Consider the following 57,671-nt stretch of genomic DNA (forward strand, 5'->3'; position numbering starts at 1 on the left):
ATGCCCGCAGAGGCTCCATGTCAAGCAACTTGGCCTTCTGAAAAAACAACGAAAGAAATCAAAAAATAAAAAACTACGAAAATGATAGATTAAGAGAGTAATTGTCCAAAATTCGGGGGTTAATCCGGTAAACCACAAATTGGGGCGATGAACAAAGAAGACAGTATTTGTAGATATCCCTACTTCAGTGCGTTTCACTGCTTGTAAGGATTGAGGTATGTTAAATTTACATTCCTAAACAGATCTAGTAGGAAGCTTATTCTTTCAAATCAAAAACAGCCGAAATGATTGGTTGTTTTTTCAAATTAAACGGGTATAAAGTGTACAAAGAAATGGATAGTTTTAAAGATCATTTGGTAATATAAATGACCAATTTGAGTATGCTGCAATTTATGAGGTATTTGTAAGAGATGTGGTTTTACGTATACAATATCTTATTGGAAAATACGGAGCTGATCAATCCGACGTAATTCCAGAATACAGAGTTTGTGAAGTTTATAAGTGGGATAAAAACTTATGATGGAAATGATTTTTACGACCATTGTGGTTATTACATAGATAAATATATTGAAGATATAGGGATAATACGGTTTCTTATGAGACAAAACGGATGATAAAAGATGCTGAGAACAAAATTTTAGGTGGCCGAAATCCCCTCCTTTTCTAACTTCCACATAACCTATATAGATTATATTGACTGTTGCTATATATTCTTTAAATCTTTATCTAATAAGAGCAAAATCCTTGTCATTTGTAAGCGTTTGCAATTATAATAAAGATGGTTGGATAACAAGTGGGGTTATCGCCGGTGTTAGCGAAGGATGGGGCTGATACCACGGAGCAGGAGCTAAAAATGCTCTCTTTTTTTTGATTATACAAACTATATACATTCGGACCTGGTACATACAAATTCACAATAGAACATACCTAAAAATAAGCCTGGAGAAAAATCCAAGCTCAATTTTAGGTATATAATCTGTGGAAATCAGCGGTATTTTGATTGACCGTTACATAAGGATTATCTCCAGTATCAACTTCTTTAACCTAAACATCCCAATTACCCTGGCTATATTCTTGTAGCGACTTGGCGTAACGTGTTACCCCTCATATAATTCTATCTCAATAGTACTCAACCAAGCACCTATCGGACGGTTTATAGCCTTATTCGACGTAGTGGTACTTGAACTTGTGGCTTTTTCTGATGTTCCTTCTTTATTCGCTGTTGAATCATCTGACATGGATGACTGGGTATTATTCTTATTTAATTTATCGCCACCAGATGAAATACTACTAGCCGACATCCCAACTAATGAAATAGCTTACTTATTCTTTCTCTTACTAAGATAAAAACCAAGGTTAGTACATAGAAGTATCCATATCTAATAACGGTATCAACGGAAAACAGTCTTCCACTTTTTATCTCACGCCTTTTTAATGTCTTCACTTTCGCATTTTGGACAAATATTATTTTTCAAAGAAACCTCTCCCTAATCTTAATGAATCTTGTATAAAGCCCTTTTATTCTACCATAAAGTGGTGGAAAATTAACCCAATTTCCTTCTCTTTTATGTTAGTATGGAAGTAACTTATTTTTCAAAAGGAGTAAAATTGTGCAAAAGAGATTTATTTTTGTAGCTTATTTGTTGTTCCTTGTTCCGTTAGCATTCATTTTAAATTTTCTGTTTGACATCATTACACTTGAAAAAGTGCAGGGATTTCCGGTGTTTTTCCCGTTATTGTGTTGTCCCATTGGTCTGTTCTTTGCTTCGCAAGCACACAAAATAAAGAAAAGCATTTTGACATATGGTGCTTTCCTTACAAATTCAAAATTATTTGTTTTCCCTTTTGCATATATGATTTTAGGAACCGTGATCTGGGGCCCAAAGTGACAAACGTATATAAAAGGAGTAATTTATGAAAATACTAAGTAATTTATCTATATTTTCTGCTGTTATTGGTGTCCTCCTCTTGTGCTGCTCTTATGCTTACTCAAACTATTTTGAGCAGCTGATGGTATTAAGTTTTGTCTTTTGGTTTATTGGTTTATTACTAAGCTTTAGTGCAATGTTTAAAAAGGAACATGGAAAAACAAAGTTTTTAGCTGTTATAGCGTTCTTTATCTTGAGTTTTATCATTTCTTGGAATGATCCATTTCAAATTGTTAGATTATTAACCTGGATTAAAAATTAATTAATGTTCATTTAGTTCCCAGAAGCATTAAAGAAGATATAAAAATGGCCACAACTCTAATGTGGAAGGATTTCACTAAAGGTGAATTAATTGGATTAAAAAGATTAGTAGGGTTTTCAGCGTATCCTTTCACGTTCGACTTTTAAACGGATGATTCTTAAAGGTAAACAAATTGGGATTTTCACTGTCTATGAAACCGAAAGAAGCAATGGTTCTCAGTCAGCGGTCTCTATGTATTTAATCGTTTTCCTGCTTGTGAACCACCCTAATAAAACTATTAATCTTTTGGCTCTGTTAATTTTAAATGTGGATTTTCATATAATAATTAGGGGAACCTTCATTTGTCGAGGTTCCCCATTTTTTTCAGCTAATGCCCCTGTTTTTCCAACAAGGAGAAAGAACGACTGCCCCTAAAAAAGACAGCCATCCAGTCTGAAATATCAGCCTGTTTAGATAAGCGAAAGTGTTTCTCTTTATATGTCAGCATATCGTCTGTTTATTTGATTTTCTCCGCCAACTCTAAAATAATTCCCTCAGGACCACGGACGTAGCATAACTTATAACTTTCTTCATATTGCTGTATCTCACTAAAGATTTCCGAGCCCTTCTTTTTCAATTTTGCAACAATAGATTCAATATCCTCAACAGCAAAGCAAATATGTCGGATACCCAGCGTATTTGCAAAAGGTCGCTGAATATCTTTTTCATCTGACGGCGTATAAAATTTGACTAGCTCTATCCATGCCTGACCATCTGGCATCCCCAATCCTACACATGCCGTTTTAACATCATTAAGCCCAACTATTCGGTCCAACTGTTCTCCATCCAATTCCCATTCCGCTTGCACTTCAAGTCCTAAATCAAGAAAAAATGCTTTAGCCTCTGAAAGATCATTTACGTTTATACTCACATGATCTATTCTATTGATCTTCATATTTCATACCCCCTTGAGATCAAGTGCTCCTCGCAGAATTATTCAACAAACTTATTGCAAATTCCTGCCAAGTTAAATAAGCACTATACAGTGAATTTTGATAAGCGTAAACTATCGTACGCATCTGTCATTTCAAAGACAAAGGATGATAATAGAAAATCTTTAATATTGTGCTTTGTGTTTTCGTTACTGCGGCTATCGACAAACAAAAACCAGGCTAGGTAGTTATCAAGGTACTTCGTTGCGACACCTTTAAATCGGTTTATGAATTGTTTCAATCGGGAATGGAGACCACTGACGTTTTGAATATGATATAAGCACTCGTAAAGGCAACGAATGGATTACATTTGTTGATAGTATGTTCAAAGGCTATTCTCTACGAAAATCGGCTGAAATCGTAGGGGTTACTTGGGTTACGCTTTTTATTGGAGACACAAGCTCTTGAACGCTCTTAAACAAATTGCTAAACGCCTTGTCCATCCTTATAGCCCCTACAAACTATACAGATGCAAAGGTGATTGAAGAATATTGGCATATGGCCCAAATCATTGCCTATGGCTATCAACTAGACCATGAAATGGACCAAATTGTTAACCTTGCCATCCAATCCTTTAAGCAGTTAATTAGAAAGCTAAAATAGACAAATGCTGTAAAAAACCCGATTGCTTACTTCTATAGAATCTTAAAAAAAAATTTTTTCAGTATTATGAGGATAGGTTAAATGAAAAGCACCAAACAAGAGTGATCAAATGAAACCGATTTGTTTTGAGATTAATGGTGAAAAAATGGAGTGGGATTGGTTGAATGTATGAATTCCAACTCGATATTAATAGCATTTACTGATTCAATCCGGTGTGTTAACGTGCCGAATTTGGCAATTTCACTAAGTGGGCTTTTAGTTAGTGCATCTTTTCAAGTAAAGCCACATTGGGGAAATTGATTACGATCTCCCCTGCAATACAGTAACTTTATGAAAAGATGCACGCATTACATCAACTGCTTATTTAAAGCATCTGTTTGGAGTTTGTTTGTCATAACCATTTTTTCGCTCCTATAATATCAATCATTTTGGCTTATTATCGGAAAAAGTTCGTTTTGGCAAGGTCAATGAGCTCGTTGCCGTGCCCGTTCAAAACGGCTTTCATCATCCAAAGGCTAAAACCATGAGCCTGTTCAAATGTGATTTTTGGTGGAAAAGCCAATTCCTGGCGGTTCACAACGACATCAAGCAACACTGGCCCGTCATGTTGAAGTGCACGCTGAATCGCTTCCTCCAGTTCAGCTGGGTCCTCCACGCGAATTCCTTCCATGCCTACCGCTTTGGCGACATCTGCAAAGTTGGGGTTATCAAGAGCAGTACCTGTTTCCAAGAAGCCCTGTGCTTTCATTTCAAGCTCGACGAAACTCAGCGCACCGTTGTTGAATACGACTACTTTTACGGGCAATTTATGCTGCCTAAGTGTGAGAAGGTCGCCCATCAGCATGGCAAGCCCTCCATCTCCAGAAAGGGAGATGACCTGGCGGCCAGGCTGGGCAAGCTGAGCTCCAATGGCCTGTGGCAGGGCGTTTGCCATCGTTCCGTGATTAAAAGAACCTAATAACCGCCTTTGTCCGTTCATTTGCAGATAACGAGCAGCCCAAAGTGTTGGGGTCCCGACATCACATGTAAAGACCGCGTTCTCACTTGCCAGGTCACTGACGGCTTTTGTTAGATATTGAGGATGGATTGGTTCGCGGCCTGGTTTTCCGGTTGCGAGTTCGTCCAAATCATCGCGAATTTTTCGATAGTGGTCGGTAAATTTCTTCAGATGGCTTCCATCATGTGACTCTGTCAGATAAGGCAACAGTGCCTCAATCGTTGCTTTCACATCACCGCACAGCCCATAGGAAAGATCGGTTCGGCGGCCGAGATGTCCCGGCTCAATATCGACCTGCAAAATGGTGGCCTCTTTTGGATAGAATTGCCTGTATGGAAAATCGGTACCAAGCATCAGCAGTACATCACAGTCTTTAACCGCATGATAGCCTGATGAATACCCGATCAGGCCTGTTAGTCCCACATTATAAGGATTATCATACTCCAGGTGTTCTTTACCTCGCAACGCAATGACCATCGGTGATTGCAGTTTTTCGCAAAGCTGCATGAGCTGTGTGTGAGCCCCCGCACAGCCAGCTCCGCACAGCAGGGTGATGCGCTTGCCATGGTTCAAGTACTCCGCTAGCTGCTTTAATTCTGTTTCCGAAGGACGGATGACCGGCTGTGTCACATGAAGGACATGTTCCGGTACAGGGGTCTCGTCTGCTTCATAACCCGCGACGTCCCCAGGCAGAACAAGAACGGACACACCTTTACGCGAAACGGCATTCTGCATGGCGACGAGTACGGAGCGGGGCATTTGGTGCGGGGACGTCACTACCTCGCAATAGTAGCTGCAGTCCTTAAATAGATGGTCGGGGCGTGTTTCCTGAAAAAAATTGGTGCCGATTTCGTAACTTGGAATGTGTGCTGCAATGGCAAGCACAGGGACCCGGTTGCGGTGACAGTCGTACAAACCATTGATAAGGTGCATATTGCCAGGACCACTGCTTCCGGCGCATACAGCAATACTTCCAGTCATATCTGCATCGGCACCGGCTGCGAATGCTGCAACCTCTTCATGGCGGACATGAATCCATTCAATTTTTTCAGAACGCCTGATGGAATCGATAACTGCGTTCAGTGAGTCTCCTATAATGCCATAAACCCTTTTCACACCTGCATTTAACAAGGCCTCAACCAGTGAATCCGCAATGGTTTTCTTCATTATTACTCTCCTTCGTTTCTTTCATTTGGTATTTTTTATAACTTTTCCATGTTATTGGGTTTTATTCGGAATCAAATTTTTGTAAGAATCCAATTTGAAATAAATAAAAAACGTTCCATACAAAATGTACGAAACGTTGATTTTATTGTATTTATCTTGATGATTTGATCTCGATGGTCTCGGTTGAACCACTACTTCCGAAAGAAACCCTTAGTAAAGTGTTTTTACTTAAGGTGAAAATTGTCCAAATCGAAAAAGAATTGATTTCTAACATATATTTAGAGGCTAGTATTTTCCTTTAACTGGAATTTCAATCCTTTTTGGCTCGCCATATAAAGTACTTAAAATGAACTACAGAACCTCTCTAGGTAAGTGAATCATTTATAAAAGTTTTAACGTTGTCCTGTATAGTACCTCGCACCCAAGGGCCACATCTTCAAAAGAACTCCACTCATCTGGATGATGACTGATGCCACTCTTGCTCCTGACAAAAATCATTCCAATATCTGTGAGTTCTCCCAACACCATCGCATCATGTGCAGCCCCGCTTGGTAATTCATAAACAGGATACTGTAATTCTTGCAGAGAATCTTTAACTGCTTCCATCACTATTGGTGAACTCATCATAGAAGAGAGAGATTGAACCTGCCTAATTTCACACCCTAAACCGCGGTTTGCAGCAATGGTCCGAATGGAATCATAGATTTTAGTAACCGTATGTATACGCCGCTCATTAGCTATATCCCGAACATCAAGTGTAAAATCCACTCTCCCAGGAATGACATTACTACTTCCAGGTTTTACTTCCAATTTTCCTACTGTCGCCACACTTCCGCTACTGTCCTGTGCTATTTTCTCAATCGCTAGAATACATTCTGCTGCAGCTGTTAAAGCATCTTTTCTCTCGTTCATCCAGGTTGTTCCCGCATGCCCCGCTTCACCCATGATCGTTACTTCCGCCCATTCTCCACCAGAGATCCCAGTCACGATTCCAACTGCTAAATCTTTATTTTCTAACACTTTTCCCTGCTCAATATGTACTTCAATATATGCTTTTACGTCATTTTTACCTACCTGAGCTTGTTCTAAAAGGTCTGGATTAATCTGATTAAAATATTCCCCTTCGAGACTGGCTTGCTTCATAGCCTCCAGATAGGTGATTCCATCTTTATCTGTTGCTGCAGCTAAATTTTCCTTTAATTTCGTACCTTCTGTGCCAACCAAAGCGGTACTGCCTACAAAAGCATAATCAAAACGAGCCCCTTCCTCATCTGTTAAAGAAACAACTTTTATCGTTCTTTCAGGTTGAATTCCCTTTTCTTTCAACGTACAAAGCACCTCTACACCCATTAGAACACCCATGGCGCCATCGAAACGCCCGCCAGAATTTACGGTATCAAGGTGAGAACCAATAAGAATGGGAGGTAATTCGGGATTTTTACCGATTATTTGCCCAAAGATATTCCCCGCTGCGTCCATATAAGGGGATAAATCAGCTTCCTCCAGTAGTTTCAGAAAGAATTTTCGTGCTTCGATATCCTTTTGATCTAATGATGTTCGAGTGACCCCGCCATTGTCTCCTTCTCCTATTTTCCCAAAGGCCATTATTTGGTTCCAAAGACGGTTTCCATTTATCGTTACATTTAAACTCTCCATGAAATTTGCTTCCATAGGATAATTCTCCCTTCATTTGAATGTCCTGTATAGAGAAAATCCTGCTGTTTCCTTACGAAAAAAAGCAGGATTCCTCATCTATATCTTTTTATTGGTGACAAAAATTAGTATCTGCCAAAGTTAAAGGTTTATCTTTCCAATAATTTAAGCACGGATTGAACCATTAATTTAACACCAATTTTAATGGCATCTTCATCTACCATGAATTTCGGGTGATGCCATCCATATTTAATCCCTTTTTCTTGATTCCCTGAACCAAGCCACACATAGCAGCCAGGTACTTCTTTTTGGTAAAAAGAAAAGTCCTCCCCACCCATGGTTGGTTCTGCCCGTACCGTATTTTCTTTCCCAACGATTGTCTCAGCTGCTGACTGAACCATTTCTGCCACCTGGGCATCATTATAGACAGCAGGCAGCAGAAACTCATACTTGATCTCTACTTCCCCACCATGTGCTGCCACGGTATTTGTAACAAGTTGTGTAAACACCTCATATATTTTCTTTCTCACTTGTTCGTTGGAAGTTCTGACCGTTCCTTTTAGTATAGCTTTATCCGGAATGACATTATTTGTCATCCCTGCTTGGAAGGAACCAATGGTGACAACTGCCGATTCCTTAGATGAAATCGTACGGCTGACCAATGTTTGCAGCTGACTCACAACGGCACTGCCGATGACGATTGGATCAATGGTTTTCTCTGGAATCGCAGCGTGTCCGCCTTTCCCTTTAATGGTTAAGGTAAAATCATCTACACTTGCCATTAAAAATCCTTCCTTCACACCGATCTGACCAACTGGAAGTTCGGGAACATTATGAAGACCGATAATGGAACTGACCCCTTCCAATAATCCTTGCTGGATCATCGATTCTGCTCCGCCTTCAAATTCTTCCGCTGGCTGGAACAAGATCCGAACATTCCCAGGAACTAGCGCCTTCATTTCTTTTAAAATAATCGCTGCCCCAAGTGCAATCGTTGTATGAACATCATGGCCGCACATATGACTTACACCATCAATTTTTGAACGAAATGGAACATCTGCTTCTTCTTGAATAGGGAGAGCATCAATATCGGCTCGTATGGCAACCGTTGGTCCCTGTTCCACTCCCTTAACTTCTGCAGCGGTCCCAGTAGGTAAGGTAAGTGGTATTTGTTGAATCCCAAATTCATGTAACCATCCGTTTATTTTTTCGGTTGTTTTAAATTCTTGATTACTAATTTCAGGGTACATATGAAGATTTCTTCTTATTTCAACTAATTTAGGAAACCATTGTTCTACTTTATCATCAATCATTGAGGTTATTTCTAACTGTGAATCTTTCAACATGTGGGCTCCTCCTATCTAATATGCCCTAAAAATTCCTTTGTCCGATCATGCTTTGGATTGACAAAAATGTCTTCTGGAATTCCTTGTTCAATAATATTTCCGCCATCCATAAAGATCACCCGGTCTGCTACTTCTTTTGCAAAACCCATTTCATGAGTAACGACGACCATGGTCATACCTTCCTTTGCCAGCTGCTTCATGACCGAAAGTACTTCCCCGACAAGTTCGGGATCTAGTGCAGAAGTAGGTTCATCGAATAGCATAACCGTCGGTTCCATCGCTAATGCCCGCGCGATCGCTACACGCTGCTTTTGCCCTCCAGATAAACGGTTTGGATATTCATCCGCTTTTGCTTCAAGCCCTACTTTTTTAAGAAGCTGGATTCCTTTTTCCTTTGCTTCTGTTTTGGTCATTTTTTTTAATAAAATAGGAGCTTCCATAATGTTCTGCAAAACCGTCATATGAGGAAAAAGATTAAACTGCTGAAAAACCATGCCAATATCTTGACGAAGTTTATTCAACGCCGTCTCTTTGTTTTCTACCATTTTTCCATTAATCGTAATGCTCCCACCATCAACCGACTCTAAATGATTCATACAACGAAGAAAGGTACTTTTCCCAGATCCGCTTGGTCCAATAATGACGACCACTTCACCTTGCGAGACATGTAAATCGACACCTTTTAACACTTCTAAATCACCAAATGTTTTAATCACATTTTTGCATGTTATCATTCATAAGCACCTACCTTTTTCTCCACTTTCCCAACGATGAATGTCATGATCGTAGTAAGCACTAAGTAGATTAACCCAACTAGTAAAAAGATCTCCATATAACGATACGTACTACTTATTATTTGCTGACCCGTTCTGAGTAAATCATATAAAGCTATAGTTGATACGAGGGAGGATTCTTTAATTAAGGCAATAAATTCATTTCCTAGTGGGGGCAGCATACGGCGAAACGCTTGTGGTATAATCACCCTTCTCATCGCTTGTCCATAACTTAATCCAAGAGACCTTGCTGCTTCCATTTGTCCCTTATCAATCGACTGAATGGCGCCCCTGGCAATTTCCGCAATATAGGCCGCTGCATTAAGTGACAATGCGATGCAGGCGGAAACAAAAGGCGGCATCGTTAATACGGGAAAAACGGATGGGATCGCGAAATGGATGATGAATAATTGCACTAAAAGAGGAGTTCCTCGAATCACCCAAATATAAAATCTGCTAATTTGTGAAAATAATTTATTGCTAGAAACACGGCCGAGACCGAATAGTAATCCTATAATACTTCCTGCGACTATCCCAATAACGGCTATTTCAACCGTTACCAAAGCCCCCTGTAATAAGTAGGGAAGATAAGTTAATGCAAATGATATAAAGTCCTTCATTTCCCTCTCTCCTTTTGAAAAAACATAAAGCAAAAAACAAGACGGATAAATCAGCATTCCGATTTATCCGTATCCTTTTTATTCTTTTGATTTGTCTGTTCCGAACCATTTCTTACTAGCTTCTGCGTAGGCTCCGTTATCCTTCACCGTTGCGATTGCTTTTTGTAACGCTTCTTCAAGATCGTTATCACCTTTACGTACAGCAATCCCTACTGGAAGACTTTGGAATGAACTACCTACCACATCGAAAGCGTCAGGTTTGGATGTTTTGTAGTAACGGCCAACCGCTTCTGCAACAATAACGCCCTGTAAACGGCCAAGACCTAGGTCATTAAAGACATCTGTATAACCATTGTAAGTCTTTAATTCTTTAATTCCCTTAATCTCTTTCGCTGCACTTTCACTAGTTGAACCTAGTTGTACACCGACTATTTTTCCAGAAAGATCTTCTTTCGAATGGATCTTTTCAGGATTTCCTGATTTAACTGCAACCACTTGTCCTAATTTCATGTACTCTACAAAATCAACCTTTTGCTTTCTTTCGTCAGTAATATTCATGGATGACATAATGATGTCATATCGTTTTGCGTCTAATCCTGGTAAAATACCATCCCATGCAGTTGGTATAAATTCTACTTTCACACCAAGCTCTTTTGAAATGGCGTTTGCAAGATCAATATCAAAACCTACTAACTTGTTTTGATCATTACGGTATTCCATTGGTGGAAATGTATCATCCACAGCTATTTTAAGAACGCCTTGTTTTTTTATATTTTCAAATGTATTGCCTTCGGATTCTTTTTTACTCTGCTCATTCTTTGATTGATCAGGTAATTTAGGCTGAGTACCACATGCAGTTGCCATTAGAGCCACTGCTAAAATGATTAAAATCTGGATGACTTTCTTCATGTTGTTATTCCTCCTATATCTCACTATATCCCTTTACTAGTTTATCACAGTAAAATGTTTTATTTATGTAACCCATTGTAATTTTATACATAAAAAAATACAATACCTTCGGGAAATGTTCGAATAATAAAATTTTTTCAATAGTTTTGATTATAATATGCACTGTCGGAATCTTTGAGTTAATACTCTGCCTTCATTAAGGCACCCTAAGAACGCTTTTTCCGCTCCACTCCTTAATATGGGCTTCTTTACTCCAGTCTGAATATTCCCGGATAAAAGTAGGCAAGCAAACTTCTACAGCCATCTATGACTTATGCTGTTGTGTAAAAAGCTATTATAATTGAAAACTCTTTCATTTTATGTATAGTAAGAGATAAGTAAAAAAGTAAATATGGAGTGGGACTCATGGAGAAGAAAAGAAATTGGGCAGGTAATTATCAATATAGTACAAATAACTGGCATGAACCTGAATCTGTTGAAGAAGTTCAACAATTGGTTTCAAGTTTAAAAAAGCTGCGTGTGATCGGATCGCGTCACTCCTTTAATAGTATCGCAGATTCTAATGAGAATATGGTATCCTTGTCGAAACTCAACAAGGTATTATCCATTGATCGAGAAAATCGAACTGTAACTGTGGAAGCAGGAATCAAGTATGGGGAACTTTGTCCAGTACTTCAGCAACATGGCTTTGCCTTACATAACCTTGCTTCCCTTCCGCACATTTCGGTTGCTGGGGCTATTGCAACAGCTACACACGGTTCTGGCAATGGCAATCAAAATTTAGCTGCAGCGGTACGTGCGATGGAAGTGGTCACTGCTGATGGAAGTATTGTCACTTTTTCAAAAGAAAAATCGGAAGAAGAATTCCATGGCGCGATTGTTGGACTAGGTGGATTAGGTGTCGTCACAAAGCTTACACTAGATGTTCATCCAAGTCATCAAATGAGGCAGGATGTGTACGAGAACCTTCCGTTAGCACAATTAGAACACGATTTTGAACCCATTTTTTCTAGTGCCTATAGCGTTAGTTTGTTTACCGATTGGCAGGATGAGGGGATTAACCAGGTGTGGCTGAAGAGCAAACTGACGGATGATCAGATTATTTCTTTCGGAGAGGAATTCTATGGAGCAAAAGCGGCCAAAGAAAATCTCCATCCCGTACCGGGGGTTGGAGCAGAGAATTGCACAGCGCAGCTAGGGGTGCCAGGGGATTGGCTTGATCGGATGCCACACTTCCGAATGGATTTCACCCCAAGTAAAGGTAAAGAGCTGCAAAGTGAATATATTATGGCCCGCGAGCATGCCTATGACGCTCTTTGTGCGGTTAGTGAAATCCGTGAACAAATCGCACCACACCTATTGATATGCGAAGTGCGGACCATTGCCGTGGACCAGCTTTGGTTAAGCCCATCCTATAAGCAGGATTCCGTTGCCATTCACTTTACGTGGCAGGATAAATGGGAAGATGTTAAGAAGGTGCTGCCACTCATCGAAGCCCAGCTTGAACCTTTTCAAGCTAAGCCACATTGGGGAAAACTGTTTACTACCACACCTGCAGAAATACAGTCACTTTATGAAAAGATGCCTGCCTTTCAGCAGCTACTTATGGAGTATGATCCGAATGGCAAATTTCGTAATGCCTTTTTGAATAAATATATATTTAATGAGTCAGAGTGAAATCACTAAGCAAAATAGAGTGATATTACTTGACTTCTACCCTATTAGTAGGTTGTATAAAAAAATGAATCAAGCCGCCAATTGGCGGCTTTAAACTTACTAGAATGACTAGAGCCATTATTCCCTACCTATCACTTAGCAAATCCACATGGAGAAAATAATGCTGATTTGTGAACTGCCCTACCAAAAAATATCGTCCATATCTGGAAGGTAATAATGACTCCACCTTGTTGGGGTATCTTCATGATGTTGACCATAGATTTCTCTCTTTAAAAATGTAAATGCCTCCTCGCAGTATATAACCCTTACAAATAGTTAAAAATAACCATACAAACTTAAAGGGGTAAAAAATCAAATGCAGCAATTTTTGGCGAACTTGGACTTAGGAGCAAAGGGATTATGGTTTCCTGTTACAGCAAGTATTTTATTTGCACTAACAGTCCTAATGATTCCTAAAAAAAATATTTCTTGGAGAGAGATCTATATTACATTTGGTGTTGTAGGATTTATTACTTGGTTTAGCGATGGTCTAATTGCCAGGGAACTCGACCTTTTTGATATTGGAGACCCGAAAAAAGCGGGAATTGGGGATCTTCTTAGTTATACGTTTATACCAAGCTCACTTGCCATACTTTATTTAAATTACCTTACTCCTAATAATAAATGGAAATTAACATTTTGTTTCACAATAATTGCGCTTTTAATAGAATTTGGCATGGTCTATGTTGGGTATATGAAATACAAAGGATGGAATTGGTACGTTTCAATCATAGTTTTTCTTATCGCTTTCGGTTTTTTATTACCCATGCATATAAAGTTAATTAGAAAAGAGTGACGGATGTTCTTTTTTTAATCCACAGCTTTTTAAGCGGACATTATTCTGTTAAATTATGTCCGCTTTATATATATGAATTAAAATTGTTTACATCCGTTAATAGGGTTACTTCCCCCGACTTCTTGCCTACAAGAATGGTTATCAATTATTAAACCCAAACACTCGACATATTTCCCTACATAATAAGTTTCCATCGGCCCCAGATAGCTAGTAGCAGGTTTCTTTTCTTCGGATAGATGACTCGCTTTTCTAATACAAATCCTGGGCTCACTGCATACATCCTTAAAGTGTTTAATCCTTCATTACAATTGATCCTGCTACAGTGCCCTAGGATGTTATCAAGCACCCCTGCTGCCCAGTTATTCAAATTTTTCAGTCTTTCCCCTAAAAAATCAAAAACACTCAAAATGTTGATTTCACAACATTTGTGAGTGTTTCCTATTTATAAAATTAGTATCAGAATTTTTCTAACCAAAAATAATTGACTTCAACTGTTATCCAAAGGTAACCGCCTCTAATCCAACCTGTTACCAGATTGGTACGAACCCATTTATTTCTGTCAAAACAGATTCGATCTCATCGACAATGGTTTCGGGAATTTTGAAGCCAGATGCGATAGCATTTTCCTCCACTTGTTCAGGACGGCTGGCCCCAATAATCGCAGAACTTACTCCAGGCTGTCTTAATACCCAGGCAAGTGCTAATTGCGACAATTTGATTCCTAGACCCTGTGCCATATTTTCGAGTTTTTGCACGCTTGTTAAAACATCATCATTTAAGTAACTAGTAATCCATCTGTTTGTTTCCTTATTGGCAGCACGGCTGGTGGATGGGATGTTTTGTCCAGGTTTATATTTTCCAGTCAAAATCCCTTGTGCCAACGGAGAAAATACGACTTGCCCCATTCCGTGTTTCTCACTGACAGGCAAAATCTCTTTTTCAATATAACGGACAAGTATATTATAAATGGGCTGATTGGATATGATCGGCCTAAAATTCTTTTCTTTTGCAACATGAGTGGCTTCTGTTATTTGTTCTGCCGACCATTCACTCACACCTGCATACAGGACCTTTCCTTGTGAAATTAAATCATCTAATGCTCGAAGCGTCTCTTCTACCGGTGTTTCAGAATCATAGCGATGACATTGATATAAATCAATATACTCTACCCCAAGACGTTTCAAACTTGCCTCACATTGTTCGATAATATGTTTTCTCGAAAGTCCCTTGTCATTTGGGCCGTCTCCCATTGGAAAATAAACTTTCGTTGCTAACACATAACTGGAGCGTTGGTATTCCTTTAACGCTTCGCCTAAAACCACCTCTGCTGCTCCCCGGTTGTAGGCATTGGCTGTATCAAAGAAGTTAATTCCTAACTCATAGGCTTTATGAATACAAGCAATAGCCTTCTCCTTTTCTACGGCGGTTCCATATGTCAGCCAGCTCCCTAACCCAATTTCACTAACCTTTAAACCTGAGTTTCCCAGTTTACGATATTCCATTACATCATCCTCCTGCTTTATTTGAATAAGAAATTAGGATAAAAGCCAATTAACTTTATTCTCTCCCTCTATTTCGTTGGTTTATAGCATCCTCATTATATGGATAAGTCACATATATATCACTTGCTCTGTTTAATCGGTCGATTTGCTCCTTCGTTAATGACCAGCCTGCTGCACCAAGGTTTGCTTCCAACTGTTCCATCGTTCGGGCACCAATAATTGGAGCTGTTACAGCTGGTTGATTTAATAGCCAGTTAATGGCCGCTTGGGCCGGCGTTTTTTCAGCTTCTTTCGCCACAGCATATAAAGTCTCTAGCACTTGCCATGTAAATTCATTATTATAATTGCTCCAGGACTCGCCCCAGCCCTCTTTTTCCGCTAAAGCCACACGAGTATTCTCAGGAGGGGTCACCATATCCTTGGTATATTTTCCGCTGAGCCATCCGCCGCGTAATGGGCTCCAAGGAATGACACCCAATCCTTCATTGATACAAACGTCTAGCAGTTCCCATTCTGTTGCCCGGCAGAGAAGATTATGTTGCGGCTGCAGACAGACAAATGCTTCCCAGCCATTTTGGCGGCTCGTGTCAATCGCCTTTTGCAATTGCCAGCCTTTAAAGTTACTTGCTCCAATATAGCGGACTAGTCCTTCACGAACCAGATCATTTAATGTGCTTAATGTTTCTTCCAAAGGTGTACGTGGGTCCCAAGCGTGAACCTGATAGAGATCAATATAATCGGTACCAAGGCGGCGCAAGCTTTCTTTGACACCGTTCATTATATGTTTACGGCTTAAACCTATGTCATTTGGACCTTCCCCCATGGGAAAACGGACTTTTGTGGCAATGACAAAGTCATCCCTTTTTTGTTCCTGCAGCCATTTGCCAACGATTTCCTCCGAAATCCCTCTGGTATATACATCGGCTGTGTCAATAAAATTGCCACCTTCTGCAACGAAACGGTCTAAGATTTTGAAGCTGTCTTGTTCACTTGTTTCACGGCCAAACGTCATCGTACCTAAACAAAGCTCACTAACTCTTAAACCCGTTTTTCCTAAATAACGAAATTCCATTGTGTTTCACTCCTTATTTTTTATATATGAACACGATTTTTGCGCAGGAACTAACGTATTTTCTCCCTAAATAATCCGGCTGCCAGCTTAATAGTTTTTAGCTTTTTCATCAAAACCTCCCATCAAAATAGTTTTTCGATTAAACTAACTAAGCGCTTACATCCCTATTATAATTAGTTTTTTAAAAATAGGAAAATAAATTGAATCGCCGTGTTTTCCATTATTACTTTAATTATTCCCTTACAAAGATTCATAAAAAAATGACTATGTTGCAAGATAGTTAGTTTACTGGATAGAGTAAGTTTGGTAAAATTTAATAGACATACGAAAGCGTTTTCTTCTCTTGAACTATACAAAAACATTTATGAAAATGGAGGTATAGAATGGGCCGGACAAATGAATTTGCACACCGAAAGGCGCAGAAGACATTTAAACTTGTGGATGCAGCAGGAAATCCTGTTACAGGAAAGGAAGTATCTCTAAGACAGAGCAACCATCAGTTTTTATTTGGCTGCGGTATTTTTGATACGATCAAAGTAGCAAATAAAAGTGTACCAGCAGACAGACTAGGATTTTTGGAAGATAAAATGGATAAGTTCTTAGATGTTTTTAACTTTGCCACACTCCCTTTCTATTGGGGAGTATTTCCTGACTATTGGGGAGGATTTGAGCCTGAAAAAGGAAAACCACGGACAAACGAATTAAAGGCTGCGACACTTTGGTTAAAAGAAAGAAACGTAACCGTGAAAGGACATCCCCTTGTCTGGCACACAGCAACGGCTCCATGGCTTTTGAATATGAGCAATGAAGACATCCTGAAAGCACAGCTGGCTAGAATTGAACGAGAAGTATCAGACTTCAAAGGATTAATCGATATGTGGGATGTCATCAATGAAGTGGTGATCATGCCCATCTATGATAAGTATGACAACGGGATTACAAGAATCTGTAAAGAACTTGGCCGTGTGGGTATGATTAAAGAAATGTTTGCCAAAACACGTGAATGCAATCCTGGTGCGACACTATTATTAAATGATTTTAATACATCGATTAACTATGAAACTTTAATTGATGGATGTTTACAAGCAGGGGTTCCAATTGATGCGATTGGGATTCAGTCCCATCAGCATCAGGGATATTGGGGACGTGAGAAATTGGAAGAAGTACTGGAGCGTTTCTCCCACTTTGGTCTTCCGATTCATTTTACCGAAAACTCATTGTTATCCGGGCATCTTATGCCGCCTGAAATTGGAGACTTGAATGATTATCAGATTCCAGATTGGCCATCTACACCAGAAGACGAAGAACGCCAGGCAAAAGAAGTGGAAGAAATGTATTCGATTCTATTTAAACATCCACAGGTAGAAGCCATTTCATCCTGGCAGTTCAGTGATTATGGGGCATGGATTGGTGCTCCCTCCGGTTTTATCAGAAAAGATAATAGTTTAAAACCATCTTATAAAGTCCTGCAGAAACTGATTAATGAAGACTGGTCCACAAATGTAAGCTGCAAGACAGATGAGAACGGACTGGTTTCCTTTAAAGGATTCCTTGGTGATTATGATCTTGTTTGTGATGATAAGAAAGTAAGCTTTCAATTAAATAAGGATGATGAAACAGTACAGATCGTAAATCTAATCAAAACAGATGTACTAGTATAAACAACCGGCTAATTTTCGGCATGTCCTGAGCATCGGGAAAAGCATATATGTCGGATTCAATGGTTTGTCCGCATAAATCATGCATTTGAAAAATCTTAAACGATGAATCTGGAAATGACCATTAAGGATTTGTACAGAGTATAAAAAGCAACCCCAAAAATTAATAGAGGTGATTTGGCTATGGCATACCCAGAAATTAAGAAAATCGATTACAATCCTTCTTTGAAAGGCTTGGCACACATATATCCAGATATTGTCTATTCACTTGCCCAAAGGTCCGGCACGAAGATGACGATTATTTCACCTCAGATTCCTGAAGGCTCGCAGGAAAAATACCCATGTATCGTTTTCGTGCAAGGCAGCGGCTGGACTTTTCCAAATATTTATTATCAAATCCCACAGCTCTCACAGCTCGCTGCCAAAGGCTATGTAATTGCAACCATTACTCATCGTAACAGTTTGGAAGGAAACCAATGGCCTGCTTGCTTCGAGGATGTCAAAACGGCGATCCGATTCATGAGAGCAAAGAGTTCAGAATATCATATAGATTCTGATAGAATTGGTATCTGGGGTACTTCCTCCGGAGGAAATATGGCTTTGCTAGCTGGGCTTACAGGTGATGATCCTAACTATCGAACAGAGGAATATGCCGATTTTTCGGATCGGGTTAAGCTGGTCGTGGATTGCTTTGGACCCGCCGATTTGCTAAAGCGGGAAGCTCGTCTGAACAATCCAACTCCAGTCGATATCGCTCTGGCAGGTGGAAATCCAAGAGAAAATTTGGATGTTTTTAGAGATATGAGTCCATTTTACAAAGTGAAGGAAGGAATGGCGTATCCGCCATTTTTGCTGGTGCAAGGAAATAACGATGAGCCGGTGCCATATGAGCAGAGTCTTACTATGTTCCATAAATTGTGTGACTGTGGAGCAGATGCCCAGATGATTGAGGTTGATAATGGACCGCATGAGGGTACTTTTTGGAGTCAGGAACTATTGGATTTGATTTTTGGGTTTATAATGGAACGTTTATAAAAACAAATTGCCGTCAGTAGTCATGTTCTAGAATGACTACTGACGGCAATTGCTGCTTGTCCCTCTTATCTGTCGTAGACCGGTATTCGTTTCCGGTTATGAATCCCTCTTATCTGTCGTAGACCGGTATTCGTTTCCCCTTCGACGGTTATGAACCTCTCTTATCTGTCGAAGGCTTCGATTCCTTTTTCCTTCGGGGGTTATGAATCCCTCTTATCTGTCGTAGACCGGGTATTCGTTTCCCTTCGACGGTTATGAACCCCTCTTATCTGTCGAAGGCTTCGATTCCTTTTTCCTTCGGGGGTTATGAATCCCTCTTATCTGTCGTAGACCGGTATTCGTTTCCCCTTCGACGGTTATGAACCCCTCTTATCTGTCGAAGGCTTCGATTCCTTTTTCCTTCGGGGGTTATGAACCCCTCTTATCTGTCGTAGACCGGGTATTCGTTTCCCTTCGACGGTTATGAATCCCTCTTATCTGTCGAAGGCTTTGATTCCTTTTTCCTTCGGGGGTTATGAATCCCTCTTATCTGTCGTAGACCGGGTATTCGTTTCCCTTCGACGGTTATGAACCCCTTTTATCTGTCGAAGGCTTCGATTCCTTTTTCCTTCGGAGGTTATGAATCCCTGGCGATTTGCCAGTGAATAGACGGAACAAAACAAATGCCCTTTTGCTGTTAACTGTTCTAACGTTATCTTCATTTTGGAAAAACATCCTTTTAAAGATAAAGGATCTATTATTTCCATAGCTCCCCAGGCAACCCCTTTCATTTGTGTCAGAACAGTGTTGAAATAAAATCTCTTTTTTTATTCATAACAATAATAGTAGAAGCAACCAATATTAATGGTCTATTTCCGATTAGTCCTCTAATTTCCTATATGTATTCAGCCATATTCCCCAACTCATTTTTTATTAAGATTGTTAGTTATTCTTTTTATTTTATATGAATGTCCTGCTTCAAATTAACCCTGTCATTAGTAAAAAAGCGGACTGCTCCTATTGAACAATCGCAAAACTCGTTAGCTTAAGATAACTCTTCAATCATATTTTTCAGATTACCTTTTGTTTCTAATAATTTAGCCTTCTCTTTTGTATTATCTTTTTGTTCCACATAGTAAAAAGGTTGTCCTTATGACAAACGGTTCAGCTTTACTTGAGGAACTCACTGAATTTCAGCCTGCTGTTGTGTAACCCTTGGTTTTATTTCTTCTTGCTCAATTGTTAGCGGATGTAAGGCTAGTAGTTGTGGCTGTTATTAATGCCATACCTGTTATTCTTTTTAGCAAAGTAAGCACCCCCTTCATTTCAATCTTCTCTTCTATAAACCGGCCATCTTGATTGTTAAATTTTAGTTCTTTCAGTCCTAGGATCACATCAGAATCCGATTGGATTCTTTAGCTTTCTTTTTCAACGTTTATATATAGTTAATATGAAGAAAATGGACAGTAGGTTTCATTATTTAGAACAAGTTGAGCAAAATATAGATTTTTATTATTCAACCAATAAAATGATCAAAAAATAAACCAAATTGCAAAAAACAGCTTCAAATTAGAAATTTGATAACAAAAAACGGCTGTTATGCCTAAAAAATGGCCTCAAATTGAAATTTTTGCGATTCGAATTCCTCAGCCAAAAACGATATCTTAGAAATGCCAGAAATGTGATTACCATGTTAACTGGCCAAGATCAATGTGATAAGGTGGCTCAGGTAATATGAATTTAAAATCTGGTAATATCAAGGGATTTGAACAGTATTCACAATTTGAAAACTTAGAGGAATTTAACCGCCATATGGAAATGTGGCTGCTCGATCATAAGAAGTATTTTACAAAGGGTGAATTAATTGGATTAAAAAGATTAGTGCGGTTCTCTGCAAAGATCCCAGGTGTTTGTAATGCCAAAATTGGAACCATTTTAAAAGCGATTAATCAACAATATGCAGAAAACATCCTTTCACGTTCCACTTTTAAACGGATGGTTCTTAGGGGGAAACAAATTGGGATTTTCACTGTCTATGAGACCGAAAGAAGCAATGGATCCCAGTCCAGCAATCTCTATGTATTTAATCGTTTTCCTACTTGTGAACCACCCAAACAAGAAAGCATGAGCCGCCCTAAAGAAACTATTAATCTTTTAAAAACTGAAAAAGATCAAAAGATAAATAAACGTAAGGAAGAACCGTCTAAATTGGATTACATTTATGTGAGCAACCGTGTTCCACAGCCTTTCGTTGAATTAGTTAAATGCATCTTTCCTGATGCAAAATTGATCGAAGAATATTGGCGAATGGCCCATATCATTGCCTATGGCTATGAATTAGACCATGAAACCGATCTAATCGTTACCCTTGCCATCCAATCCTTTAAGCAGTTAATTCGAAAACTAAAATGGACAAATGCTGTAAAAAACCCGATTGCTTACTTCTGTGGAATCTTAAAAGGGAAATTTTTTCAGTACTACGAGGAGAGGCTAAATGAAAGGCACGAAACAGGACTTATTCCATATAAACCGATTTGTTTTGAGTTTAATGGAGAAAAAATGGAGTGGGATTGGTTAAATTCCTACATTTAATGGCAGAAAAACATGCTATTTCGGGATCCGAATCTAAGAAAATTGATAGCATTTTCGTGTTTAATGTTAGTTTGTTTACCTATTTATTCTGGTATTGTGTTCTTTTTTGGTGGAGGTGCTTTGATTTTCTCCAGATAGCTCCACTTTACATATGTCTTTTAGCATTTTAAATAACTAGTCAGTTTAATGAATTTAATGATAAAACTCTACAAGCGGTATGTGTAAAAGATAAGACAGGAGCGTCGAGTACTTTTAAAAAGAGTATCTATGGGAATGCGCCGTTTCATACTGAAAATGCCTACATAATTTATAGTGAATTAACCAAAAGGAGAGATGCCTAGATGTATCCGTATGGAAATTATCAAGTTCCACAAACTCAGTTTGAGTATTATCCATACATCCATATGGTCCTGACAGACAACTATCGCAAATATCGCAATTATTTCAACAGCCGCAATGGCAGCGGCTTGAACGCAGAGTTAATTTGCTAGAAAGTGAATTTGACCAACTTTACCGCCGTTTACTACGAGTAAATCGGACGCTTCGTGCAGTGGAAAACAGATTACACATACCATTTAGCTTGTTTGATGGGGAGTTTTAACACCTGCTGCTGGATTGAAAGTGGCTATTATTATTTTTTGCATGTTCAATCACTCCCTTGATACAGATACCCTTATGGCACAGAATCCAAAAGAGAAAAAGTCGGCTATTACTGGCCGACCTTGGATCTATTCATTGATCATCTTTAAGGCTACATTTAGTGCGTCAACTACCCTGTCACACCAATGGTCAAATTCTTCATCCGGTATTTGTAGTTCAGGGTGTGCTACTATGTATTCGACCGTTTGCTTAATCCCTTGGTCAAATCGGGTCGTAGCAACAAAATCGGGAACCAGTCTTTTTAGTTTCGTATTATCGAAAACGACGGAATTGGCCTTATCCCCCAGTAATCCACCCCTGTAATCCTCTTTACTGCATGCATCCAAAAATTCAGATGACACATGAATCGCATTGAGTTTCACTCCGAGTACGTCCGCGATTGCTTCGTAAATTTGATTCCAAGTAAGACTTTCATCTGAAGTGATATGAACAGACTCACCGATTGCGTGAATATTCCCCATTAAGCCAATAAAGCCCTTCGCAAAATCAGTAGTGTGTGTCATCGTCCACAAGGATGTTCCATCCCCATGAATAATAACGGGCTTATTTTCCAGCATTCGTTTTACTACCTGCCAGGAACCTTTGCTTCCATGTACTCCAAGTGGGATCGAACGTTCATCATAGGTGTGACTTGGTCTGATAATCGTAATCGGAAAGCCTTCCTCCCGGTAAAGTTTCAGCAAATACTCTTCACAGGCAATCTTATTTCTCGAATATTGCCAATATGGGTTTGATAATGGCGTTCCTTCTGTAATTCGATAGTCGGCCAAAGGAGTTTGGTAGGCAGAAGCAGAGCTAATAAAGATAAATTGTTTCGTTTTCCCCTTAAATTAGCGATAATCTCTTTCTAGTTGTGCAGGTTCAAACGCAATGAAATCAGCCACAACATCAAACTCTAACTCTTCCATCAGTCTGGAAACTTGGTCTTCATCATTAATATCCGCTTGAAGTAAGTTTACCCCTTCTGGCAAGCGATCCTTTCGATTCCCCCTATTAAGAAGGTAAAGCTCGCATCCCATTGTGACCAATTGCTTTGTAATGGCAGAACTAATCGTTCCCGTCCCGCCGATAAATAACGCTTTCATTTTTTTCACCTCCGCTAATTTTAAGGCCAACCATTCTATTTATACCTTAGCAAGTAACTATTCTATTTTGTTTTCAAAATCCCTTTTTTCAAATTTATAATGCTTCCAATCAACTGATTCGACCCATAGTTAATTCATAAATATTCTCTATTTATTTTTTGTGAGGAACTCTTCTAGAGTGTTAGTAACGCACATGCATGTTATTATAGCCCCCCTATTAACGTACAAAATATTTCAAGTGTATCATCCTGGTCTCAAAACGATTTGTTAATGAACTACACAAAATTTTTTTAAAAAAACCCCTACCAACCAACATCTTTCTATATGAAAATACGTAAAGTAATTATGGCCAATGGAATGTACCATCCTTGACATAGTTTTTACCCCTGAATGACAGACTGTTTAACCACTTTATACCTTTGAAATAATCAAGAATGTTTTAGGTGTTATACAAGTTAATGGATTTCCATTAGAGCAGTCTTCCGCAATTGGGCCAGCTAATGGAATAAACTAAATTATACAATCATACAGTTTCATCCATTTGACGAGCAACCGTAAAGTTACATATACTTGTCAGATAGCTGCAGGGGTGCTTATATTCAAGGAGGTAAAACATGGATTACATTTCACCGAAAGAAGCGGTGTTAAGGGTGAAACGGTGGCCAAAAGATACGATAGCCGCGGGTCGTCGTCATAGCGTTGGGCTTAAATGTGACGGCACGATGACGGCTGTGGGTGATAATAAATATGGCCAATGTAATGTACGCGGCTGGCGCGATATTGTGGCCGTCGCAGCTGGTAATGTTCATATGGCGACGAACACAGGTAATGCTCATACAATCGGTCTGAAATCTGATAGTACTGTGGCGGCTGTGGGTTGGAATAAGCATGACCAATGCGATGTAAACGACTGGCGCGATATTGTAGCGGTTGCGGCAGGTTGGCGTCGTACCATTGGGCTTAAAAGGGATGGCACGGTGGTAGCAGTGGGCCGAAATAATGAAGGTGAGTGCAATGTAAGCGGCTGGCATGATATTGTGGCAATCGCGGGTGGTGACTGGCATACCATCGGTCTTAAATTGGACGGCACGGTGACGGCTGTGGGTAATAATCGGTATCACCAATGCAATGTAAGCGGCTGGCGCGGTATTGTGGCGGTCGCGGCTGGTTATCTTCATACCATCGGTCTTAAATCGGACGGCACGGTGACGGCTGTGGGCTTGAATAAACATAACCAATGCGATGTAAACGGCTGGCGCGGTATTGTGGCAATAGCGGTGGGTAGTAATCATACCATCGGTCTTAAATCGGACGGTACTGTGGCGGCTGTGGGTTGGAATGAGTATGGCCAATGTAAAGTAAGTGATTGGCGCGATATTGTGGCGATTGCGGCGGGCTGTGCCCATACCGTTGGGCTTAAATCGGACGGCACGGTAGTTGCTGTGGGTGATAATGAATATGGGCAATGCGATGTAAGCGGCTGGCGCGGTATCCAACTGCCCGGCAATTAGTTTTTATTAACAGCCAGCCAGAGAATCACTGAACGAGTTAATGAGCATTGCTTCAGAAATAAGGCAATTCATAAATGGCGCGTTTATGGAAGACTTAAGCCTAATTCCTCGATCAAAACATGGAGGGATTAGGTTTTTTCATATTTCAAAATTATTGAATTTATCCTATGGGTAATTGCGTTGGCAGCAAGCGGTACATTTCATGGCAACGGCTGGTGAAAAAATTCACACCTATGCAAGATGCAACAATTTGTTAATAAGAACAACCTAAAAAGCCTTTGCTTGTGGCTTTTTCTGATTGAGATGATCCCTGTTTTTAGGTATAAGTCTATGCTCGAATAGGATCTTTTAGCGGCTACTTTGTAGATTACGCCTTTGATTAAAAGAAGAACCAAGGTGGTTAAGCCTTTTTATTTTTATTTTATATTATGACTTAGCACTTTTATGGTTAGGGAGCCTTTTCTTCGCTATGTAGTGTGTACTGATTTTCTCTAATGGTAATAGATTGGGCTTTTTTATTTTCGAAAATGCCCTGACACCTTTTCGATTTCATCATATTTTGTATTGAGTAGATGCAAAGGAGGTTATTATATGGATGGTGTTGGAGCTGGTGGAGGTTTCGCATTAGTAGTTGTATTGTTTATCCTGCTTATTATTATTGGAGCATCCTTTATGGGTGGAGGATATGGTGGAGGTTTTTATTAATTAAATAATCCATTTGAAAGGGGGATACTTATGTTCGGTTACGGAGGATTTGGTGGCGGCTATGGTTATGGCGGCGGTTACGGCTACGGCGGCGGTTTTGCCTTAATCGTTGTTTTGTTTATTTTGTTAATTATCATTGGTGCTACTTGCTTTTATTAATTAAAAGCATCCAACCTGATTTTTCCAGGATAAAAAAGCCCTTGTTTAAGGGCTTTTTTATTTTGGCCTTAATGCACCGAATACATAAGATCACTGGGAAGTATAATGGTTGGCGGTATGGCTGATGGGCACTTCTAGCTGATGCATCAGTTTTTATAAAGTTTCATCAGGTTAGCCCTTATTTCATATTAAAACTGCTAACACTAATCCCCATGGGCATTCCACTGTTAACCTTTCTTCCCCTAGTTTCCCATGTACATTTTGTTCGTAATGTGCAGTAAGTCTAATAATTAAAACAGGTATATCTATATTTATTATTAACCACCCTAATCCATTAAATAAGAAATCTTGTTTTATATCGCCTATGACTTCCTCATATATTCGAGCCATTGGGTTGTATCATAGGGGAACACTGTTTACTACTTCCCCTGCAAAACATACCATAGGGGAACACTGTTTACTACTTCCCCTGCAAAACATACCATAGTAATTTATAATCCATTTTCTTACCTTGTTTATTATTTTTATCTGTTACTATCCAATTACAATCTTTCTTTTGTACTTGATAAAGTACATTTGTACCATCAGACTTTTTAAAGAGCATATAACCTGTGTTGCCTTTTATAAAGCTTACAGGGTCTATAACATTCTTGTAAGGAATCTTTCTATCAGGAAGTAAAATGTTAGTTACTATTTCTTCTGCAATATTAAAAAGAGGTTTAAATTCATTTTTTATTTCTGCTTGGTATTGCAATTGATTGTATGTGTAAGAAAAGTAAGACTCTAAATTCAAATTAAAAGACTGTTGTATATCTGAAATTGTTGCCCTGTAGAATTCATTAATTTCTTTTTCTTCTTTATCCCCCTCATGTTTAAAGCTAATTGTTTTAACCCCAAGTGGATTTATTTTGAAAGTTATTGTTTCCTTACCATAAGGAGGGGCATGTGCATGTTCAAATGTTGTGACTTGGATTTTTGCAATAAAGGTAAATTGACCCTCATGGTCTCTGACGATACTCAGAATCTTAATATCATATAAACCATATTGTTTAGGATAGCCATAGTAATTAATAATTTCCTTATGTATAGATGGGTCAAGGGCTGTAATCAATGTATCATACATAAGTTTATAATCAGGTTGTTCACTTTGAGCATAAATCTTACTGGGAATAATCATCAAAGTTATTGTAGCAATTAAAATATAAATTAATTTTTTCATGTGGAATTAAGCCTCTCTAAAAATACTTTTCATATTTAACTTGTGCCAATATGAGCATATTAACTAAAGTTTTTTAGAAAATTGGCGTAAAACTATCCTGAGGTAGAACTTGAGAAAAATCCTAATGCCCTTAATGTCTTATTCAATGGAGTGTTCCTAAGAACACTTATTCCGCCACATTCATCACTCTTCACCCGCCGTTAGATCGAGTTCAAATCCCCTAGGAATTTGTCTTCCGGTAGATATCGCAGATTGCTTGTGCTTGGGCACAGATTTTTGGTTCTCATGATGCGAATCAATTTCCTCTACCGTCAGTAGAGATTCATTTTCCCAGTTTTTCAGAATTCCAACCACATAACTCAGCCTTCGCTTGTTATTGGCACACGCAATATTCATCGCTTTTAAAATGACCTCTTTCGGGTGTAGGAAGCTGGAATCCTCTACCCAAGCTAACAGCTGCTGTTTCGCATTGATGTTTGAAAAACCAAATCCATTGGAGTCCCAAAACTCAACGATTTCTCTTACATCATTTTGATTGTTCAGTAAAGGTTTCTCGATGTCTCGATTTTTCTCTAGATTCGGATGAAGAGCTTCTATTTCTTTTTGTTCACGTATCTTATTTGGACACGTGAACGTATTGTCAAGTTCCTCACACTCAGAGTCTTGAAAGGTCTCATGTTCTTCTTGTCCGCTTTTTTCATCAACGAGTAACATCTCTTCTTGTTGACAAAACGATTCATATAGGCTGCGTATATCCTGTTTTCGAATGGCTTCCGCGACGTATTGAATAAGTGAGGGATCCTCGACCTCTTTTAGTTCGGAATAAATACAATCCATTACGGGTTTTCCACCTTTATGCAGGTTATCTTTCCCCCAGTTTTTAATTGCGAGTTCCCTCGATACAGGATTGTAACGAATCAACTTGTGATGCAGGGTGAATCGTTCCATTAACGAATTCACACTCTCAATCGAATAGCCCAAATCAAAAGCCATTTGTTTTTTCGTGATTTTATAAATTCCAATCTGAGTTGTATTGGGATTGGTAAGAAGATAAAGATAAAAGTATTTGTCCTCTGGAGTCATCTCCTCAGATACAATCGGATTCTGCCAAAAATCAGTACGTACAATTCTATATTTTGCCATCTGCAGCCACTGCCTTTCTTCCATCATTACTTTTCATCCTACATATACAGTTGATTGGTGAAAAAGGTCAGTAATTTTTTCATGATCATGTGAATTTTTTATGATACATTAGTTCGTTATGCATGCATCATTTGTATTTTGATGATTCACTACGGCTAGGTTGTTCTCAATATTTGGCTTCCAAAGCTTCTTGTTGTTGTTTTTCTTTTTCTTTTTCTTTTTGCCCACGTATCGTATGATGGAATGAGAACGTCTCGTCAATTCTTCACATTCAGGGTCTGGATATGTATCATGCCCATCTTGGCAGCTTACTTCATCATTGAAAAACATCTCTTCTTATTCACAAAATTGGGAAAAGAAATAGATTGAAATTCATTCTATGAAAGTACTATTCTTTCATAGATAGGTAAAAAATCACAACAACTATGAAAGCGAGAAATAGTCATGCATTTATTTGATATGAGAAGATTTTGGATGATGATGATCGGAAATTTATTTATAGGAATTGCTGTTTCCCTATTACGTTTAAGTAATTTTGGTACTGACCCTTTTAGCACAATGAATTTAGGAGTTAGTGGATTTTTACATGTTTCATTGGGAATTTATCAATTAATTTTTAATGTTTTCTTACTTATCATTGTATTTATCTTTGTTCGGCATACGATTGGGATTGGGACGATTGTTAACATGGTTGGAATCGGCTTTTTTTCCGACTTCTTTGTTTACGGTTACCATGAGCTATTCGGTTCTTCTCCGCTGTTGATTACAAGAAGTATATTCCTTCTTATTGCCATCATCATCGTTGGACTCGGAGTTGCCCTTTATATGACACCCGATATGGGCATTGCGCCGTACGATGCTATGCCACTAGTTATTCAAAAAATATCGCATAATAAAATACCCTTTGCATTTGCTCGAATCATGGCAGATGTTACATGTGTAGTTATTGGTTTTTCCTTTGGATCAATTGTGGGGGTTGCTACAGTGATCACTGCCATTTGTATCGGCCCACTTGTGCAATACTTCCGGAAACATCTTGCGGAACCATTATTACGAAATAACCAGAAAGCCTTACCCGTTTCATTTAATTTAAATAAGTAATTGCGAATAGCCTCTATTTTTAGATAGAGGTTATTTTTAATTCTAGTAAGACTTTTTGACCATACATGAAGCTGAGTGATCTCCACGACTAGTTAATTTCTTATATCAAAGAAATCTGACATAAATTTTTCATAAATTCTTTTTATCCGGCTTTGTTCATTTAATTTCCATTGACCGGACTCTAATAATCTCTTACTATTTTACTGTCTTACTTTATTTGCATAATTACTTAATGGTTAAGGAGTTTTTTTATGGAAGATAGACAAAAGAAACCTCTATCGTTATCGTCAAATTCTGTGCGTTTGGGCGTGTTATTGGCTTTGGTTGGAGGATTTCTAGATGCTTACACTTTCATAAGTCGAGATGGTGTATTTGCCAATGCACAAACCGGAAACATGGTACTATTAGCGGTCAAAGCAGCGAACCGAGACTGGATTGGGATGTTACTTTACATTCCGCCCATCCTTGCTTTTATATTAGGCGTTTTGATTTCGGAAATTTTCAAGACTCCCCGTGTTAGACATTTAGTATATAGCTATAGACGGTCCATCCTTATACTAGAATGTCTCGTGTTGATTTTTGTTGGGTTGCTGCCGAGCAGTGTCCCGAACATGGTCGTGACGGTGTCCATTGCGTTTGTGTCTTCCCTGCAAATTTCTACCTTTAATAAATTAGACAGGTGGGCGTATAACTCAACGATGACTACGGGAAATTTAAGGACGGCCACACAAGCTGCTTATTTAGCTATTAAAGAACATAACCAAGAAGCTAAAAGGCAATTTCATGAATTCTTTTTCATCATTCTATCCTTTATATTCGGTGCTTTAGCCGGAACTTTTTCCACAACGTATATAGGTAATCGAGCAATCTGGTTTGCATCAGGTATTCTGATTGTCGCGCTTATCCTATATCATAGAGACAGGGGATTTATAAGAAAACAGGAAGCTTGTCTTAAAGATCATATGAAACTAGCACAGGGATGAACAATTTTGTTGGCCTGTCCCCTACCTGGGGACAGGCACTCTTATTGATGTCATTTATTAACGACAGTCAACCAAGAAAAAATAATGCCCACTTTCAATTGAAAAATAGTTTAAAGTAAATATAGTTTACCGAAAAAAACGGAGAATTTGTTGATTCTCCGTTTTTAATATGAATAATATTGTATATGACTTTAAAATAATCACTTTTATCTAAATCAATCTCAGATTAAATCTACCCTGCTTTTTCTACTAAACAGTTTTTTTCCCATTTTTCATATTCTTTACCTGCCGTCCAGCTTAACCACGATACTAGAATTCTTAATTCATTTGGTCCGACATACCAGTATTCCCAACGCTTTTTTTCTGAATTTTGATAAATTCCGGTTTTGTAGACATATTTCATGTGAAATCACTCCTTGTATCAAACCTATTATTTTAATAATTTTCGGAAGATTATAAAATAAATATTCTCCAATTATCCAAAAACTCCTGCTAAAGCGCTATCATTTAACCATACCTTTAGTTTTATTTTTACGAATGATTTTTAATTAAGGAATCAATTGTGGTCGTCCAGTTAATTGGATATTAGATTAAAACCCATATCCTTTGACAGGATCCACTACGAACTTGATTCTCTTCTAAAACGAAGCTAAACCTTTTTTGGCAAATAAAAAAGTTTGGCTTCGTTTTATGAATATAAAAAGAGCCTAAATATACAAGTAGTCTATAAAAACTTGCATAATGAGGCTCTTTTTAATTATTCCTTGTTTCAGTAAAGCCCGTTAGCATTCCTGTAGATCGTTATTTTTCGACTTTGAAAAAATAGAGCTCCTCAGTAAAATGAGTATAGACACCACTCTAACTCCCAACTTTAGGAGGAACCCTACTATGAAGTTTAAAATGCAAAACAAACAAAATCAACTAATAGAAAGAATTTCCGTTAAACATCTTGTTGTCGGCGTGATATAGCTCAACAATTTCATGTCGCCAGAGCCGTAAATTTCCGTGGAATTGTTGTCGGAGAACCTCTAACGTTCAAAAATAATGAAGAAGGATTTACTAGTTTACTAAAATGGATAATAAATCTTCAAAGATTAAACAACTTGGATCAAGCAATTGTTGGGATGGAACCAACTGGACACTACTGGATCAATCTTTCAAAATGGCTCCTTAAACAAAATATTGAGGTAGTAACGGTAAACCCACATTTAGTAAAAAGGAATAAAGAAAACCGTGATAATACTCAATCAAAAAGTGATAAAAAGGATGCCTTAGTCATCGCTGATATGGTAAAGAACGGTTACTACTCCGAGGTTAGATACACATCAGAAACATTTGAAAAGCTAAGGGTCCTTATGTCAAACCGTGATGTAGTAGTGAAACGCCTAGTAAGTTCTATCAATCAATTAAATCGTTGGGTAGATATTGTCTTTCCTGAACTCCGTCAAGTCTTTAAAGACATTACTGCAAAAGGAGCAATCGCAACCCTTCGCCTATTTCCAACTCCTATGGAATTGGCCACCAAGCAGACTCATGAGATTATTATTGGCTGGAAATCTCTTATGAAGAGGCAACCTGGATTAAAAAAGGCCCAATTACTCCTCCAGGTAGCCAAGAACTCCATCGGTTCAAGGCAAGCACTAGATGCTTATAAATTTCATTTGGAGCAATTACTTGAAGAATATGATTTAGCAGTAACACAACTCGAGAAAGTTGAAAAACAAGTTACCGATGTATTATATAAAATTCCTTATGCTAAAAAGCTGCTTACCATTAAAGGAATTAGTGAAATATCTCTAGCCAAGGACAATTGAAAAATAAATCTATACAATTCGAATGTTGGCTTATTCGCAGGATTTCAAATATGTACGGAGTACCAGATTACTTAAACATAAGGGCTCTGACCCATTCCGATAGCAAAACTGGCCTCAGGAATGAAAGGGCAAATGACTTGTTGAGACTTGGGAGGGAAAGCCTCCAGGGGCGGCGTGGAGCATGTACATTATATGGTAAAATATGGAGTACAATTATACTCCTCTATTTCACTATGCCTCCGCGAAGCTTTTAATGGATCTGGCCCCTCATATTCTATCATTATGAAATATCAAGGTACATGAAATCCTGCGAATAAGCGAGTATCGGGAGAAAATCGTATTAAACTGAGGGAGTTTAAGGAGAATATTTCACAAACTTACTTTTGAAATAAGAAAAATGGCTACCTTCATCTTGAAGAGTCACTAACTGAAAGTTGGAGAAGAAGTAAAAATTATCTATTAATTTTTCGAACAAACCTCATATTAATCACAAGAACTATAAAAATGATTGGATATAAGGTCCAGAATACCACAAATTCCATCCATTATAGTAAAAGTATTCAGTTTGCAAGGAAATCCATTCAAAAATAATTGAAAAAATAGACCAAGATAAGATATATATTATTTTCTTTAAAATCCTTTCTTCTAAAGGATAATAATTGAGAAACAATAAGCTAATTGAAGGGAAGTATAAAATGATTCCTAAAAGTCCTAACCATTGAAATCCTTTTTCAAAATAACCATAAAGATGATAATGCATATCTAATATAAAATCAGTCGTTATACCGTAGGCATAAGCAAAGAAACATGTGGCGTAAATTTCTATTTTATTAATCCTTTTCGGAATATAAAATGCAATGATGTTCAAGATGATAAAAATTATATATATAAAAATCCACACATTAATTTGTCCTCCTTATATCTGCTTGACTTTTGCAACACCTAATGCAAAGTGATTCCAAAGAACATTCTCAATAAACTCAGATTGTGATTCTTCACAATCAATAATTAGAATAATCTCGGAATGCCTTCCTTTTAATAATCTTTTTTTCTTCTTTAAGACCACTTCGGTAAAAAGTCTAATTGCTAGTCCAAGCACAAACCCTATAAAAGCACCAATTAACCCCCAATAAATTGGACCCCATGATAATTTAAACCCAATACTCACACCAATAACTGAAAAGGCTGTGGCAAGAGCTGCTCCTATATCAATCAGCGTTGTACCATCAGAGCGATGAAGGGAATCAAAAACTTTCCGCTCCTCTTTTCGATTATCAAGTGGGACAGCAAATATACTTTCTTTTGTAATCCCTTCTTTTTCTAAAGTGGAGATTGCCATTTCTAAATAGGAAGTAGTTTCAAAAGTTGAAAAAAGTTGCAAATTAATCACATCACCTTTTGTCCTTTTAGTATTTTGAAACCTGTTGACTGATAGTTTTCTTGTAAATGAGCCCTTAATTCTTTTTCGAAAAGCTTATTATTTTCAACTGTATTAATATATGAGTCATACAGCGCAAAACCATAGTGTGATGGAATAAATAATAGCCATTCTGGTTTTAGCACAGAGGTAGCTTCTTTCACCTTGCCTAAAACCAAAAGTGAAACTGCCTCTTGGACGTGTGAATAATAATAAAAGATGACTAACCAACCGATAACAAACAAGGCAGTCAAAAGCCTGTGTATATAGAGTTGTCCAAGACCAGGGATAAACAATGACCAAATAATGGAGAGAACTGGGTTCCTTTTATCTAGATAGTTAATTTCTACTGCTCCCAAAGCGAATGAATTAAAACGATGGTCCTCACGTTCCGCTAAAAGATAAACTCTATTCATATCTATCGTCGTTCGGTAACTATCCCAAATCCCAAAAATGTAAACAGGGATATACATGAGAAGCCACCTAGTATTTAATACATCTTTAGCCATGTCTATATTACCTTGAAATGAGTAAATCATTGAAAGATTGACATGGGCATTAATGTTAACAACAACCTCCCAGAGAAATAAAGCATATCCTCTAAGGTATTTTGACAAGAGTAAATGTCCAAAACCAGGGAATGCAGCGGACCACCATGCGATGATGTATGGGTTCCTTAAATGAAGCTGAGTTGTACCAAGAGTGCTTACATGTGCTTTATATCTTCTAGCGGTATTATCATTTGTATAGTTGTTCATAAAGCCACCTTAAGGAAACAATTAATTTTCCATAGTATTCCACAAATCGGTTTATTTATCCTGTTTACTACTAATAGAACTAATCTTCCACGTTTGTTGAATAAGAAAAAAGCGTCTCCACTTGTTGTAGAAACGCTGCTGTTACCTAATATCATACTTATCTTTACATTTACCTGTAACAACAAAGTGAGGACTGCCATCCTTACGGTTAAAGACTCTCCAGTATTCACTGTATTCATCGTCCTCTGAAGTGTCTGGGAAAACCTCTAATACAAAACCTTCCGCTAAAAAGACCTTTAATCCTCCAACCTCATCTGAGTCAATGCTTTTAACAATATTGTTTTCTTGTATGCTTTCCAAAAAGTAGTTAATACGCTCATCAAATCTATTGTTCCTTGAATATCCCAATCAAAGTCTTCATTATCTTCATTCCATCCTGACCTAGGAGAATAGAAATCCCTTGAAGCTACTAAAATCTTATTTTCTTTGATAATTCTCCACGAACATTGAATATGTAATGCGTATTCTGCTGTTTCTTCAGTTTCACCCTTCCTTGATACTGAAATCATTTCGCCAAATCCAAGCCAAAAGAGACTAGATGCTCTTCCCGCATTCCTTAATTTCAAACCCACTAGTTTACCTATTTCGGAACTATTGCAACTTTCATACACGTCTCCTGTAGGGATTTATTATTTAAGTTAAGTACCCGTTTGTTTAAGTACAATATTTCACAAAGAAAAAAATAAAGCTTTAAGATAAAATAGGTATTACCCTTTTTGAAGTAATACCCCTTTACCTAATGTAGTTTATTATTTATTAAATTCTCCTAAAACATTCACAAAGGGAGATTTAGTTGCCACGAAACCCCGAAGCGGTCATTTACCCAACCAAACTTTTTACTGAAACCATAATTGTTTAAAGGCATAAGTGCTTTTCCACCTTCATGAAGTTTTTCATAAAGATTTTCAAGTTCTTCTTCAGTACTACAAGTAACAAAGTTTGAGAAAGAAGGTGTAAAAGAGAATTGATGTTTTACATAACTGTCAATACACATAAATTCTTGCCCTTTCAAGGTAAAAGTAGCCTGCATTACAGTGCCTTCTGGTCCAGCTTCATTAGCCCCATATCTAACAATGTTTGTAGTTTGAGAATCTTCAAAGATGGATGTATAAAAATTCATCGCTTCTTCTGCGTTGCCATCTTGAAACATTAAAAATGGTGTTACCTTTTCCATTTTTATGCGCCTCCTAATTTTATGTACTAAATTTATTATAGTTGATTTTCTTGCTGAACTAAACTGCTTCGTTGGCACAATAAGAAGACGGAATAACCGTGGACATCCCATTTTTAACATAAGCCCCCATTAGCTGATCCATTAATTCATCAGGTTAAATTCTTCTTTTTCTTCAATCATTTTAATTAATTTGAAAAATGGCCTAAAACGGACCTGTATTTGCTCTTCAAAGTTACAACAAAGGTATATTGGAAGGACATGTCGATAGATTTGTCGCGATCAATGAGAAGTTTCAGCTCCCTCATAACCATTGGGATAATGTGCTCATCCACGCCGTTGGAGAAAGAGATTTCTATGTTTGCCGTTTTGATCGTGCAAGCGTTATTAGCAGAGGTTGATGATGAAGAAGATGTATATGAAATTTTGTTCTCGGAATGAAATGTAACGGGGACAATTGTAAGTTTTTGTTGCGGCATTTGAAAAGCACCTCCCTTAAATTGATACATTCATAGTACCAGGAAGCGCTGTGTGTTTATATGCGTTGTTTGATTGGGGGCTAACGAAGTATTATTGAGGAGCGTGCCAGACAACGTAATCGAATCCAAAAGGTGTTAGAAGGTGCGAACATTAAGTTGGGGTCAGTTGTTTCAGATGTGTTGGGTGTTTCAGCACGAGATATGCTTGATGCCATTGCCGATGGTGAAGAGGATCCTGAAAAACTAGCAAACTTCGCTCGACGCACCATGAAAAAGAAGAAAGAAGAACTGGAAGTCGCTCTTAAAGGTTATATTAATTCTCATCAATGTCTTATGTTGAAAACCATTTTAAAGCATATTGATTTTTTGACAGAACAAATTGAGATGCTGGATCAAGAAGTGGCGAAAAGAGTAAGCACCCATAAAGAAGAAATCAAAAGATTAGATTCCATTCCTGGAATAGCTACTAGAATGGCTGAACAAATATTATCCGAAATCGGGACTGATGTTAAAAAACAATTCCCAACTGCAGCTCATATGTGTTCCTGGGCAGGTTTGGTTCCGGGGCAAAACGAGAGTGTTGGGAAAAGAAAATCAGCCAAAACCAAAAAAGGAAACAAATATTTGAGATCCGCATTAACGGAAGCAGCTCATTCAGTAAGAGGATCCAAAAACTATCTCGGAGCACTGTATAGACGTACAGCATCCCGAAAAGGTAAGAAACGTGCTGGTATTGTAGTCGCTCACGCAATGTTACGTATCTGTTATTATCTCTTAACCCGAAAAGAAATGTATGTAGACTTAGGCGAAGACTACTTTGATAAGCATAGACAACAGTCTATCGTTCGGCATTCACTGAGGCGACTCGAAAGTTTAGGATATACAGTTACAATAGAAGAACCTAAAGCATCTTAATCCAGTCATTTTCTAAACCACAGATCCATGACATTTGGCGCTCTCACCTTTTTAAAGAATCGAATGAGCTGCGTCCTCTTTAGTATTGCCTTTTTCTCTGTGTTACAGAAGTTTATTTTCATGGTAGACATCCATGCCGCTTTCGCGGCACCATCAAATGAATGAAAATGTTTTTATACTAGTCTAGCTCCCCTTTCTCCTGTCAATCCTGATAATAGGCTGGCGAAGGAAGGTCGATCAACTATGGTGCTTTTAAGCCCGCATGGTAGACTGATTCACTACGACCAGGTGCACCACAAAATGTTGCTCTCAAGTGAGAAGCACGCAGGATAGATTAATCTTATATGGTTGTTGCACCAGCCTTAATTTACTTCAGCCTAGGAAGGATTTTACTAATGGATGTTGTATATAATCACTGTTGTGGACTCGATGTTCACAAAAAGAGTATTACCGCTTGCGCGATTACTCCAAAAGGAAAAGAAATTCAAACATTTGGTACGATGACACATGAACTATTCCAATTGGTGGATTGGATTAAAAACAAACGATGTACTCATGTTGCCATGGAAAGTACAGGTGTGTATTGGAAGCCAATCTACAATCTACTAGAACTTGAGGAATTACAACCGATGGTTGTAAATGCTGCTCATATCAAGGCTGTTCCCGGACGCAAAACCGATGTTAAAGATGCAGAATGGATTGCGAAATTGTTGCGCCACGGTCTTCTTCAACATAGTTATATCCCTAATAGGGAACAAAGAGAATTACGTGAGTTAGTTCGATACCGCCGTAGTCTCATTGAAGAAAGGGCTAGGGAGATTAGTAGAATCCAAAAAGTTCTAGAAGGTGCTAATATTAAACTTTCTTCAGTTGCCACTGACATTATGGGTGTCTCCGGACGAGCAATGATTGAAGCCATTATTAACGGTGTAAATGATCCAAAAACATTATCAAGCCTTGCTAAAAAAAGATTAAAAAATAAAAAGGATGATTTAGAACGTGCGTTAGTAGGATCCATTGGACCCCATCAAAAAATGATGTTAAAAACTCAACTCTCACACATTGACTTTATGGATCAACAGATTGAATTGTTAAGTGAAGAAGTCCTGCAACGGATGCAACCTTATGAAGAAGCTATTGAATTACTTGATTCTATCCCTGGAATTGGCAGAAGCCACGCCGAACAACTTTTGGCTGAAATAGGAATTGGCATGGATATTGCAAATCAGTTTCCTTCAGCTCCTCATTTATGTTCCTGGGCAAGTATGGTTCCAGGTAACAATGAAAGTGCTGGAAAAAAGAAGTCCGGAAAAACAAGAAAAGGTAATAAAAAATTACGAGCAGCACTCGTTGAAGCAGCACATTCAGCAGCTAAAACAAAAAACACCTACCTATCTTCCCAATACCAACGTTTGGCGGCACGAGTTGGTAAAAAACGCGCAGCAGTTGCGGTTGGACATACCATATTAACAATTGCATATCACATGTTAAAGAGAAGAGTACCCTATATTGAGTTGGGCGCAGATTACTTTGACCGAAGAAAGAAAGAAAGAAATCGTGATCAAGCAATCTATCAAACGATTAGAGACTCTTGGTTGTAAAGTAACTGTTGAAGCAATAGCGTAATTATGGTCAAAAAAATATAGCTAAAATTCAAGACCCGGATCTTAAAAAAAAAATGGATCTTATAGGGTTTAGTTTCGTATTGCCAAAATGCCCTTTTAGGTTACTATTTTTCAGGATAGTTGAAGAGCAGAAAGTTCCTTTAAGTCTTGTAGATAAAAACTAATTTATAAATAATAAACCCTATCAAAAGCCCAGGGGCTAAAGAAAGCATTGGTAAAAAAACAGGACCTATTAGCACTCCAGATACTTTTAATGAGGTTGAATATATTAAGCCTATTGTAATAAAGAATGCTCCAAATACAAAAGGTATGTAAGAAAAGCAATTCACTTCTCCATCTGCATTATGGTATGCATCCCACATGGCAAACATATATAAACAAGGGTAAAACATAAGCCATTGAAAGTTTGTAACTTCAATGGCTTTCTGTATTTGTCCTGTAAATGAATATAGAATAGCTAAATTGAAGTTGCTTAGGATATTTACAAGAATCTCCAAAAAAATGAATACACATCCTTTAAATAAACTTCCATTTAGAAACTGACCGAATCCTGGTAAAGCTATACTCCATAATAAAGCCTCATGTTTTTTAGGCTTTCTAAAATCCTTCACTTTGTATCACTCAATTCAACATTTGATTGCGTTCTTCCATTTGAGGTGGTTCTTCCATCCAACCATTTTTAATCATTATTTTTGCACCTTTATGAGCATATTCAAATATATCTTTCATAAAAATAGTCATTTTAACTGGTAAATCATTTCGCAAACTAAAAGCGGTACCCAATGAACCACTTCCCATAGAAAAACTACAAAAAAGGCTTATGCAATACATCATCAATTTATCAGAAAATGGTGCTAATGTTGATCGGGTTGCATTACCACCTGATGTTTGAGGAGTTTGTATACCGTTTTGAAGTAAGGTTTCACTTAATTCCTTTACAATACTTTTAGCAAGTTCAGCTCCATCATTAAAATAGTTTTTAACTTCTCCTTCATTTGCACATTGAGCAAACCCTGTAATCATTTGAAGCCCAAAGATATTTGATTCAATTGAATGATGAAGTTGAGCAACTTCCACTGTATTTAATGAACGTTTTTCGCTAAATGGATTAATTGAGAGTCCACCCAAGTAGTTGTTATCTTTAACAAATTCAACTGACTTTGGCATTGAAACATGAGGAGATTTAACAAGCAACCCCTTTTCAAGCAAATATTGTGTGCAAAGGTTGTAATACTTTTGAGTAATCGCAGTTAGCTCTTTAAAAATCAGTACAATATCTTCTCGATAAGTCATAGTTATATTTAATGAGTGAAGCCCCATACTAATTTCTTTTAAAAGGCGAACAAACATGATGTCAAAACCATTATCATATAACTTCGGCACCTCCTTGTTAACATCTTGAGCAGTAAACCCAACTGGTGTTACAGCCCCTTCATTTTGTAAAGTTTCTGTGATTATACCAACATAATTGTCAATCTCCCCATATAAATTAGTCATAATATCCTTGGCTTTTTCGTCATCAGCTTTCTCTATAAGATATTCTAATATACGTAAAATCATTGTCTTCTCTTGATATGTAAGCCATAATGTGCCTAATTCAGATGACGTAATTGCTGATTTTTCTGGCATATAAATCTCCTCCTAAAATTTTCTTATTTTAGGTTGAGCATAACATGGAATTCTAATTCAGTATTTTTTTCACAAGCTGCACAAAACTATTTTGGGGGAGGTCTAGCATCAGCCATGCGAACTGGATTTTCATATTAGTGAGTTTTACTCATCCACATCTAACCTCACAATTTGGTGATATACAGATTTCTATGTATTGCAGGTTTTGACCCGTAATAACGATAGGTAACCTACTGAGTGTAAAACTCTTGCGAGTTCCATTCTCTTTTCAGCTTTCCCTCGTCCCACACCGTGCGTGAGACTTTCATCTCACACGGCGCTCCCTCGAAAATTATGTTTTCTTACTCATTCAATCATGATTTTTCCTCTGGACATTGTGTTTTCTGTTTTGTATTTAGAACAACGTTAGTTGTTCATATCTAACTTCATTGTTGAAAATATCTAGATTATTTTCTTTTTCATTGATACGAATGTTCCCCACTAACACTCTTAATTTATCCAGTTTTTCAATGGCTTTTTTATTCAGATTTAGTCTTTTCAGGAGAGCCCTTATTGTTTCTGTTTTTGTTGCATGTACCAGTTTGTGAACGTCTGATTTGATTAACGTTAAATTTTGGTAGCTGTCATCATGTGTTATGTGCCACGGTATTTTATGATGACAACGCATGTCTAATAAATCTAACTGCTCGCCAGTTACCGAACATTTTCCGTTCTGAGCCACATAAATGGACAAGCGATTGTCGTTGTATTCTACCGTCGCTCTACCTATCAGTATAGGGTGTTCTCGTAACCATTTAAGTTCTGTTTCGGATACGTTTGTTAGGTTCTTATGAATTAACTTTCGTCCTTCTTCAGTGTACTTGTTGATGGCATTACGCTTCATCATTGGATTTTTATTTCTAACATCGGCGAGATGAAGTATTGGACTTTTCATGAGATATCGCATGTATTTGTTCTCTCGTTTAGTATACTTCGCTATCCCTTTGTCTTTGCCCCTATATTCCCCATATCTAGTAAAACCATTTGTATATTTGTCATTCGGCTTGCTTTTTGGAAATCGGTTGTACATTTGTTTCTGCAGATCGTAACCTACTCTTTTCAAGTCTAGGTTCACATGCGTAGCGATTTCATAATAATTATGTATCCCAATTATCATGCTGTTGTACTTTGCGATTTCCTTAATGCAGTTTGAGCTGTTGGGGGTTTTTTGTATCTTTTTAATTTGCTTAGCTAGTTTCGCTTTCGCTGTTTTTATTGCTTTTTGGGACATGTGTGTTTCCGCCACATACTTTGTTGCAGCTGTTTTCGTTTTGCCTTTTTTAGTTGCTTTAAGCGTGAACCCTAAGAATTCACTCTTTTGCTTCTTTAAGTTTGTTACCTTTGATTTCTCTTTTGAGATTGGCAACTTTAGGCGCTCTTCTAGCCACATTTGCACAGATTTAAATATTTTCTCTGCGTTGCTTCGTGTGGCTGTGAAGATTTTGAGGCAAGTAGACCACTGGAACCTCCCCAGTAGCCCCTCTCAGAACCGGACGTGAACCTCTCAGCTCATCCGGCTCCCATTATTCAGCCGTAGGCTTAATACCCATTTCCCAGTGTTTAAAGAGTTTGGGAATCTGATTTGCAATTCTACCTAAGAAATATTCAGCTCTTTTCTTGTGACGAGCCAACCTTTTATATTTCTTCCTCGCCCACATTATTAAAGCTTTATTGATATGCCTTAACGATAAGTACATTTCGGATTTGTAGAACTTGCCATAGAAGTTAATCCAGCCTATGATTTTTGAGTTAAACATATTTGATAGGTCCGTAAGGTCCTTTTCAGCTTTCAGCTGTAATTTCCAGTCCCTTACTTTTTGCCGAATTGATTTCTTGATTTGTTACTAATCGCAGGTGTAAAGTTAATAAAATGCTTACCCCATCTATTCTTAGAACGTCTTGGTCTGAATGTATATCCCAGAAAATCAAATGAAATATTTTCGTGATTTTCTTTCCTATCATCATCTTTACAATATACAATTCTTGTCTTAGTTGGATGTAGTTCAAGGTTACATTCATTCATCCTATTGTTTAATGATTCAAGTAATCATATTGCCTCATCTTCTGATTTGCAGTGAATGACTGCATCATCTGCATATCTAGCAAATGGATTATTTCGATGGTTAATAGTCATCCATTTATCAAATGTGTAGTGTAAAAATAGGTTCGCAAGAACCGGACTTATGACTCCACCTTGCGGTGTGCCAGACATACGTTCTTTTACACCTTCTTTAGTTTGAAAAGGTGCCTTTAGCCATCTTTCAATATATAGCTTTATCCATTTACTATTTGTATGCTTTTCCACTGCTTTCATTAATAATCCATGATCAATGTTGTCGAATAAGCCTTTAATATCAAATTCTAGAACCCAATTGTATTTCCAACACCTTTTACGGGTTACTTCCAATGCTTGGATGGGACTTTTATTAGGTCTATAACCATAAGAGTCCACATGAAAGTAAGGTTCCACAGAGGGTTCAAAATACAGTTTCACAACCATTTGTGCAATTCTATCTGTAACAGTAGGAATTCCTAGTGTCCTAGTGCCGCCAGCTTTCTTTGGGATATCTACCGCTTTAACTGCTGGTGGAAAGTAACTACCTGAGGACATTCTGTTCCACAGTTTATAGAGATTGTTCTTTAGGTTCACTTCGAATTCTTCTATTGACTCTTGATCAATTCCAGCTGATCCCTTGTTTGCTTTCACTCTAAGAAAGGCTTCATAAACCACCTTTTTAGATATTGCATACGGCTTTGTTTTATTCATAAGTTCCTCCCATTAAGATGGTTGACTTGCTTATAAAACTGAATAACATAACCCCTTTGCTCCACCTCCGTTAGGAGGCTTCTTTGCTACTACGAGTTATTCCGCCCCTATACATGGCATTGGTACTCTGATTCTTGTGGGTCTTCCACTTGAATTTCTCCCTTAACATCCATGTCGTAGGTTCCCACGTTCCACACTCAAGCCTATATTAAGTTCACGCCGCCTTTATACCGGTCACCGAACGGACAGTAAACAGGTTTCCTCCGAACTTATCCTGAGTTAACGACTCCCCCTCAGTTTTGATGACATCCCTACGCTTTCGATACTTCCTCAGCGGTTCATTGGTTTTCGTCTCCTTAATATGTACCTGACAAAGTCATGCTTTGCCTTTTCCTTAACGCTCAATACCATAGCTTTTGACTACGGCACCTTAAGGTGGTTTGCAATCTCTACCTGTATAGCGATTGCGAGAGGCCAACTCTCATCTTAAGTGCAGCATAGCTTCCTAATGTGTTTACGCACACTTTGGTTGCTTTCGTGGCACACAATCATCTACGTAACGTACAATGTACATTGGCTTCAACTTTGTTTTCTTCAAGGCTCTGTTGTCTCTACCTGTTCTACCTTCTTTGTTTTTATATTTGAAGCTATGTCGGGTTTTCGCTGTTTCCCATTGGTCACTTATCCACCAGTCAAACTCATTTAGGTTGACGTTGGCTAATAAGGGACTGAGTATCCCCCCTTGAGGGGTTCCTTTTGTTGGGTTGACGATTGTCCCATCTTCCAATTGTATTGGTGCCTTTAATATCTTTCGTAGTATAACAAGTAGCTGTTTGTCTTGTATCCCGAGCGTCCATAATTGACGCATCAGTTTCACATGATTTACTTCATCGAAGAAACCTTGATTGTCCACATCAACCACATACATTAGGTTTGTTTGGTTTATCTTGAAGTTTGCATCTGCGATAGCGTGTTCTGCACTTCTGTTCGGTCTAGAACCGTAGCTTCTAGTGTTAAATTTAGCTTCACAGATTGGTTCCAAGACTTGCAATATACATTGTTGGATGAGTCTGTCCCAAAGCGATGGTATTCCGAGCAGTCTCGTTTTTCCATTTGGTTTTGGAATTTCCTTCCTGCGAACTTTGCTTGGTTGGTAGTTGTTAAAGCGATCTTCTATTTTCTTTAGAAGTTGGTCTTGGGGCATCCGTTCAATCGTCTCAATAGTTATTCTATCCACCGAAGGTGTGTAACTTCCTTTGTTTCGCTTAATATTTCTGTAAGCAAGAAGAATGTTATCCTTTGAAGTGATAATTCTCATGAGATGTTTAAACTTTTTCCCTTCGTTAGACTTTTTGTACAATTCATCAAACACTGCTTGCATACCATAGTATTCTGCATGCCTGTTTTTATTGTCCTTGAGTATCCTGTCCTCAGATTTTTCATTCATGGTCTATCACCTTCCTTCACGAGAATTTAGGTGACCTTTTGAGTCTCACCAGAATCCATGCAAGGATTGAATGATAGATATTCCTTCCATAATTTTCGACTTGTGGCTGTTCCTCCTTCTCTCATTACAAGAACCGTCAACGGTTGTCCACTACTTTCATCGGTCATTAAACAGTTCCCTCGTTTACACGTTTCCTGTTTAACTTGAAGTGCCCCTCGCTCTATCGAGCAACGTTGACCGCTTCCGACGTTCCTTTCCGATTATCATTGTTTCAACTTAGGTGTCTCCTTTTCCCCGTGTCTAGCTCCGCAGCCTGTAACTGCGTTAGGATTTACTCTCCGAATGAAAATTTCAATCCTTTAGACAAGCGATATTTTCACGCCCGATTCATTTCTAAATCGTACTTCTGTCGAGGTTTACCTTCGGAGATTCGTCAGCCGTTGGTACGACATTCTCACCATATTTAAACGACAGAGAGTATTCACTACAATTCCATTGGGTTTATTACTCCCTTTGGCTTTCGGTTACCTTATCGGCACTTCGGTAGTTTCAACCTTCATTACCCAGCTATGGTTGCCCTAGCCGACTGCAATCTACTAGAGGTTAGGGTATCTTACTGGAGAAGCTTCAAGGCGTTACCCTATCTTTTCATTCTCTCATCGAAAAAGTTGTTTTCTTTGTAACTTTTATTTGAGCTACTCAGAGCCGTTCTCTCCCTATAAAGTTATTAGCCTTATTTTTGAGAACAACGTCTCGCACCATTCAGAAGTTCGTCAGCTTAGCCTTTTTCTTTTAGGCTTATCCGTATTCTCACCTTATTCATTCAACTCAAGCATCATGAATTACACCACTCCATCGAGTAGGCTTTCGGCAGCCGAACTGCTACGGTAAATTCTTACGCCTTTTCGCCGAGCTTATAACACTATCATTCTTACTAAATCCAGTGCTATTCGACTAAGAGAGAACCCTTCTGGGCGTTACCCCGCCATTTGATTCTTCAATATAATCCTTCAGTTCCGAAAGGAACTGTCTAGCCTTTACCTGAGTAATGTAGTCATTCTCAATTTAAGCTAGAAACATTTCGCACCACTAAACTGCTTCATTAGTTGAATAACTCTGACATATTGCTTACTTTAATCAGTAATATTAACTTAGTCTTAGTGGAACAATAGTTAAAGCTATATTCTTGAAAAGGAGTAAAAAATGAAAAAACAAAACATCTTATTTAACCTTGATGATACATTATCATACTGTAATAGATATTTTAACCTGGTAATAGACGAATTCGCTGACCAAATGATGGCGTGGTTTGACACGATTACTGAGGAAGATATAAAACAGAAGCAGCTTCAACTTGATGTTGCAGCCATTAGTGAGTACGGTCTAAAGTCAGATCGGTTTCCCGAGTCATTTGTTGGTACTTATAAATACTATTGCAACTTAACTGGGAGGGAAAAGAAAAAAGATGAAATCCAATATTTAAGAGAGTTGGGTTTTAAGGTATTTGAGATCCCTGTTGAACCTATTCCATACATGAATGAAACGCTACAACGTTTAAAAGAAGAGGGACATGAATTATATTTGCACACAGGAGGAGATGAGGCTAATCAACGCAGAAAAATTACCCAGTTAGAATTGACTACATATTTTGAACATCGCATTTTTATTTCGGAACATAAAGATACAACAGCTCTATCCGATATTTTAAAAACCATTAAAGCTGACCCTAATGTAACATGGATGGTTGGAAATTCATTAAGAACTGATATTGTCCCAGCACTGGAAATGGATGTTCATGCAATCTACATTCCAGCAGAAGGTGAATGGCAATATAACATGGTTGAAGTTAACGTTGATCATAGTAGTGCTTTTTTAACTGTAGATTCACTTAAAGAAGTTCCTGATGTAATTGACAAATATATCCAAGATCAAATAATGTAAGTGGATAGGAATGCCCTTCGAAGTTTTTTACCTAGGAGGAATTGTCCTTTTCTAGACCAGCCAAGTACTATATAACAAGATAATCGTACTTTTTATACTTGAAATAGCAAGCACTCCATTATTTGGTCAAAGTAGAGTAGATTAATTAAGAACGTTACTACTGTCCATCCGTCCAAATTAGACCCAATTTGTAAATTATCTCAAAAGTATCATAAAAAAGGGGTGCTCTTTGTAAATAAAATAGCCCAGTCATTAAACTGAGCTTTTTATTTATTTTCAGTCACTTCTTAAACTAACGCACCCGTTTCGTTTAAGTACAATGTTTCACAAACTTAAAATTTAATTTCCGTTATTCTTCGATATTAAACCAAGGACCTGAAGCTTGAATGATCCCCCAAAGTTTTTCTGGAAGCTTAAGATCGCTCACTTGTGAAGTCTTAATTGCTGTCTTAATTTCAGTTTCTTTTCCATTCTGAACCTTTTCTACCCAGTCTGGATTCATGATTAACGTATGACCAACTGCTGCTAGGGATAGACCCTTATCTAATGCAGATGCAACATCATCAGCAGTTATCATAGAACCTGCAGCCATTACAGGAACTTTGCCGTTTACATGTTCAACAATTAATTCAAGCCGTGTTTTTCCATCTTCAATGCCTCGTGGTTTTGAAGATACATCATCAAGCGATACATGGATGTAATCCAAATCCTGTTCAACCAGACGGTCAATTAATTCATAGGCATCTTCCATCCCATAACCGCCTTGTTCTTCAGGTGATATTCTGTATCCGAAAATAAACGGCTTTGTTGCATGTTTCTTAATCACATTTTTCATTTCCTGAATGACTGCCAATGGGAAACGCAAGCGATTTTCTAGAGAACCACCCCATTCATCATCACGTCTATTGAAAAAAGGTGAGAAGAAGTTTTGCAATAGCTCGTCTTGTTGTTTCTCCAAACGCACGAATCACTTCTATTATTTCATCTTGTGAAAGTTCTCTAGGTAATACTGAAGGAGCAAATGCAGTAGCTTCAGTCTCTACAGCACTGGAACTAACCACCTCACCATTTGGAGTTAAAGATGGCAGTGCTTTGTTGCCTGCATGGAAAATTTGAAGTAACGCAGGAGCTCCTCCACTTTTCGCCGCATCCGCCAATTTCCGTAGACTTGGAATAAATTTATCATCATACGCAGCGAATTCATGCGTAAAACCTATACCGTTTGGTTGCACATGAGTACAGCCAGTGATAACAAGTCCTACTCCATTGACTCTTTTTTTATAATATTTTACTTCTTCATCTGAAACGGTGTAATCATCATTACTGCTCCAAGTTGTCATTGGTGCCATAACGACTCTATTTTTAATGGTGATACCATTTTTAAATGTAAGTGATTCAAATAAGTTGCTATATTTCATGTTCATTTTTTAACCTCTTTCTGTAAGTTTATTTATATGTTCTAGTTAGTTTTGCACTATTTTGTAAGGGTGTAGAATGCTCATTTTTATGTTAATGCATGGGCTTTTCCCACTCGCCTTTGACCTCAACACCGGTTTCTTTTGCTGCTTCTTCGAGTTCGAGGATTTCCTGTACTGTCAAATTGACCTCTGTAGCTTTGACTGCATCTTCAATATGTGAGATTTTCGTAACACCAATAATCGGTACAGTCCCTTTCGCAATGGACCAGGCAATTGACTAATTTCATTGCGTTTCACGCCTTTCTAAATATGCAATTTTTTAAATGGATATATTTTAATATTTTTTATTTCTGATTTTAAAAGAGGGTCATTTTCAAATAATTCTAATGCAATTCCAGCCTTTTTGTAGCAGCTTCCACTCATGAAGTTCCAAGCGTAGCGCTTTTTCCGTCACATACGGGTCTTTTTCAGCCATCACCTGTGCCTCTTCCAAAGAATCAGCAACGTACACGACTAGACCGCCGGACCCATCAACAAAAGGTCCCTTGGCAAAAATTTTCCCCTGTTCCTGCAGTTTGTTCAAATGTACAAGGTGCTGTGGACGTAACTCTTGTCTTTTTATCGGGTCAAGAATGTACAAGATTGCTGCGTAATGTCCCATAATACCAACTCCTTAGGTGAATAAAAAATTTCTCAATTATTTAAATGATTCCGTTAGATGCATAAAAAAAGAATACTGAGTTAAATCTTAATTAGCTGTTGCTTTGATCCCTGTTGAACCAACAGAGATCATTTGTTCCCAGCTTTTGAAGTGATGCTTTTATATTCGAATAACACGAAGGTTTTGAATCAGAAATCTTGAGTCTTAGCTGTACACAATTTCGTGCTCTTCGCGTTTTTCATACAGCTCCCAATATTTCTCTGCAATTAGTTCAGGCGCCAAATGGGTGCCCGGAGCGACAGACCCGGCAATTGTAACCGTACCGACAAAAATGCCTTGAGGCTTTAGTTCTTCAGCCAAAGAAAAGGCTAGGTTGCGTAGCGCTGCTTTGCCTATGCCCAATGCAGTGTAGTCTGCCGAAGGGTACACCGCCAATCCGCCACCCGTGAACAGGATTGTTCCTTCTTTTTGTTCTACTTGCTCCGGGATAACTTGTAGTGCAGAATGCAAGGCACCGGCTACGTCCACCTGATAATGGGACACAAGGGATACTGCCGTGAGGGAAGTTGGTTTTCCACCTTTTAAAACAGCAGCGTTGTACACCAGCACATCCGTAGTACCGTAGTTTTTCTTGATTTGGTCAAAAGCTTCAGTTAGTGATGCCGGACTTGCCGCATCCGCCACTACGGCGTAAGCTTCTATTCCTTCCGAGCTCAACTCATTTACATACTGGTCCAGTGCTTCCTGATTACGGGAAACGAGAACAACACGGAAGTTATTGACACCGAATTTTTTTGCGACATGATTTCCGACACCTGGACCTGCTCCAACAACAACGATAAGTTTTTTATTCATTTTTTTATCCTCCTAAAATTTTAGTAAAACTCAACAGAACTAAACAATTCATACTGCGTTATGCTAAAACAAAGAATCTTATTCAGAAATGGTGACACGCAGTTTAGCTTTCGCCCCATTCAAAATCTCATAGTGCAATTCTTTATTTAACCCTTTCCCTTCAGATGGCAAAAACTTTCGTTATACCTGGTCTCGACTTTTAATAAGAATTGAGGCGATTAATCCTATTCCTAACAAAAGTGCTAACAATTCAAAAGTTAAAAGATAGCTACTCATATTCAATATACCCATAGCTACAATCGGTCCAAGTGTTGCACCCATAAATAGAATAAACGAGAACAGTGAAATCGCAGAACCCCTTGCAATTCCTCCTAAATGTCCGACAAGTGAGATTAGGGTAGAAATGGTTATGGAGACGCCAGCCACAAAAACAACACTCATCACGATAAGGAATACCAAATTAGAGCTAACTCCCAAAATCGCAAGACCTAAAACGGATAAAGATAAGCCAACTCTAATAACGGCGTGAATACCAAACTTCGTGACGAGTTTTCCAGAAAATGGAGAAATTAACATACCTAAAATTCCGGCACATCGCACATACAGAATAGCTTGACTATTAAGACCAAATGTTCCACTTAAATAACTCCCTAGCGTTGTATACATACCAACAAACGAAAGTAAAAGCGTTAAAGTGATGATGTAACACAAAAGTAAGGATTTTTGTGTAAAAACCTTTCCCATTTGTTTAAAAGAGCCAAGCATACTGCTTTTTATTTGTGGAGCATCACTCTTTGGGATAAAAAACGTTACTAATATGGCAGTGATTAGATAAACCACTCCGAGGATATAGAACACATAGTCCCAACCAAAGTTCTCACTTATTAGACTGCTGAACACCTGACCAACAATTCCAGACATTAAAAATCCTGTGCTAACAAATCCAGTTGTAGTGACCCGCTTTTCTGCCGGGAAATGTTCTACTACATACGAAAGTGCAGCTGGAGCAAATGTTGCTGCAGCAATTCCTTGAATCGCTCGAAGAGCGATCACCCAAGACAGACTAGTAATCAATCCAACTAAAGGTGTAACAATAGTTAATACAATTAGCCCAAATAATTTAATTTGCTTTCGTCCATAGCGATCTGACAAGGGACCGAAAAATAAAAAACTGACAGCATAACAAAATGAAAATGCACTGCCTGTCCAGGCTGCTTGCGACGTTGATACATTAAAAGCTTCTGCAAATATTGAAACCAAGGGAATGGTGATATATAAACTAGATACAACAACTAAACCAGTCCAGAAAAGAATTGCTGTTATAAGAGAATCACTTCTTTCTGAAGTTTTATGATTAACTTTTACATTTGCTTCTTTCAAAGAAAAAACCTCCTTATTCATATAGTACGTCCTTCATATCTAAGGACTGGAATCCACCTGCTTATACGTCTTGGGCAATTTGGGTTTATATAACTTCCAAGTTTTAACATAGTTAATGCCATGAAAACAGACTTCTGCCTCCATCCAACAGGTCAATCTTTGCCATATCATCCGCAGATAAGGTAAAATCAAATACATCTATATTTTCTATCATTCGTTCCCTATGGGTGGATTTTGGAATCACAACGATTCCGCGTTGGATTAAATATCGAAGCCCCACCTTTGCGTTGGACTTATCATATTTTTGCCCAATCTCTCTTAAGGTTTCATTAGAAAAGAAGTGATTCTTTCCCTCTGCAAAAGGCGCCCAAGATTCAATTTGTGTACCATACTGTTTCATTATTTCCTGTGCCTGCGCTTGCTGCCGGAATACGTGTGTCTCCACCTGATTGACTGCAGGAATGACATTGCAAGATTCTACCAGACTCACGAACACATCCGGATTAAAATTAGAAACTCCAATTGCTCTGACTTTTCCACTTTGGTAGGCTTCCTCCATAGCACGATAAATCCCGTGATAGTCCGGAAAAGGCTCGTGCATCAAAAGCAGGTCAATATAATCGAGCTTCATCGTACGCAACGATTCATCAATCGCATTCACTGCTTTTCGGTAACCGCCTGACGGTATATACAATTTGGTTGTAATAAACAGTTTTTCGCGTAGCACCCCAGATTTTCGGATTGCATTTCCGACAGCTTTCTCATTGCCATATACCTGTGCTGTATCAATCGAACGATAGCCAACATCGATGGCATCCAAAACGCACCGCTCGCATTCTCTGGCACTGATTTGATAAACACCATAACCCAAAATCGGCATTTTAACACCATTATTCAAAGTGATAGACTCCACAATTTTCCCTCCTTACTGAAAAACATCTCTTGCCCTTTGTTACAACCTGTAAGATTATTCCTCAATGTCAAACCAAGGACCTTAAACTTGAATGACAGTCCAAAGTTTTTTTGGAAGATCAAGTTCTTAATACTATTGAATTTTAATGCATAGCCACTTGACAGTGAATACACCAAAAAGCTAACATGGTTTTAACTTAAAGTTAAAGCAGGTGCCTGCATGTACAATAGACAAATCTATACATTTATTCAAGTAGCCGACTGCGGGAGCCTTTCCAAAGCAGCAGAAAAACTGTTTATCTCTACCGTTTCCGTAATGAAACAGATTAATGTTCTTGAGAGCGATATAGGAGTGAAACTACTGGAGCGAACAAACCAAGGCGTACTTTTGACCGCAGCCGGACGCTCTATTTATCAAGATGCAAAGCAGATGATTCAAGCTTCCGACAGCGCCATCCAGCGTGCCAGACAGATTGCAGGTGAAGAACAATACGTGATACGTGTTGGAACTTCTTTGCTGCGTCCATCTAAGATACTGATTGATCTATGGACAAAAATTGATGAAGGCAATTTACCTTTCCAGATAAAAATTGTCCCCTTTGAAGACGATATGACCTCCACTGTTGCCTCCTTAGGTAAGGAGATGGACTGTTTTGTAGGTCCCTGCGACTCTATTCGCTGGATGAAGAAATGCAATGTCCATTTGATTGGAATGAATCAATGTTGCATAGCTGTTTCACGCAAACACCGACTAGCTAAGAAAAAGCTATTGAAGTGGGAAGGTTTATACGGAGAAACTCTTGTGCTTGTAAAACGTGGCGAATCTCTGGTTTTAGACCGCCTGAGGGATGAGATTGAAGCAAAACATCCAGAAATCAATATCATAGACACACCAAATTTCTATGATGCAGATGTTTTCAATAAATGTGAGCAGATGAACTATGTTATGGAAACACTGGATATCTGGGCAGAGGTACATCCTTCCCTTGTGACGATTCCTGTAGAATGGGATTATGAGATTCCCTTTGGGATTGTATACGCCAATGAGCCATCCAAAGCTGTTATGGCTTTTATTGATGCAATCAATAAGGCAAACGTTTTGAAATAATTCGTGTCCCAATTGTGTATTTAGAAATTTATGGCAGTATGTTTTTTGAATGAAAAAAAGCTGAAAATATGCAAGAAGGGAATAAAGACTTGCATATCTTCAACTTTTTTATGAATTGGGATATTAAACAAAAGCACCCTTTAGCTTAAGTACATTTCTTCACAAACTTTCACTAAAGAAACTATTTTCTAGACAAGTAAACGGCTTTTCTTACGCGCAACAGACTGGCGTGTAACTTGTGCTCCAATAAATTGTTCCCCTTTTAAAGTTAGATGATAATCTTCGTTACCTTCTTGATTATAAAGCCATGTTAAACGGAGTAATGTGTAATTAAGGTCAGATTCTTCTACTATCTTCGCCGTGGATTTAATTAATGGTATGTTTGAACCGACCATTGCATCATTCCAGCGACCAAACGCACCTGGGACCTCATCATAAATACCTAAAGCTGTTGCACCAATAAGTCGTTTTACACCAGCCTCATCCATTGAGGAAACAATAGATTGGGTTGCACGAACGTCAAACATATCATTTAAATAAACAACATCTACTCCTGACATCCCACTCACTAGTTTAGATTTCTCTTGAAAGTCCCCAGAAATAACTTCCACTCGTTTACTTGTCACTTTTAAACGAGAATGTGCGGATCTTGCATAAAGAACAATTTCTGCATCGTTTCATTTAGTAATCTTTCAGTCAACATACGAGAAATTTGACCAACTGCACCTAAAATCAAAATTTTCATCTTCATTTCCTCCGTTTCATATGTTTAAAAAATATCAATATATTTATCGTCCAAAAGAGCGGCTAAAAGATTGTCCTGATTGCACTATTTGACGTGCGTTTTTTAGACGGAGAGATTCATATTCCAAAAGAGCTTCAGTTGCTGCAGAGCCTTTTATTCCTTTTTCAATACATTCGGCTAAGGTTGAAGCATCTTGTAAGGAAGCATTAAATCCCGATGCAGTTAGAGGCGTAGGAAGATGTGCAGCATCTCCAACGATTGCAATGCGTCCTTTCACAAGATTGTCAGGAACGTATTCGGCAATCGGAGTTCCAAGAAGATTACGTGATTGTATACTATGAAGAATTGCGTCTAACCAAGGTTGAGCCCATCTATCAGAAGCCTTTTCAGCTAGCTCAATCAATGTCTGTTCAGGAATGTCTTGTGCATGAAGCGAATATTGCACAACATCTCCTTCTACACATCCAAGACGACGTAACAAATCATTTTGAGTGTTATCGTACCAAGCCCATCCCAATCGTCGATCTCCAAGAGCGGTGGAACCGTCTGCTCCAGCAATAATTGAACCGAGTAAAAAGTCACCGATGCCATCTGGCATAGTAAACTTTGGAGCATTGAGGCTAGGTCGATGTTTTTCAGGTATATCTTTCTCACCTACAATAGCTACCCATATCAAATATCCAGCAAATGTTGCATTCGGTTTATGAGGTGCAACTAAGCGACGTACAATACTACGGTGACCATCAGCACCAATCAAAATATCTCCATGAAATATCTCACCCTTATCCGTCACTGCCCAAGCAGAATCGCTATCCTGTTTAATAGTTTGAACACGAGTATCATAACGTAAGGTAATTCTAGGGTCAGTTTCGGCTGCTGTGCGCAATCGCAACTGTATAGATGACCAAGCCTCTGCCGAACTAATCCCACCAGAAGCAAGTTTTCTTAAAAATTTCGCTGTTTGAGTTCGATCAATTTCTCCACTGTCAACTTGAAGAACTGCACCGCTACGAGGTTTCGAACCGGCTCTTTCTAAAATAGTTACATCCAATCCAGCACGCGAAAGGGCAATTCCTGTCATTAATCCAGAAAGCGACGCACCGACAACAACAGCAGAGCCCTTAACTTCTTTGATAAAATTGTCATTGTTTGATTCGCACCGGAAATGCGTTCTCATAATCGTTTTTCCTCCTTATTGGTAATGTCTTAAAATGGAAAAACCGAATTTCCTAATTGGAAAATCGGTTTTTTGATGATGAAAAGCATTAAATATCGAGCTAAACAAATCTTTCATTTTTAATTATTCATGAATTTTCCATCCGTTTAACATCTTCGCTGTATCGGCAGTAAAATGATCAATAATTTCACTTTTTCTAATATCCATAGTAGCAATTGCTGCCATATCGTCATCGCTTAAAGCAAAATCCCAAACATTAAAGTTTTCAACAATTCGTTCTTTATGAACTGATTTTGGAATTGACACGACACCACGTTGAATATGCCAACGTAAAATGACTTGTGCTATCGACTTGCCATATTTTGCTCCGATAACGGCAAGTATTTCATTTTGGAAGATATTCTTTTGACCTTCTGCAAACGGTCCCCATGATTGAATTTGTACGCCATATTCTTCCATAACATTCTTTGCAACTTTCTGTTGGAAGAACGGATGGGTTTCCACTTGGTTGACAGCCGGTACAACTTCATTGTTCAGAATTAAATCAACTAGACGGTCCGGATAAAAGTTAGAAACACCGATGGCGCGAATTCTTCCTTCTTTATAAAGTTCTTCCATTGCACGCCAAGAACCATAATAATCATTGAACGGTTGGTGAATGAGGTATAAATCAAGATAGTCGAGCCCCAGTTTCTTCAAGGAAACATCAAAGGCTTTTTTTGCATTTTCATAACCAGCATCCTGAATCCAAAGTTTTGTTGTGATAAAAAGTTCTTCCCTTGGAATCCCGCTTTTTTTAATGGCTGCTCCAACTGCCTCTTCGTTAAAATAAGCGGCAGCTGTATCAATTAGACGATACCCAGCTTCAAGTGCATCCGAAACTGACTGCTCACATTGAGCTGGATCAGGGACTTGATATACACCAAAACCTAAAATAGGCATTTCAACACCATTGTTTAAAATAACTTTTTGCATATAAAATTCCTCCTATTATTAAATATTAAGTTTTAGTAAGTTTGTATAGGTATTATCCTACTACCTTCGTGTAACACGAAGTCAAGACATTTGAGTAATTTAAAATAATTTTTTTGCCGAATAGACCACATTTATACTGTGAAAGAAGTTGCTAAACTATACTTCAAGCATTATTTTTGATTCGCTAATATTGTTATTTTGATTTACTCAGGAAATCTTCTTTTCCTATATTTTTTCAGTCATTCTATTTCTTTTTATCCTATTTAAGTGCACAATAACCATCCTATTTACCTTGCCTTTGAGACTGCATAAGCACGACCGTAGGAAACTGCTGCTACAATAGCCGCAAACGCTACAGATGCTGCACCTACCCAAGTGATTGCCATGACAGACAAACCTCCCACGACAACTCCACCTATCGCAGCACCCGCAGCAAAGCCGAATTGCACAAATGAATTGTTTACACTAAGGATGATACCGGAGGCATCCGGAGCAAGGGATATTAAGTTAAAGTTCTGTGGCGGAACGAACGTCCAAGCACTGACCATCCATAATACAAGAAAAATGACTGTAACGATTACCGACCCAGGGATGATTGACAACAATGCAAGGCAAATGGCTTGAATACCTATCCCCCCGACGAGTGTGCGGGTAATACCTATCCTATCTGCCGCGACACCTCCAAGCTTGGAACCAATTAAACTTGCGATGCCTAAAACAAAGAGAATCGTACTTATTTCCCCTCCTTCCATCCGTGCCACGGAGGTCAAGAATGGTGTAATATACGTATTCACCACTGAATAGCCAATGAACATGAAGAATGTAACGGCTAGGGCTAAAGCGTTCTTTAGGTTCTTTAAAAGGGCAAGTTGCTTTCCAATCGGAACAGGTGTATCACCTTCCATCGGCGGTATTGTTCGTGCGATTGAGAAAATTCCTAACAAGGTGAAGAATCCAATTCCCCAAAAGATTACCTTCCAATCAAATGATGAAGCGACTATTCTACCGATGGGAACACCAAACACAAGGGAAGCACTAAACCCTATTGCAACGTTGGACATCGCTCTTACCTCACGTCCGGCAGGAGCCATCTTTGGAGCTAAGGAATACGCGGTTGCGACAAAAAAGCCGTTTCCCACTCCCAGCAAGATACGTGAGAGCATTAGGAAGTTGTAACCTGGAAGAGTGACCGTACCAAGGCTTCCAAGTAACATAATTCCGAAACCCAGTAGAAGTCGCTTACGCTGATTCATCCTCGCCGTAGCTAGCATAATAATTGGCGTACCGATTGCATTTGCAAGTGCAAATATGGTTATAAGCTGTCCTGCAGATGATAAGGATACGTTGACGGAAGCCGCAACTTTATCCAGAATACCTACAATAACGAATTGTGCCGTTCCAAGCAAGAAAGTGATAAAGGTAAGCATGTAAATTTTCCGGGTGTTTTCCATGAAATTTCCTATTCACTCCTCCCATTAATGATAAATTTCCTGCTTTCTATTAAAAACTGCCCTAATATAGTAGGGCGGTTTTTATCAATTCCGGAATCGGATGAGATATATGAATTAAATATCAAATTTCACGTTACCGATTCTTTTAACAGTTTCAGGATCCATATGCGTAAAGAATACGCTCTCTTTGGTATCTAACCTCGCAATCTTTTCCATATCCCTATGACTTAGTACAAAGTCAAAGATATTAAAGTTCTCAATGATTCTTTCCTTATGAACAGATGGGTGAGTTTCAACTTGGTTTAAAGCAGGAACGATTTCGTTGATTTGGTCCGCTTGCTTCTCTTAACATCATTGCCTTCATATGTTTATACCCATTCTTTTTGCCTTTGGTTCAAGGCATAAAATGAACTAAGTTACCTTGAGCCTTTTTGTATTCGCTTTTTAAAATGAATTAAATATCAAGTTTCCAGTTTGCGAATTGTTTTACGACTTCTGGATCATTTTTTGAAAGGAACAAGCTCTTTTTAGTATCTAAAGTAGCAATCGTATCCATATCCTCTTGAGTTAATTCGAAGTCAAAAATATTGAAGTTTTCGATGATTCTATCTTTATGAGTAGACTTTGGAATTGCTACGACTCCTCTTTGTGTCAACCAGCGTAAAATCACTTGAGCAACGGATTTATGATGCTTTTCAGCTAGTGTGATTAAAACTTCATTTTGAAAGATGTTATTTTTTCCTTGTGCCAAAGGTCCCCATGACTCAAGTTGAACATTATAC

The 57,671-nt window shown here is 38.3% G+C and carries 49 protein-coding genes and 10 pseudogenes (1 of these 59 running past the window's edge); 19 read left to right on the forward strand and 40 right to left on the reverse strand.

Going from position 1 to position 57,671, the window contains the following annotated elements; genetic code table 11:
* The first annotated feature begins 1,914 nt into the window (after positions 1–1,914).
* On the forward strand, positions 1,915–2,190 hold the full coding sequence (locus tag M3226_RS24335; protein ID WP_251571233.1) for a hypothetical protein: 276 nt from the start codon (positions 1,915–1,917) through the stop codon (positions 2,188–2,190).
* A 496-nt stretch (positions 2,191–2,686) separates the two neighbouring features.
* Here the strand turns inward: M3226_RS24335 and M3226_RS24340 are convergent, their stop codons facing one another.
* Together M3226_RS24340 and M3226_RS24345 are read right to left on the reverse strand one after the other, a co-directional pair.
* A complete protein-coding gene (locus M3226_RS24340; protein ID WP_251571234.1) occupies positions 2,687–3,124 on the reverse strand; it encodes a VOC family protein in 438 nt (145 codons plus the stop codon).
* A gap of 83 nt (positions 3,125–3,207) precedes the next feature.
* Positions 3,208–3,441, reverse strand: a pseudogene (locus M3226_RS24345) (IS1595 family transposase); the annotation flags it as partial.
* Positions 3,442–3,443: 2 nt separating this feature from the next.
* On the opposite strand from M3226_RS24345, the pseudogene M3226_RS24350 reads away from it, so the two are divergent.
* A pseudogene (locus M3226_RS24350) lies at positions 3,444–3,640 on the forward strand (IS1595 family transposase); the annotation flags it as partial.
* Positions 3,585–3,764 (forward strand): hypothetical protein, encoded by a 180-nt coding sequence (locus M3226_RS24355; protein WP_251571235.1) that lies wholly within the window; start codon positions 3,585–3,587, stop codon positions 3,762–3,764. The pseudogene M3226_RS24350 and the gene M3226_RS24355, both read left to right, overlap by 56 nt.
* 436 nt (positions 3,765–4,200) lie before the next feature.
* On the opposite strand, the gene poxB is transcribed toward M3226_RS24355, so the two are convergent.
* From poxB to M3226_RS24385, 6 genes are all read right to left on the reverse strand, one after another.
* Complete coding sequence (gene poxB / locus M3226_RS24360; protein ID WP_251571236.1) at positions 4,201–5,928, reverse strand: ubiquinone-dependent pyruvate dehydrogenase; 1,728 nt, start codon at positions 5,926–5,928, stop codon at positions 4,201–4,203.
* A 381-nt stretch (positions 5,929–6,309) separates the two neighbouring features.
* Positions 6,310–7,599, reverse strand: a complete 1,290-nt coding sequence (locus M3226_RS24365; RefSeq protein ID WP_251571237.1) for a M20 family metallo-hydrolase — start codon at positions 7,597–7,599, stop codon at positions 6,310–6,312.
* A 131-nt stretch (positions 7,600–7,730) separates the two neighbouring features.
* Positions 7,731–8,927 (reverse strand): M20 metallopeptidase family protein, encoded by a 1,197-nt coding sequence (locus M3226_RS24370; protein WP_251571238.1) that lies wholly within the window; start codon positions 8,925–8,927, stop codon positions 7,731–7,733.
* An 11-nt stretch (positions 8,928–8,938) separates the two neighbouring features.
* On the reverse strand, positions 8,939–9,661 hold the full coding sequence (locus tag M3226_RS24375; protein ID WP_251571239.1) for an amino acid ABC transporter ATP-binding protein: 723 nt from the start codon (positions 9,659–9,661) through the stop codon (positions 8,939–8,941).
* Entirely contained in the window at positions 9,658–10,320 is a 663-nt protein-coding gene (locus M3226_RS24380; protein ID WP_251571240.1) for an amino acid ABC transporter permease, read from the reverse strand. The genes M3226_RS24375 and M3226_RS24380 overlap by 4 nt, the downstream gene beginning before the upstream one ends.
* A gap of 78 nt (positions 10,321–10,398) precedes the next feature.
* The gene (locus M3226_RS24385; protein WP_251571241.1) at positions 10,399–11,229 is read right to left on the reverse strand and encodes an ABC transporter substrate-binding protein; all 831 of its coding nucleotides are present in this window, start codon (positions 11,227–11,229) and stop codon (positions 10,399–10,401) included.
* A gap of 405 nt (positions 11,230–11,634) precedes the next feature.
* Here M3226_RS24385 and M3226_RS24390 point away from each other — a divergent pair, with 405 nt between their 5' ends.
* Positions 11,635–12,906 carry an FAD-binding protein gene (locus tag M3226_RS24390; protein ID WP_251571242.1) on the forward strand — a complete coding sequence of 424 codons (1,272 nt, stop codon included), beginning with the start codon at positions 11,635–11,637 and terminating at the stop codon, positions 12,904–12,906.
* Positions 12,907–13,261: 355 nt separating this feature from the next.
* Entirely contained in the window at positions 13,262–13,741 is a 480-nt protein-coding gene (locus tag M3226_RS24395) for a hypothetical protein (protein WP_251571243.1), read from the forward strand.
* A 175-nt stretch (positions 13,742–13,916) separates the two neighbouring features.
* Here M3226_RS24395 and M3226_RS24400 read toward each other — a convergent pair whose 3' ends face one another.
* The 3 genes from M3226_RS24400 to M3226_RS24410 all read right to left on the reverse strand — a co-directional run bounded on the left by M3226_RS24400 (position 13,917) and on the right by M3226_RS24410 (position 16,315).
* A complete protein-coding gene (locus M3226_RS24400; RefSeq protein ID WP_251571295.1) occupies positions 13,917–14,087 on the reverse strand; it encodes a hypothetical protein in 171 nt (56 codons plus the stop codon).
* Between the two features lie 181 nt (positions 14,088–14,268).
* Positions 14,269–15,243, reverse strand: coding sequence for an aldo/keto reductase family protein (locus M3226_RS24405; RefSeq protein WP_251571244.1), 975 nt, complete (start codon positions 15,241–15,243; stop codon positions 14,269–14,271).
* 55 nt (positions 15,244–15,298) lie between these two features.
* Positions 15,299–16,315, reverse strand: a complete 1,017-nt coding sequence (locus tag M3226_RS24410) for an aldo/keto reductase (protein ID WP_251571245.1) — start codon at positions 16,313–16,315, stop codon at positions 15,299–15,301.
* Between the two features lie 383 nt (positions 16,316–16,698).
* Between M3226_RS24410 and M3226_RS24415 the strand changes: the two genes are divergently transcribed.
* On the forward strand, positions 16,699–17,976 hold the full coding sequence (locus M3226_RS24415; protein WP_251571246.1) for an endo-1,4-beta-xylanase: 1,278 nt from the start codon (positions 16,699–16,701) through the stop codon (positions 17,974–17,976).
* Between the two features lie 180 nt (positions 17,977–18,156).
* Positions 18,157–19,008: a prolyl oligopeptidase family serine peptidase gene (locus M3226_RS24420; protein WP_251571247.1), complete on the forward strand. Its 852-nt coding sequence runs from the start codon at positions 18,157–18,159 to the stop codon at positions 19,006–19,008.
* A gap of 512 nt (positions 19,009–19,520) precedes the next feature.
* Here M3226_RS24420 and M3226_RS24425 read toward each other — a convergent pair.
* Positions 19,521–19,709, reverse strand: coding sequence for a hypothetical protein (locus tag M3226_RS24425; RefSeq protein ID WP_251571248.1), 189 nt, complete (start codon positions 19,707–19,709; stop codon positions 19,521–19,523).
* A gap of 1,012 nt (positions 19,710–20,721) precedes the next feature.
* Here M3226_RS24425 and M3226_RS24430 point away from each other — a divergent pair.
* Together M3226_RS24430 and M3226_RS24435 are read left to right on the forward strand one after the other, a co-directional pair.
* Positions 20,722–21,579 (forward strand): hypothetical protein, encoded by an 858-nt coding sequence (locus M3226_RS24430; RefSeq protein WP_251571249.1) that lies wholly within the window; start codon positions 20,722–20,724, stop codon positions 21,577–21,579.
* A 341-nt stretch (positions 21,580–21,920) separates the two neighbouring features.
* On the forward strand, positions 21,921–22,070 hold the full coding sequence (locus tag M3226_RS24435; RefSeq protein ID WP_251571250.1) for a hypothetical protein: 150 nt from the start codon (positions 21,921–21,923) through the stop codon (positions 22,068–22,070).
* Between the two features lie 237 nt (positions 22,071–22,307).
* Here the strand turns inward: M3226_RS24435 and M3226_RS24440 are convergent.
* A pseudogene (locus M3226_RS24440) lies at positions 22,308–23,324 on the reverse strand (SDR family oxidoreductase).
* 614 nt (positions 23,325–23,938) lie between these two features.
* On the opposite strand from M3226_RS24440, the gene M3226_RS24445 reads away from it, so the two are divergent.
* From M3226_RS24445 to M3226_RS24455, 3 genes are all read left to right on the forward strand, one after another.
* Positions 23,939–24,835, forward strand: coding sequence for an RCC1 domain-containing protein (locus tag M3226_RS24445; protein WP_251571251.1), 897 nt, complete (start codon positions 23,939–23,941; stop codon positions 24,833–24,835).
* A 591-nt stretch (positions 24,836–25,426) separates the two neighbouring features.
* A complete protein-coding gene (locus M3226_RS24450; RefSeq protein WP_205178538.1) occupies positions 25,427–25,540 on the forward strand; it encodes a YjcZ family sporulation protein in 114 nt (37 codons plus the stop codon).
* A gap of 30 nt (positions 25,541–25,570) precedes the next feature.
* A complete protein-coding gene (locus M3226_RS24455; protein WP_251571252.1) occupies positions 25,571–25,699 on the forward strand; it encodes a YjcZ family sporulation protein in 129 nt (42 codons plus the stop codon).
* Positions 25,700–26,159: 460 nt separating this feature from the next.
* Here the strand turns inward: M3226_RS24455 and M3226_RS24460 are convergent, their stop codons facing one another.
* From M3226_RS24460 to M3226_RS24470, 3 genes are all read right to left on the reverse strand, one after another.
* On the reverse strand, positions 26,160–26,918 hold the full coding sequence (locus M3226_RS24460) for a DUF3888 domain-containing protein (protein WP_251571253.1): 759 nt from the start codon (positions 26,916–26,918) through the stop codon (positions 26,160–26,162).
* A 183-nt stretch (positions 26,919–27,101) separates the two neighbouring features.
* Complete coding sequence (locus M3226_RS24465; RefSeq protein ID WP_374110685.1) at positions 27,102–28,061, reverse strand: DnaD domain protein; 960 nt, start codon at positions 28,059–28,061, stop codon at positions 27,102–27,104.
* A gap of 108 nt (positions 28,062–28,169) precedes the next feature.
* Positions 28,170–28,391, reverse strand: a complete 222-nt coding sequence (locus M3226_RS24470; RefSeq protein WP_251571255.1) for a hypothetical protein — start codon at positions 28,389–28,391, stop codon at positions 28,170–28,172.
* Between the two features lie 144 nt (positions 28,392–28,535).
* On the opposite strand from M3226_RS24470, the gene M3226_RS24475 reads away from it, so the two are divergent.
* Both M3226_RS24475 and M3226_RS24480 read left to right on the forward strand, forming a co-directional pair.
* Positions 28,536–29,162 carry a YczE/YyaS/YitT family protein gene (locus M3226_RS24475; RefSeq protein ID WP_251571256.1) on the forward strand — a complete coding sequence of 209 codons (627 nt, stop codon included), beginning with the start codon at positions 28,536–28,538 and terminating at the stop codon, positions 29,160–29,162.
* Between the two features lie 251 nt (positions 29,163–29,413).
* Positions 29,414–30,145, forward strand: coding sequence for a YoaK family protein (locus tag M3226_RS24480; RefSeq protein ID WP_251571257.1), 732 nt, complete (start codon positions 29,414–29,416; stop codon positions 30,143–30,145).
* Between the two features lie 232 nt (positions 30,146–30,377).
* On the opposite strand, the gene M3226_RS24485 is transcribed toward M3226_RS24480, so the two are convergent.
* Entirely contained in the window at positions 30,378–30,548 is a 171-nt protein-coding gene (locus M3226_RS24485; protein ID WP_251571258.1) for a hypothetical protein, read from the reverse strand.
* A 485-nt stretch (positions 30,549–31,033) separates the two neighbouring features.
* Here M3226_RS24485 and M3226_RS24490 point away from each other — a divergent pair.
* Positions 31,034–31,947: pseudogene (locus M3226_RS24490) on the forward strand (IS110 family transposase); the annotation flags it as partial.
* Positions 31,948–32,455: 508 nt separating this feature from the next.
* Here M3226_RS24490 and M3226_RS24495 read toward each other — a convergent pair.
* The 6 genes from M3226_RS24495 to M3226_RS24520 form a co-directional block, all read right to left on the reverse strand.
* On the reverse strand, positions 32,456–32,860 hold the full coding sequence (locus M3226_RS24495) for a CBO0543 family protein (RefSeq protein ID WP_251571259.1): 405 nt from the start codon (positions 32,858–32,860) through the stop codon (positions 32,456–32,458).
* Between the two features lie 15 nt (positions 32,861–32,875).
* A complete protein-coding gene (locus M3226_RS24500) occupies positions 32,876–33,340 on the reverse strand; it encodes a hypothetical protein (RefSeq protein ID WP_251571296.1) in 465 nt (154 codons plus the stop codon).
* Positions 33,341–33,345: 5 nt separating this feature from the next.
* Positions 33,346–34,134, reverse strand: a complete 789-nt coding sequence (locus M3226_RS24505; protein ID WP_251571260.1) for a hypothetical protein — start codon at positions 34,132–34,134, stop codon at positions 33,346–33,348.
* Between the two features lie 296 nt (positions 34,135–34,430).
* The gene (locus tag M3226_RS24510; protein WP_251571261.1) at positions 34,431–34,766 is read right to left on the reverse strand and encodes a hypothetical protein; all 336 of its coding nucleotides are present in this window, start codon (positions 34,764–34,766) and stop codon (positions 34,431–34,433) included.
* Positions 34,767–34,969: 203 nt separating this feature from the next.
* Complete coding sequence (locus tag M3226_RS24515; protein ID WP_251571262.1) at positions 34,970–35,368, reverse strand: VOC family protein; 399 nt, start codon at positions 35,366–35,368, stop codon at positions 34,970–34,972.
* Between the two features lie 185 nt (positions 35,369–35,553).
* Positions 35,554–35,844, reverse strand: coding sequence for a hypothetical protein (locus M3226_RS24520; RefSeq protein ID WP_251571263.1), 291 nt, complete (start codon positions 35,842–35,844; stop codon positions 35,554–35,556).
* 111 nt (positions 35,845–35,955) lie between these two features.
* Here M3226_RS24520 and M3226_RS24525 point away from each other — a divergent pair.
* Both M3226_RS24525 and M3226_RS24530 read left to right on the forward strand, forming a co-directional pair.
* A pseudogene (locus tag M3226_RS24525) lies at positions 35,956–36,759 on the forward strand (transposase); the annotation flags it as partial.
* A gap of 395 nt (positions 36,760–37,154) precedes the next feature.
* Positions 37,155–38,385: pseudogene (locus M3226_RS24530) on the forward strand (IS110 family transposase).
* A 139-nt stretch (positions 38,386–38,524) separates the two neighbouring features.
* On the opposite strand, the gene M3226_RS24535 reads toward M3226_RS24530, so the two are convergent.
* From M3226_RS24535 to M3226_RS24560, 6 genes and pseudogenes are all read right to left on the reverse strand, one after another.
* Entirely contained in the window at positions 38,525–38,995 is a 471-nt protein-coding gene (locus M3226_RS24535; protein WP_251571265.1) for a hypothetical protein, read from the reverse strand.
* 10 nt (positions 38,996–39,005) lie between these two features.
* A complete protein-coding gene (locus tag M3226_RS24540) occupies positions 39,006–40,013 on the reverse strand; it encodes a DUF3231 family protein (protein ID WP_251571266.1) in 1,008 nt (335 codons plus the stop codon).
* Between the two features lie 394 nt (positions 40,014–40,407).
* Positions 40,408–41,496: pseudogene (locus tag M3226_RS24545) on the reverse strand (group II intron reverse transcriptase/maturase); the annotation flags it as partial.
* 79 nt (positions 41,497–41,575) lie between these two features.
* Positions 41,576–41,890: a group II intron maturase-specific domain-containing protein gene (locus tag M3226_RS24550; RefSeq protein ID WP_308211985.1), complete on the reverse strand. Its 315-nt coding sequence runs from the start codon at positions 41,888–41,890 to the stop codon at positions 41,576–41,578.
* A 209-nt stretch (positions 41,891–42,099) separates the two neighbouring features.
* A complete protein-coding gene (gene ltrA / locus M3226_RS24555) occupies positions 42,100–42,819 on the reverse strand; it encodes a group II intron reverse transcriptase/maturase (RefSeq protein WP_251571268.1) in 720 nt (239 codons plus the stop codon).
* A 547-nt stretch (positions 42,820–43,366) separates the two neighbouring features.
* A pseudogene (locus M3226_RS24560) lies at positions 43,367–44,266 on the reverse strand (reverse transcriptase domain-containing protein); the annotation flags it as partial.
* Positions 44,267–45,469: 1,203 nt separating this feature from the next.
* On the opposite strand from M3226_RS24560, the gene M3226_RS24565 reads away from it, so the two are divergent.
* On the forward strand, positions 45,470–46,207 hold the full coding sequence (locus M3226_RS24565; protein ID WP_251571269.1) for an HAD family hydrolase: 738 nt from the start codon (positions 45,470–45,472) through the stop codon (positions 46,205–46,207).
* 349 nt (positions 46,208–46,556) lie between these two features.
* Here M3226_RS24565 and M3226_RS24570 read toward each other — a convergent pair.
* The 5 genes and pseudogenes from M3226_RS24570 to M3226_RS24590 all read right to left on the reverse strand — a co-directional run bounded on the left by M3226_RS24570 (position 46,557) and on the right by M3226_RS24590 (position 51,434).
* Positions 46,557–47,631 (reverse strand): annotated as a pseudogene (locus M3226_RS24570) (NADH-dependent flavin oxidoreductase).
* A gap of 367 nt (positions 47,632–47,998) precedes the next feature.
* Complete coding sequence (locus M3226_RS24575; protein ID WP_251571270.1) at positions 47,999–48,286, reverse strand: YciI family protein; 288 nt, start codon at positions 48,284–48,286, stop codon at positions 47,999–48,001.
* A gap of 204 nt (positions 48,287–48,490) precedes the next feature.
* The gene (locus tag M3226_RS24580; RefSeq protein ID WP_251571271.1) at positions 48,491–49,141 is read right to left on the reverse strand and encodes an SDR family NAD(P)-dependent oxidoreductase; all 651 of its coding nucleotides are present in this window, start codon (positions 49,139–49,141) and stop codon (positions 48,491–48,493) included.
* 180 nt (positions 49,142–49,321) lie between these two features.
* A complete protein-coding gene (locus M3226_RS24585; protein WP_251571272.1) occupies positions 49,322–50,521 on the reverse strand; it encodes an MFS transporter in 1,200 nt (399 codons plus the stop codon).
* Positions 50,522–50,633: 112 nt separating this feature from the next.
* Positions 50,634–51,434 carry an aldo/keto reductase gene (locus M3226_RS24590; protein ID WP_251571273.1) on the reverse strand — a complete coding sequence of 267 codons (801 nt, stop codon included), beginning with the start codon at positions 51,432–51,434 and terminating at the stop codon, positions 50,634–50,636.
* A 219-nt stretch (positions 51,435–51,653) separates the two neighbouring features.
* On the opposite strand from M3226_RS24590, the gene M3226_RS24595 reads away from it, so the two are divergent.
* A complete protein-coding gene (locus M3226_RS24595; protein ID WP_251571274.1) occupies positions 51,654–52,541 on the forward strand; it encodes a LysR family transcriptional regulator in 888 nt (295 codons plus the stop codon).
* A 188-nt stretch (positions 52,542–52,729) separates the two neighbouring features.
* Here M3226_RS24595 and M3226_RS24600 read toward each other — a convergent pair whose 3' ends face one another.
* The 6 genes and pseudogenes from M3226_RS24600 to M3226_RS24625 form a co-directional block, all read right to left on the reverse strand.
* On the reverse strand, positions 52,730–53,167 hold the full coding sequence (locus M3226_RS24600) for an NAD(P)H-binding protein (protein ID WP_308211983.1): 438 nt from the start codon (positions 53,165–53,167) through the stop codon (positions 52,730–52,732).
* A 162-nt stretch (positions 53,168–53,329) separates the two neighbouring features.
* Positions 53,330–54,463 (reverse strand): FAD-dependent monooxygenase, encoded by a 1,134-nt coding sequence (locus M3226_RS24605; RefSeq protein WP_251571276.1) that lies wholly within the window; start codon positions 54,461–54,463, stop codon positions 53,330–53,332.
* Positions 54,464–54,586: 123 nt separating this feature from the next.
* The gene (locus M3226_RS24610) at positions 54,587–55,438 is read right to left on the reverse strand and encodes an aldo/keto reductase (protein WP_251571277.1); all 852 of its coding nucleotides are present in this window, start codon (positions 55,436–55,438) and stop codon (positions 54,587–54,589) included.
* A gap of 287 nt (positions 55,439–55,725) precedes the next feature.
* Positions 55,726–56,889 (reverse strand): MFS transporter, encoded by a 1,164-nt coding sequence (locus M3226_RS24615; protein ID WP_251571278.1) that lies wholly within the window; start codon positions 56,887–56,889, stop codon positions 55,726–55,728.
* Positions 56,890–57,003: 114 nt separating this feature from the next.
* Positions 57,004–57,171, reverse strand: a pseudogene (locus M3226_RS24620) (aldo/keto reductase); the annotation flags it as partial.
* 172 nt (positions 57,172–57,343) lie between these two features.
* Positions 57,344–57,671: the end of an aldo/keto reductase gene (locus M3226_RS24625; protein ID WP_251571279.1), read on the reverse strand. It continues 524 nt past the right edge of the window; the window shows 328 of its 852 coding nt (coding positions 525–852); its start codon lies beyond the right edge, outside the window; it ends in the stop codon at positions 57,344–57,346.

It is taken from the genome of Neobacillus cucumis (assembly GCF_023715505.1).

Coding starts and splice junctions, on each gene's coding strand:
- M3226_RS24375 (WP_251571239.1), bottom strand. CDS start 9,661: ATGATAACATGCAAAAATGTGATTAAAACATTTGGTGATTTAGAAGTG.
- M3226_RS24335 (WP_251571233.1), top strand. CDS start 1,915: ATGAAAATACTAAGTAATTTATCTATATTTTCTGCTGTTATTGGTGTC.
- M3226_RS24405 (WP_251571244.1), bottom strand. CDS start 15,243: ATGGAATATCGTAAACTGGGAAACTCAGGTTTAAAGGTTAGTGAAATT.
- M3226_RS24610 (WP_251571277.1), bottom strand. CDS start 55,438: ATGCAAAAAGTTATTTTAAACAATGGTGTTGAAATGCCTATTTTAGGT.
- M3226_RS24595 (WP_251571274.1), top strand. CDS start 51,654: ATGTACAATAGACAAATCTATACATTTATTCAAGTAGCCGACTGCGGG.
- M3226_RS24385 (WP_251571241.1), bottom strand. CDS start 11,229: ATGAAGAAAGTCATCCAGATTTTAATCATTTTAGCAGTGGCTCTAATG.
- M3226_RS24460 (WP_251571253.1), bottom strand. CDS start 26,918: ATGAAAAAATTAATTTATATTTTAATTGCTACAATAACTTTGATGATT.
- M3226_RS24435 (WP_251571250.1), top strand. CDS start 21,921: ATGTATCCGTATGGAAATTATCAAGTTCCACAAACTCAGTTTGAGTAT.
- M3226_RS24425 (WP_251571248.1), bottom strand. CDS start 19,709: ATGAAGATAACGTTAGAACAGTTAACAGCAAAAGGGCATTTGTTTTGT.
- ltrA (WP_251571268.1), bottom strand. CDS start 42,819: ATGAATAAAACAAAGCCGTATGCAATATCTAAAAAGGTGGTTTATGAA.
- M3226_RS24450 (WP_205178538.1), top strand. CDS start 25,427: ATGGATGGTGTTGGAGCTGGTGGAGGTTTCGCATTAGTAGTTGTATTG.
- M3226_RS24480 (WP_251571257.1), top strand. CDS start 29,414: ATGGAAGATAGACAAAAGAAACCTCTATCGTTATCGTCAAATTCTGTG.
- M3226_RS24410 (WP_251571245.1), bottom strand. CDS start 16,315: ATGGAATTTCGTTATTTAGGAAAAACGGGTTTAAGAGTTAGTGAGCTT.
- M3226_RS24395 (WP_251571243.1), top strand. CDS start 13,262: ATGCAGCAATTTTTGGCGAACTTGGACTTAGGAGCAAAGGGATTATGG.
- M3226_RS24340 (WP_251571234.1), bottom strand. CDS start 3,124: ATGAAGATCAATAGAATAGATCATGTGAGTATAAACGTAAATGATCTT.
- M3226_RS24485 (WP_251571258.1), bottom strand. CDS start 30,548: ATGAAATATGTCTACAAAACCGGAATTTATCAAAATTCAGAAAAAAAG.
- poxB (WP_251571236.1), bottom strand. CDS start 5,928: ATGAAGAAAACCATTGCGGATTCACTGGTTGAGGCCTTGTTAAATGCA.
- M3226_RS24575 (WP_251571270.1), bottom strand. CDS start 48,286: ATGGGACATTACGCAGCAATCTTGTACATTCTTGACCCGATAAAAAGA.
- M3226_RS24365 (WP_251571237.1), bottom strand. CDS start 7,599: ATGGAAGCAAATTTCATGGAGAGTTTAAATGTAACGATAAATGGAAAC.
- M3226_RS24615 (WP_251571278.1), bottom strand. CDS start 56,889: ATGGAAAACACCCGGAAAATTTACATGCTTACCTTTATCACTTTCTTG.
- M3226_RS24370 (WP_251571238.1), bottom strand. CDS start 8,927: ATGTTGAAAGATTCACAGTTAGAAATAACCTCAATGATTGATGATAAA.
- M3226_RS24455 (WP_251571252.1), top strand. CDS start 25,571: ATGTTCGGTTACGGAGGATTTGGTGGCGGCTATGGTTATGGCGGCGGT.
- M3226_RS24520 (WP_251571263.1), bottom strand. CDS start 35,844: ATGCCGCAACAAAAACTTACAATTGTCCCCGTTACATTTCATTCCGAG.
- M3226_RS24475 (WP_251571256.1), top strand. CDS start 28,536: ATGATGATGATCGGAAATTTATTTATAGGAATTGCTGTTTCCCTATTA.
- M3226_RS24565 (WP_251571269.1), top strand. CDS start 45,470: ATGAAAAAACAAAACATCTTATTTAACCTTGATGATACATTATCATAC.
- M3226_RS24445 (WP_251571251.1), top strand. CDS start 23,939: ATGGATTACATTTCACCGAAAGAAGCGGTGTTAAGGGTGAAACGGTGG.
- M3226_RS24430 (WP_251571249.1), top strand. CDS start 20,722: ATGAATTTAAAATCTGGTAATATCAAGGGATTTGAACAGTATTCACAA.
- M3226_RS24380 (WP_251571240.1), bottom strand. CDS start 10,320: ATGAAGGACTTTATATCATTTGCATTAACTTATCTTCCCTACTTATTA.
- M3226_RS24415 (WP_251571246.1), top strand. CDS start 16,699: ATGGGCCGGACAAATGAATTTGCACACCGAAAGGCGCAGAAGACATTT.
- M3226_RS24515 (WP_251571262.1), bottom strand. CDS start 35,368: ATGGAAAAGGTAACACCATTTTTAATGTTTCAAGATGGCAACGCAGAA.
- M3226_RS24505 (WP_251571260.1), bottom strand. CDS start 34,134: ATGAACAACTATACAAATGATAATACCGCTAGAAGATATAAAGCACAT.
- M3226_RS24580 (WP_251571271.1), bottom strand. CDS start 49,141: ATGAATAAAAAACTTATCGTTGTTGTTGGAGCAGGTCCAGGTGTCGGA.
- M3226_RS24420 (WP_251571247.1), top strand. CDS start 18,157: ATGGCATACCCAGAAATTAAGAAAATCGATTACAATCCTTCTTTGAAA.
- M3226_RS24470 (WP_251571255.1), bottom strand. CDS start 28,391: ATGTTTTTCAATGATGAAGTAAGCTGCCAAGATGGGCATGATACATAT.
- M3226_RS24465 (WP_374110685.1), bottom strand. CDS start 28,061: ATGGCAAAATATAGAATTGTACGTACTGATTTTTGGCAGAATCCGATT.
- M3226_RS24605 (WP_251571276.1), bottom strand. CDS start 54,463: ATGAGAACGCATTTCCGGTGCGAATCAAACAATGACAATTTTATCAAA.
- M3226_RS24540 (WP_251571266.1), bottom strand. CDS start 40,013: ATGCCAGAAAAATCAGCAATTACGTCATCTGAATTAGGCACATTATGG.
- M3226_RS24390 (WP_251571242.1), top strand. CDS start 11,635: ATGGAGAAGAAAAGAAATTGGGCAGGTAATTATCAATATAGTACAAAT.